Here is a 57,671-nt window from a genome sequence, read left to right as displayed (position 1 = left end):
CATCGCCCAGCTTGCTTCATTCAAGCGCTCGAAACGCAGCATGCCGAGCCGCGAGGGCACAGGCAACTGCGTCACTACCTCGGCCGCCATACGGCTGGCGGCATCGGGTTGGCTTTTCATCAAGGAAACTCGCTTGGAAATATGCTGAACGCGCCGGGCTCTCGCCCTCTTTACTGTTGCCTGCGGCAAGGTTGCATCATTGCGGCACTGACTGACAAGAGAGATGAAGGCCAAGTGCTATAAGAATATGTCGGCTGCAACAAACATTTCTCCAGCGGGTGTCAGAAAAGATCAAATGATCGCAGCCTTCGGCAGCCCCGACAGGGAACGCATACCTATGTAGAAGCTGCCGAAGGCTGCGATTTTTTGGGTTTCAGCGCAGTTTCAGCGTGATCGACTGCAGCGGTTTGCCATCGCGATCATGGTAATTCACCACAATCCGGTCAGCATCGACGACCACGTGCGCAAAGTTGTCCTCACTCACCACCTTACTGGTCAACTCCTGCAGATAATCCCCCGCCGCCGTGCGCGCCAGAGGTTTATCAAGGATGAACGTTGACGCCTTGGCATAGGGCAACAGCTTGCTGTTGCACAGCGGTGAAGAGACGATGGTGTGAACTTCGAAATCCGGGTCGTTGCTGTGAGTCAGGCGACTGGTGAGCGAGCCGTGAACATCGCCCGAGACGAACACGACGTTCTTGATCCGCCGGGTACGGATGGTTTCCAGCAGGCGCAGACGTTGCTCGGGAAAGCTCTTCCAGGCGTCGTTGCCGTCGAGTTTGCGATCCGGATAGAACATCACGCTGGTTACCACAAACTTGACGCGCGCAGGGCTGTTTATCAGCCATTTGAGCAGCGCCTGTTCCTGTTCTGCATCCAGAACGCGTCGGTCATCGGCCGACAAGTTACGCCGCGTGCGGCTGTCGGTGACAAACCATTCGATATCACCGTCGCTGAACTGATACCAGTAATGATCAAGTTTGGCATGGTTTATCTGGCCAGTAGAAGTTAGTTCATGGGCCGGGCTGTGGCTGACCTGATACAACTCGTAGGCGGCCATGGCATTGCGATACAAGTCGCTGTCGGACTTGCTTGCGTTGGCCGGCCAGTTGTCTTCGATTTCATGATCGTCGAGGATCATGTAAGTCGATGTGCCGGACATCAGGCGTTGGATGTTGGGTTGTGAAAAGGCTGCCCGGTATTTTGCAAGTATGTCTTTGTATTCCCGGTCCGGGGCAATCACGTTCAAGTCGTCAACATAGATTTGATCGCCGGTCATCAATGTTGCGCTGATCGGCGGTTGTGCGCCTTCAATCAATTGGTTGATCGAAGCGAATATACGGTCGCCCAGTTGCGGCAGCGAGGCGATGCCGGCGGTCATGCGCAAATAGCGGCACGATCCGACTATGTAAGCTCTGGATTGCACGGGCTTAGTGGAACGTGTGCGCAGGCGGTAGGTTTCCCGTGGCCACTGCAGGGGCAACTCTGCGACGCTGTCCTTGGTATGTACCGGACTCATCGGGCTGAACCAGCCTGTCTGGTATTCGTATTCGGTATCGCTACTCAAGTTGTTGAGCGCGAAAACATCGGACATATCACGCCGTTCACTGAGCTGCACGAAAACAGGCTTTGCCCATTGTGTTGTTCCGTATGTGCGATAACGCAGGGCGGCAAATACCAGTGCGTTGTGTTGTGAATTACCGCGAATAAATATTCGCGCGTGGTTAGTTGTAACGTGGCCGATGATCGGGCCAATGGTCGGTTTTAACATGTCGAATCCATTCGAATGAAGGCTGAATAAAGTTAAAGTTTTTGCGCGGCATTGTTAGTTGGCTTTGCTGTTTAAGGTTAGTTGTGTGGCGAATAAAAATATTGGCGTGAAGTTGACGCAGCTTGTGGCCGATGTCAGCGCTACTTGTGGGAAATATGCGGGGTGGTTTTCTTCAGGCAAAAAAAAGCCCCGCCAAACTGACGGGGTTGAGGTACGAGCGTGTGGCGCTCGAAAGGGTGCAGCAAACGGCCCTCCGTGGCTGGAGGGCCGTTTGAGTTACAGCAGGATCGTGCGGATGTCGCCCAACAGGCTGCCCAGACGCTGGGTGAAGCGTGCTGCTGCTGCACCATTGATCACGCGGTGATCGTAGGACAGCGACAATGGCAGCATCAGCTTCGGCTGAAAGGCTTTGCCATCCCAGACAGGCTGGATGGTAGCCTTGGAAACACCGAGGATCGCCACTTCCGGCGCGTTGACGATCGGCGTGAAGCCGGTGCCGCCAATGTGACCGAGGCTGGAAATGGTGAAACAGGCGCCTTGCATCTCGTCCGAGGACAGCTTCTTGGTGCGGGCTTTCTCAGCCAGCGAAGCCGCTTCGGCCGCCAGTTGCAGCAGGCTCTTCTGGTCGACGTTCTTGATGACCGGTACGAGCAGGCCATCCGGGGTGTCGACGGCGAAGCCGATGTTCACGTATTTCTTGCGGATGATCGCCTTGCCGCTTGGTGCCAGCGAACTGTTGAAGTCCGGCAATTCCTTGAGCAAATGCGCGCAGGTCTTGAGCAGCAGCGGCAGGATGGTCAGTTTGACGCCAGCCTTCTCGGCCACGGCTTTTTGCGCGACACGGAAGGCTTCCAGCTCGGTGATATCTGCCGAGTCGAATTGCGTCACGTGTGGCACGTTCAGCCAGCTGCGGTGCAGGTTGGCCGCGCCGACCTGCATCAGGCGGGTCATCGGCACTTCTTCGATTTCGCCGAAACGGCTGAAGTCGACGACCGGGATCGGCGGGATGCCCGCGCCACCGGTAGCGCCAGCAGCGGCCGGTGCTTCCTTGGCCTTCTGCATCATTGCCTTGACGTAAACCTGCACGTCTTCTTTCAGGATGCGACCGTGCGGACCGCTGGCGCCGACGGCGCTCAGCTCGACGCCGAACTCACGGGCCAGTTGACGCACGGCGGGGCCGGCGTGAACTTTCGCGCCTGGCTTGGCCGGTGCAGCGGCTGGAGCGGCGGCGGCAGCCGGTGCAGCCGGAGCAGCAGCGGCAGGGGCCGGAGCGCTTGGCGCAGCCGCTGGAGCCGGGGCAGCAGCAGGTGCCGCGCCTTTGACTTTCAGCTTCAGAATCAGATCGCCGGTGCCCACTTCGTCATCCAGCTTGATCGAAACGCTTTCGACCACGCCGGCGGCAGGCGATGGAATTTCCATGCTCGCCTTGTCGGATTCCAGGGTGATCAGCGACTGGTCGGCTTCGACGGTATCGCCCGCCTTGACCAGCACTTCGATGATCTTCGCCTTGCCTGCCGAACCGATGTCCGGGACATGAATGTCCTGAACAGTGTCAGCGGCCGGCGCGGCCGGAGCCGCCGCCGGGGCTGGCGCAGCGGCAGCAGCAGGCGCGGCAGCCTGAGCCGGAGCGGCAGCAGCAGGGGCCGCAGCACCTGCCACTTCCAGATCCAGAATCAGGTCGCCGGTGCCGACTTCGTCGTTGAGCTTGACGCTGATGGCCTTGACCACGCCAGCGGCAGGCGACGGGATTTCCATGCTCGCCTTGTCGGATTCAAGCGTGATCAGCGATTGGTCAGCCTCGACGGTGTCGCCGACCTTGACTTGTATCTCGATGATCTGCGCCTTGCCCGACGAACCGATGTCCGGCACATGCACTTGCTGTACCGAAGCGGCAGCAGGAGCAGCGGCGGGTGCGGCGGCAGCAGGTGCGGCAGCAGGTTTTTCTTCAGTTTTGGCGGCTGGCGCAGCAGCGGGGGCCGGGGCGGCTTCAGCGGCGCCCTCGACTTCCAGCTCCAGCAGTTCGTCGCCTTCTTTCAAGCGGTCGCCCAGCTTCACTTTCAGGCTCTTGATGACGCCGGCCTTCGGGGCGGGCACTTCCATGCTGGCCTTGTCCGATTCCAGGGTCAGGATGCTCTGATCGGCTTCGATACGGTCGCCGACCTTCACAAACAGTTCAATTACTTCACCTTCACCGCTGCCGATGTCAGGTACGCGAATGAGTTCGCTCACAAAATGTCTCCTCAGCAGTCCAGTGGGTTGCGTTTTTCCGGGTCGATGCCGAACTTGACGATGGCCTCGGCCACCACTTTAGGTTCGATATCACCACGGTCAGCCAGTGCTTCCAGGGCTGCCAACACCACGAAATGACGGTCGACTTCGAAGAAATGACGCAGTTTCTTGCGGCTGTCGCTGCGGCCGAAACCGTCGGTGCCCAAGACTTTGAATTCCTTGGACGGAACCCACTGACGGATCTGCTCGGCGAACAGTTTCATGTAGTCGGTAGAGGCGATGACCGGGCCTTTACGGCCGTTCAGGCACTCTTCGACGTAGCTCAGCTTAGGCTTCTGGCCAGGCTTGAGACGGTTGCTGCGCTCTACGGCCAGGCCGTCACGACGCAGTTCGTTGAAGCTGGTAACACTCCACACGTCAGCGCCGACGTTGAACTCTTCACGCAGGATCTTCGCCGCTTCACGCACTTCGCGCAGGATGGTGCCGGAGCCCATCAACTGAACGTGGTGCGCCGCATCGCGAGTGTCTTCTTCGAGCAGATACATGCCTTTCTTGATGCCTTCTTCGGCACCGGCCGGCATGGCTGGCTGCTGGTACGACTCGTTCATCACGGTGATGTAATAGAAGATGTCCTGTTGCTCTTCGGTCATCTTCTTCATGCCGTCCTGAATGATCACCGCCAGCTCGTAGCCGTAGGTCGGATCGTAGGTGCGGCAGTTCGGGATGGTCGCGGCCAGCAGGTGGCTGTGACCGTCTTCGTGCTGCAGGCCTTCACCGTTCAGGGTGGTACGGCCGGCGGTGCCGCCGATCAGGAAGCCACGGGTACGGCTGTCGCCAGCGGCCCAGGCTAGATCGCCGATCCGCTGGAAGCCGAACATCGAATAGAAGATGTAGAACGGCAGCATCGGCTGGTTGTGGCTGGAGTACGAAGTACCGGCAGCGATGAACGAGCTCATGGCGCCCGCTTCGTTGATGCCTTCTTCAAGGATCTGACCTTTCTGGTCTTCCTTGTAGAACATCACCTGGTCTTTATCGACTGGCTCGTAGAGCTGGCCGACGGAGGAGTAGATGCCCAGCTGGCGGAACATGCCTTCCATACCGAAGGTACGGGCTTCGTCCGGGATGATCGGAACGATGCGCGGGCCGATTTCCTTGTCCTTGACCAGTTGCGCAAGGATCCGCACGAAGGCCATGGTGGTGGAGATTTCGCGGTCGCCCGAGCCATCGAGGATGGCCTTGAGGGTGTCCAGATCCGGGGTCGGTACGCTGAAGCTCTGTGCGCGGCGCTGAGGCACGAAACCGCCCAGGGCAGCACGACGCTCGGCGAGGTAACGGCCTTCGGCGCTGTTCGGCTCCGGCTTGAAGAACGGCAGGTTCTCCAGCTCTTCGTCCTTGACCGGAATGTCGAAGCGGTCGCGGAACAGCTTCAGGCTCTCGACGTCAACCTTCTTGGTGTTGTGCGCAGTGTTTTTCGCTTCGCCGGCACCGGTGCCATAACCCTTGATGGTCTTGGCGAGGATGACGGTCGGTTGTTCTTTGTGGTTGACCGCTTCGTGGTACGCCGCGTAGACCTTGTACGGGTCGTGGCCGCCACGGTTGAGTTTCCAGATCTCGTCGTCGGACAAGTCTGCAACCATCGCCTTGAGTTCAGGCGTGTTGAAGAAGTGCTCACGCACGAACGCGCCGTCTTTGGCTTTGTAGTTCTGGTACTCGCCGTCGATGACTTCGTCCATGCGGCGTTGCAGGATACCGTCGACGTCTTTGGCCAGCAGTGGGTCCCAGAAACGGCCCCAGATGACTTTGGTCACGTTCCACTGGGCACCGCGGAACACGCCTTCGAGTTCTTGGATGATCTTGCCGTTGCCGCGAACCGGGCCGTCGAGGCGCTGCAGGTTGCAGTTGATGACGAAAATCAGGTTGTCCAGCTTCTCGCGGCCGGCCAGGGAGATCGCGCCCAGGGATTCCGGCTCGTCGCACTCGCCATCGCCCAGGAAGCACCAGACTTTCTGTTTGCCCGGCTGGATGAAACCGCGGTGTTCCAGGTACTTCATGAAGCGCGCCTGGTAGATCGCCTGGATCGGACCCAGACCCATCGATACGGTCGGGAACTGCCAGAAATCAGGCATCAGCCAAGGGTGCGGGTAGGACGACAGGCCCTGACCGTCGACTTCCTGGCGGAAGTTGTTCATCTGGTCTTCAGTGATGCGGCCTTCCATGAATGCACGGGCGTAAACGCCTGGCGAGGTGTGGCCCTGGAAGTAGATCAGGTCGCCGCCGTGTTCGTCGGTCGGGGCCTGGAAGAAGTAGTTGAAGCCGATGTCATACAGGGTCGCACTGGAAGCGAAGCTGGAGATGTGACCGCCCAGGTCCGAATCTCGCAGGTTTGTGCGCATTACCATGGCCATCGCGTTCCAGCGTACCAGCGAGCGAATGCGGCGTTCCATGAACAGGTCGCCAGGCATGCGTGCTTCGTGGGTCACGGGGATCGTGTTGCGGTAAGGCGTGGTGATGGCGTAAGGGAGCTGCGAACCGCTGCGGGTCGCCAGTTCACCCATACGGGTCATCAGATAGTGAGCACGGTCTTCGCCTTCTTTGTCGAGAACCGATTCCAGGGCGTCCAGCCATTCCTGGGTTTCGACGGGATCGAGGTCTTGCATGGCTTGCTCCAGGGCGGAAAGGCTTCCAGAATCGGTTGCCTGAGTTTGCGACTGGCCTTGTGGGCAGACGATTTAAAATTCTTGGATTGCCGACAGGTTGTTCCGGCGGCGTGTAGTTTTACTACAAATCTTCCGGCATTTCAGCCTTTCGAATGTATAGACGAGTAGTAAAACTACAGATGAAAGGCTTGTGGCCTCCGACTGCGTTGTGAGAATAATCGTTAAGGTGGGTCGATTTCCATCCGAATAAGGTGAAAGTTTGATGCTGAATGCTAAAGAAGAAGAAATTTCAGCTATTTCTAACTTTTGTTCGACAGTCCTTCGCGTAGCGGGTTTTCATCATTCACTACAAGCGGCCATTTACACGCCGATCAAGGATAGACCATGACCCTGCCCGTGCTTGCCGAACTGCCCGCCATCCTCTTGCCGTTGGTCAGCCGATCCGAGCAGTCGTTCCGTACGGCTGTCGCCTCACTGGAGAACGATCATGGCCTGTCGAGCTGGACGCCGGAGCGCTGGGCGCAGTTCGCCCGCGTCACCGCCGCCAGCGAGTTTGTCATTGAACAGAGCGTTCGTGACCCTTTGATGTTGCTCTCGCTGGTGCAGTCCGGCGAACTCGACCGGGCCTTCGCGCCGGGTGAGCTGTGTGCTCAGATTGCCGCCGCGGTGAACGCCGCGCAAAGCGAGGATGAGCTCGGCCGTGCCTTGCGTCGTCAGCGCGCCCGGCATCAGGTGCGGATCATCTGGCGCGACCTGACGCGTCAGGCCGATCTGGTGCAGACCTGCCGCGATCTCTCGGACATGGCCGACGCCTGCATTGATCAAGCCTATCAGTGGCTGTACAGCCGCCATTGTGAACAATTCGGTACGCCGACCGGCCGCCGCAGCGGTCTGCCCCAGCCCATGGTCATCCTCGGCATGGGCAAGCTGGGCGCGGTCGAGTTGAATCTGTCCTCGGACATCGACCTGATCTTCGCCTACCCCGAGGGCGGCGAAACCGTCGGCGTGAAACGTTCGCTGGATAATCAGGAGTTTTTCATCCGCCTCGGTCAACGCCTGATCAAGGCGCTGGACCCGATGACCGTCGACGGCTTCGTCTTCCGTGTCGACATGCGCCTGCGTCCGTACGGCTCGTCCGGTGCGCTGGTGCTCAGCTTCAATGCGCTGGAGCAGTATTACCAGGATCAGGGTCGCGACTGGGAACGCTATGCGATGATCAAGGCGCGTGTGGTCGCCGGCGATCAGGTGGCCGGTGCCCAGTTGCTGGAGATGCTGCGGCCGTTCGTTTATCGGCGCTATCTGGACTTCTCGGCGATCGAAGCGCTGCGCACCATGAAGCAATTGATCCAGCAGGAAGTGCGGCGCAAAGGCATGGCCGACAACATCAAGCTGGGCTCCGGTGGCATTCGTGAAGTCGAGTTCATCGCCCAGGCGTTCCAGTTGATTCACGGTGGTCGCGATCTGAGCCTGCAACAGCGCCCTCTATTAAAGGTGCTGAGTACGCTGGAAGGGCAGGGCTATTTGCCGCCGGCGGTGGTCAGTGAATTGCGCGAGGGTTATGAGTTCCTGCGTTACACCGAACACGCCATCCAGGCCATCGCCGACCGTCAGACCCAGATGCTGCCGGAGGGCGCGCAGGATCAGGCGCGGATTGCTTTCATGCTTGGCTTCGCCGACTGGGAGGCTTTTCATGAAAAGCTCATGTATTGGCGCGGTCGTGTCGCCTGGCATTTCGCCCAGGTGATTGCTGATCCCGACGAGGACGAAGGCGCCGCAAGCGAAGTGGTGGTGGGCGGCGAATGGCTGCCGCTGTGGGAGGAGGCGCAGGACGAAGAGGCCGCGTGCCGTCAGTTGCAGGAGGGCGGTTTTGCCGATGCGAGCAAAGCCCTGAAGGCGCTGGCCGGTTTGCGCGGCAGTCCGCAATTGCGCGCGATGCAGCGTCTGGGGCGCGAGCGGCTCGACGCCTTCATCCCGCGCCTGATCGCGCAAGCGGTGGAGCATGCCAATCCGGATCTGGTGCTTGAGCGCGTGTTGCCGTTAGTGGAAGCGGTGGCGCGGCGTTCGGCCTATCTCGTGCTGCTGACAGAAAATCCCGGTGCGCTGCGCCGCTTGCTGACGCTGTGCGCGGCGAGTCCGTGGATCGCCGAGCAGATCACCCGCTTCCCGTTGCTGCTTGACGAATTGCTCAACGAAGGCCGCCTGTTCAAGCCGCCGTTGGCGCCGGAGCTTGCGGCAGAACTGCGCGAGCGATTGACACGGATCCCTGAAGACGACCTTGAACAGCAGATGGAAGCCCTGCGCCATTTCAAACTGGCACACCGCTTACGGGTCGCCGCCTCGGAAATTGCCGGCAGCCTGCCGCTGATGAAGGTCAGCGATTACCTGACCTGGCTGGCCGAGGCCATCCTTGAGCAAGTGCTGGCGCTGGCCTGGCGCCAGACCGTGGCCAAGTACGGCACGCCGTTGCGCACTGACGGTACGCTGTGCGATCCCGGCTTCATCATTGTCGGTTATGGCAAAGTCGGCGGGCTGGAACTGGGGCACGGTTCGGATCTGGATCTGGTGTTCATTCACGATGGCGATCCGCAGGCAGAAACCGACGGGCCGAAGTCGATCGATGGTGCGCAGTTCTTCACCCGACTGGGTCAGCGGATCATTCATTTGCTGACGGCACAGACCAACTCCGGCCAGCTCTACGAAGTGGACATGCGCTTGCGGCCCTCCGGTGCGGCGGGGTTGTTGGTGAGTTCCCTCGGCGCGTTTGCCCGCTATCAGGAAAATGAAGCGTGGACGTGGGAGCATCAGGCCCTGGTGCGCGCGCGGGTGCTGGTTGGCAGTGCCGATGTCGGCCAGGCCTTCGAGAAAGTCCGTGCGCAGGTATTGGGCAAGGCGCGTGATCTGGCGACGTTGCAGCAGGAAGTCAGCGAAATGCGCGCGAAGATGCGCGATAACCTTGGCACCCGGAGCACCGCGGCCGGGACCGCGGCAAATGCCTTCGAGGCCACCGCGCCCTTCGACCTCAAGCAGGACGCCGGAGGTATCGTCGATATTGAATTTATGGTGCAATACGCGGCTCTGGCATGGTCGCAAAGTCATCCGCCATTGCTACGCTGGACCGATAACATCCGCATTCTGGAAGAGCTGGAACACCAAGGGCTGATGCCCGCCGAAGATGCCGGCTTGTTGCGCGAGGCCTACAAAGCCTACCGCTCAGCCGCCCACCGGCAGGCATTGCAGAAGGATGCCGGGGTGATCCCGGGCGACCAGTTTGCCGAAGAACGCCGCCAGGTCATGCGAATCTGGCGGGAGATGGGGCTGGGCTGAAACCGGTTTATGCAGCACCCAACACCCTGTAGGAGTGAGCCTGCCCGCGAAGACGGAGTGCCAGGCGACATCGATGTTGGATGTGCCAGCCCTTTCGCGAGCAAGCCCGCTCCCACAGTGGATCTGCGCTGGACGGCAGATGTGTGAGTGAATGCAAAACCCTGTAGAAGTGAGCCTGCTCGCGAAGACGGAGTGCCAGGCGACATCGATGTTGGATGTGCCGGCCCTTTCGCGAGCAAGCCCGCTCCCACAGTGAATCTGCGCTGAATGGCAGATGTGTGAGTGAATGCAAAACCCTGTAGGAGTGAGCCTGCTCGCGAAGACGGAGTGTCAGACGACACTGATGTCGGATGTGATGGCGTCATCGCGAGCAAGCCCGCTCCCACAGTGAATCTGCGCTGAATGGCAGATGTATGAGTGAATGCAAAACCCTGTGGGAGCGGGCTTGCCCGCGAAGACGGAGTGTCAGACGACATTGATGCTGGATGTGCCGGCCCTTTCGCGAGCAGGCTCGCTCCCACAGTGGATCTGCGCTGGACGGCAGATATGTGAGTGAATGCAAAACCCTGTAGGAGTGAGCCTGCCCGCGAAGACGGAGTGCCAGGCGACATCGATGTTGGATGTGCCGGCCCTTTCGCGAGCAAGCCCGCTCCCGCAGTGGATCTGCGCTGAATGGCAGATGTGGAAGTGAATGCAAAACCCTGTGGGAGCGGGCTTGCCCGCGAAGGCGGAGTGTAGGCGACACTGATGTTGGATGTGTCGGCCCTTTCGCGAGCAAGCCCGCTCCCGCAGTGGATCTGCGCTGAATGGCAGATGTGGAAGTGAATGCAAAACCCTGTGGGAGCGGGCTTGCCCGCGAAGGCGGGTTGTCGGACGGCAGAAATGTTGAATGGATAGGCCCTTTCGCGAGCAGCCCGCTCCCATAGTCGATCTACAATGTTTGTAGAATTCTCGAGGCGGGGAGGCGTAAAAGCCTCCCCGGTTCGTTTTTGGAAAGCACATGAATATTCTGATCGTTGGGCCCAGTTGGGTCGGTGACATGGTGATGGCGCAGACATTGTTTCAGTGTCTCAAACAGCGCCACCCGCAATGCGAAATCGACGTGCTGGCCCCCGAGTGGAGCCGGCCGATCCTTGAGCGCATGCCTGAAGTGCGCAGGGCCTTGAGCTTCCCGCTCGGCCACGGTGCGCTCGAATTGGCGACCCGTCGGCGTATCGGCAAGTCTCTGGCCGGCCAGTACGATCAGGCGATCCTGCTGCCTAACTCGCTGAAGTCGGCGCTGGTGCCGTTTTTCGCCGGCATCCCGAAACGTACTGGCTGGCGCGGCGAGTTCCGCTATGGCCTGCTCAATGACGTGCGCACCCTCGACAAAGAACGTTATCCATTGATGATCGAGCGCTTCATGGCCCTGGCCTACGAGCCGAACGTCGAGCTGCCCAAACCCTATCCGCGCCCGAGCCTGCAGATCGACCCGGTGACCCGCGAAGCCGCGCTGAGCAAGTTCGGTCTGACCCTCGACCGGCCGGTGTTGGCCCTGTGCCCCGGTGCCGAGTTCGGCGAGTCCAAGCGCTGGCCGTCCGAGCATTACGCCAAAGTCGCCGAAGCGCGCATCCGCGAAGGCTGGCAGGTGTGGCTGTTTGGCTCGAAAAATGATCACGCGGTGGGCGAAGACATCCGCGCACGGCTGATTCCCGGTCTGCGTGAAGAGTCGGTCAACCTCAGCGGCGACACCTCGCTGGCCGAAGCCATCGACCTGCTGTCCTGCGCTGATTCAGTGGTCTCCAACGACTCCGGCCTGATGCACGTCGCCGCCGCATTGAACCGTCCGCTGGTCGCCGTCTACGGCTCGACCTCGCCGGGCTTCACGCCGCCGCTGGCCGAACATGTCGAGGTCGTTCGGCTGGGTATCGAATGCAGTCCCTGCTTCGACCGGACCTGCCGTTTCGGCCATTACAACTGCCTGCGCCAGCTGATGCCGGACGCGGTCAATGATGCCTTGCAGAAGTTGCAAGGCTCCGTGGTCGAGGTTCATTAACTTGCGGGTACTGTTGATCAAGACTTCATCGCTGGGCGACGTGATTCACGCGCTGCCAGCGCTGACCGACGCCGCCCGGGCGATCCCCGGAATCAAGTTCGACTGGGTTGTGGAAGAAGGCTTCGGCGAAATCCCGACGTGGCACCCGGCCGTCGATAAAGTCATTCCGGTGGCGATCCGTCGCTGGCGCAAGAACCTTTGGAAGACGCTTACCAGCGGCGAGTGGAAACGCTTCAAGCAAAGCGTGCGCACCAATCGATACGATCTGGTGATCGATGCCCAGGGCCTGCTGAAAAGCGCCTGGCTGACTCGCTACGTCAAGGCCCCGGTTGCCGGCCTCGATAAAGGTTCGGCCCGCGAGCCGATGGCTGCACGTTTCTACGACCGCAAACTGGCCGTGGCCCGTGGGCAGCACGCCGTCGAGCGCGTGCGCCAGTTGTTCGCCATTGCGCTGGGCTATGACTTGCCCAAAGGTCTCGGCGATTACGGCCTCAACGTCGAGCGCCTGGTCGAGCTGCCGCGCAAGAGCGCCTTCGTCGTGTTCCTCCATGGCACCACCTGGGACAGCAAGCACTGGCCGGAAGCCTACTGGCGCGAACTGACTGAACGCGTCGGCTATCTCGGCGTGGGCGTCAAGCTGCCGTGGGGCAACCCGCAGGAAAAAGCCCGTGCCGAACGCATAGCCGCGGGTTTCAAGCACGCCGAAGTGCTGCCAAAACTGAATCTGGCCGGCGTCGGCAAAGTCCTCGCCGGCGCGCAAGCCTGCGTAGCGGTGGACACCGGTCTCGGCCATCTGGCTGCGGCGCTGGACGTGCCGACCATCTCGCTGTTCGGCCCGACCAACCCGGGTCTGACCGGAGCTTACGGCAAGTTGCAGATTCACTTGGGCAGCGACTTCCCGTGTGCACCGTGCCTGCAAAAGAAATGCACCTATCAACCGACTGCGCAGGATGCCCGTCAGTTTGACCTCAAGCGTGAGCAGCCGTTGTGCTTCACGCGTGTAAACCCCGAGCGTGTCGCCAGCCGACTGAGCACGTTGTTAATGGCTGAGGAGCTGCGCTGATGCAATTGGCATTCGTCCTGTACAAATATTTCCCGTTCGGTGGCTTGCAGCGCGACTTTATGCGCATCGCCCTTGAATGCCAGAAACGCGGCCACCAGATTCGTGTGTACACGCTGATCTGGGAGGGCGATGTACCGCCCGGTTTCGAAGTGCTGGTGGCGCCGGTCAAGGCATTCTTCAATCACCGTCGCAATGAAAAACTCAGTGCCTGGATGGCGGCGGATCTGGCCAGGCGCCCGGTGGACCGCCTGATCGGCTTCAACAAGATGCCAGGCCTGGACGTCTACTACGCCGCCGACGGCTGCTTCGAAGACAAGGCGCAGAACCTGCGCAATTCGCTGTACCGTCGCTGGGGCCGTTATCGCCACTTCGCCGAGTATGAGCGCGCGGTGTTCGCCAAAGATGCGAAGACCGAAGTGCTGATGATTTCCGAAGTGCAGCAGCCGCTGTTCATCAAGCACTACGGCACGCCGCTTGAGCGCTTCCATCTGCTGCCGCCGGGCATTGCCCAGGATCGTCGTCGTCCGGCGGATGCCGATGAGATTCGCGCCGGTTTTCGCGCTGAATTCAATCTGAAGGATGACGAGCTGCTGCTGGTGCAGATCGGCTCCGGGTTCAAGACCAAGGGTGTCGATCGCAGCCTGAAAGCACTGGCGGCATTGCCAGCCGAATTGCGAAAACGCACCCGGCTGTTTGTAATCGGCCAAGATGACCCCAAATTATTCCAGATGCAGAGTGCAACGTTGGGTTTGGGCGACAATGTGACCTTCCTCAAGGGACGCAGCGATATCCCGCGTTTTCTGTTGGGCGCCGATCTGCTGATTCATCCTGCGTACAACGAAAACACCGGTACGGTGCTGCTTGAAGCGCTGGTCGCCGGCTTGCCGGTATTGGTCAGCGCGGTCTGCGGTTACGCCCATTACATTGCCGAGGCGGACGCAGGGCGAGTGCTGGACGAACCGTTCGAGCAGGCGCAACTGACCCGATATCTGGGCGAGATGTTGAGCGACGACGCTGCCCGCGCAGCGTGGAGCCGCAACGGCCTGGCCTTCGTCGAGACGGCCGACCTCTACAGCATGCCGCAGCACGCGGCCGATGTGATTCTGGCGGAGCGCGCTTAATGAAGTTGATGCTGGCTGAACCGTTCAAGAGCCTTTGGGCCGGACGCGACCCGTTCGCCGAAGTCGAAGGCTTGCAGGGCGAGGTATACCGCGAGCTGGAAGCGCGCCGGACACTGCGCACGGAAGTCGAGGGCAACGGATTTTTCGTCAAGATCCACCGTGGCATCGGCTGGGGCGAGATCTTCAAGAACCTGCTTACCGCCAAGCTGCCGGTGCTCGGCGCCGGCCAGGAGTGGAAGGCCATTCAACGCCTGCAGGAAGCCGGCGTACCGACCATGACCGCTGTCGCCTACGGCGAGAAGGGCAGCAACCCGGCGGATCAGCACTCGTTCATCGTTACCGAAGAGCTGGCGCCCACCATCAGCCTCGAAGATTTCAGTATCGACTGGGTCAGGCAGCCGCCCGAGCCGACGCTCAAGCGCGCACTGATCGCCGAGGTCGCGCGCATGACCGGCATGATGCATCGCGCCGGCGTCAATCACCGCGACTGCTACATCTGCCACTTCCTGCTGCACACCGACAAACCGGTTGCCGCGGATGACTTCAAGCTCTCGGTGATTGACTTGCACCGCGCCCAGACCCGTCCGGCCATTACCCGGCGCTGGCGCGACAAGGACCTGGCGGCGTTGTATTTTTCCGCGCTGGACATCGGCTTGACCCGCCGCGACAAGCTGCGCTTTCTCAAGGGCTACTTCCAGCAACCGCTACGCCAGATCCTGGCTGAAGAAGCGCCGCTGCTGCGCTGGCTGGAAGGCAAGGCCAGCAAGTTGTATGCGCGCAAGCAGCGTTACGGGGATGCGCTCTGATGGCGGGTTGGACGCTTGAGCCGCAGTACCGTGAACTCGCCGAAGACTTCGGCAGCCTCGACGCCGTGTTTGCCTTGCAGGGCGAGCGCCTGACCCGTGATCCGCTGTCGGAAGTCATCCGGGTGCAGCGCAACGGCGTCAATTATTACGTCAAGCGCTACGTCGGCGCCGGCAAAGGCCTGCGTCGTTACTTGGGCAAGCCGCGGGTGAAGATGGAGTGGCAGAACCTCAAGCGGTTTGCCAAGTGGGGCATTCCCACCGCTGAAGTGGTGGCGTGGGGGCTTGAACGACGCGGTGCGGCGTACGACCGTGGGGCGATGATAACGCGCGAATTGCCGCGTACCGAGGACCTCTCGGCGCTGGCCGAGCGCAAGGATCCCAAGCTCAAGGACCGCGCCTGGGTCGACGGCATCAGTCAGCAACTGGCCGGTTATACCCGGACAATGCATGACCAGCGCTTTACCCATAACGACTTGAAGTGGCGCAATCTGTTGATCGACGATCAGGCGCAACTGTTTCTGATCGATTGCCCGAACGGCGATTTCTGGCGGGGCTTCTGGCTCAAGTACCGGATCACCAAGGATCTGGCGTGTCTCGACAAAGTCGCCAAATATCACCTGTCCAACACCCAGCGTTTGCGTTTCTACCTGCAATACCGCCAGTGTGACCGGCTCAATGCAGCCGACAAGAAACGCATTCGGCACGTGGTGAGATTTTTCGAGGGACGAGAATGACTGATTTTCTGGCCGCTGAAGATCGCGCGTTGCTCGAGCGCCACGGCCTCGACACCTTCGATGCGCTGTGGGCCCGGCAACTGGAGGCGGTCGATGAGCCGAATACCGATGGCGGCGGCTGGAGCAGCGTGTTTCGTCTTGAACTCGAAGGCCGTGCCTTCTATCTCAAGCGCCAGTGCAATTACCTGACCCGCACCTTGCACGCGCCCTTCGGCGAGCCGACTTTTGCCCGAGAGTTTCGCAATATCAGCCGCTATCGCGAGCTGGGCATACCCGCGTTGCAGGCGGTGTTTTTTGGCCAGCGCAAGATCAAGGGCGAAGTCCGTGCGGTTCTCCTGACCCGGGCGCTGGACGGTTGGGACGACCTCGACTCGCTGCTGCAACGCTGGTCGAGTCTGACCGTGGCGCAGCACTCGGCCGTGCTCAAAGCCTGCGGGCAACTGGCGCGACTGCTCCATGGCCGGCGTCAGGTGCACGGTTGCTTCTATCCCAAGCACATCTTCATGCAGGCCACAGGCGATCACTATCGGGCGCAGTTGATCGACCTGGAAAAAAACCGCCCGCTGCTGTTCGGCCAGCGTGACCGGGTCAGGGACCTGGAGCCGCTGGTGCGGCGTGCGCCGCAGTGGAGCCATGCGCAACTGCGCGAATTGTTGGCCGCTTATCTCGACCAGCCGGCGGACAGTTCGCTGGTTGATAGCTGGCTTGTGCGCATGACGGCACGCCGCAGTCACAAGGAGACGCGTTGATGCAGTTGTCCGACCTGAAAAACGCCGGACGCACACCGTCGTTGCCGCTGACGGTGTCGCTGGCCGATGCGGCCGGCAGCGCCGATCTGCAACTGTTGACACTGTTGCGAGTCCTGCCGGGGCAGCGCTACGTGGGGGCTGGGGTGTGGCGCGGCCGGCCGGTGTTGGCCAAGTTGCTGGTCGGCAGCAAAGCGGCGCGGCATTTTCAGCGCGAGCTCGAAGGCGTCAAGTTGCTCGCAGCCCAAGGCATGACAACGCCGTTGCTGTTGGCCGATGGCTTGCGGGACGGAGAGGGTGGCTGGCTGCTTTTTGAGTTCCTTGAAGACGCCGAAAGCCTCGGTGATGCCTGGGCGATGGTCGAGGCGCTGCCGGCGCTGGCTGACGAGCAAGCCGCCGTGTTGGCCGAAGCGCTGGATGCCATCGGCCGACTGCACGGCAAAGGTCTCTGGCAGGAAGACTTACACCTGGACAATCTGCTGCGTCACGGTGGTCAGTTGTACCTGATCGACGGTGCCGGGATTCGCGCCGAGACGGCGGGCCAGCCATTGTCCCGGCAAAAAGTCCTGGAAAACCTCGGTGTGTTCTTTGCCCAGTTGCCCAAGTCGCTTGAACCGTTTACCGAAGAATTGCTGGTGTATTACCTGTTGAGCAACAGCGAGCATGCATTGCCACTGGAAGCCCTGCAGAAGCAGATCGACAAGGTGCGCAGTTGGCGCCTGAAGGATTATCTGATCAAGGTTGGCCGGGAATGCACCTTGTTCGCGGTTCAGCGCGGTGCATTTGGCCTGCGTGCCATTCGCCGCGAGGAAGAGCCGGCGATGCTGCCCGTACTCGAACAGGTCGATACATTGCTCGAGCAGGGGCACCTGTACAAGACGGGGGGCGCGGCCAGTGTCGGCAGGGTTCAGGCGGACGGTCGGACGCTGCTGGTCAAGCGCTACAACATCAAGGGTTTCGCTCATTGGCTCAAACGCTTCTGGCGCCCGAGTCGGGCCTGGCATTCGTGGCGTGAAGGCAATCGCCTGGCGTTCCTCGGCATCGCCACGCCAAAACCGTTGGCTGTGCTCGAAAAACGCTTTTTGTGGTTGCGCGGTCGCGCCTATCTGGTGACCGAGTTCTTGCCCGGGCCGGACATTATCGAACGCTTTGCTCCGTACGTGGACAATGGCCAGGCGCCAGAAGCCGAGCTGCAGGCGCTGGATCAGCTGTTTGCGCGATTGATTGCCGAGCGCATCAGTCACGGTGATTTCAAGGGGCACAACCTGTTCTGGCAGAACGATCGCTGGGCGCTGATTGATCTGGACTCGATGTGTCAGCACGGTTCTATCGGCAGTTTCGCCCCGGCGTACGCCCGCGACCGTGCGCGATTCATGCGTAACTGGCCTGAAACCAGCGCGCTGTACCAAGTCATCGATCAGCGCTTGCCAAAAACAGCCTCCAGCCCTGAGTGAATCAGGCTCGCTCCCTCGCGGCATTCTCTTTTGCGCGAGCGAGCCTGCTCGCGAAAAAATGCCAAACGCACTGAACCTTGCTGCTGGCAGTAAGTAGCGGACAAGTACCGGAGACTTTTCCTACTGCCTCTGCAGAAGCCATGAACTGTCCCCTGCCCAATCCCGATGTTAACTTTCCTGTCTATCTTGGAGGGAAAGTTTTGGGCATAAAAACGACGATGGTATCGGCTGTCTTGGCGTTGGTTCTGTCAGGTTGCGGCAGCATCGCGACGGTTTTGCAAAGCGATGCCGATGCCGCTCGCGACCTGCGCAAACAGAAAACCTACTGCCAGTCGATTCCGCGGATGTACAGCGGCCTGGCCTATGATTTCTGCGTACTGAACGCGCCTCCCGACCCAACGGGGTTCCTGGCGCCCTTCGTATTGCTCGATCTGCCGCTCTCCGCCGTCTTCGACACGGTGGCGCTGCCCTATACGGTTTATCGCCAGACGACTGACGGTAACCTCAGTATTTACTGGCGCAAGGGTGGCTATTAAAGCTTCGGACGTGTTTTTAACAAGCCGTTCACGCCAGTGCCATTCGCACAGGGTAATTCCCTTCATGTTTACGCTATAATCCCGCCCTTTAGCTGTCACTCGCCTTGCGCGAGGGCACATCAATTTTCAAGGCGCATCGCGCCTGTATGCAGACTAAAGAGGCTAGACCCCTGTGGCATTGACGATTCTTGGCCTGTCCGGCGCCCTTAGCCATGATCCTTCCGCAGCCTTGTATATCGACGGCAAGCTGATCGCGGCGGCCGAGGAAGAGCGCTTCGTACGCGATAAACATGCAAAGAACCGCATGCCTTACGAATCGGCAAAGTTCTGCCTTGAACAGGCCGGCATCAAACCATCTGACGTTGACGTGGTGGCAATTCCGTTCGCCCCGATCAGTCTGTTCGGCAAGGCCCGCTGGCACTACGCCAAGCGCTACTGGTATGCCCCGGATCGCGCCCTTGATGCGATCCTGATGGGCAATCGCCGTTACAAGCGCTATCGCAACAAGATTGTCTGGTGCCTCGAGCAACTGGGTTTCGATCCGAAAAAGATCAAGATCGAACCGGTCGAGCATCACCTGGCTCATGCTTCCAGCGCCTATCACTGCTCCGGTTTCAAAGAGAAAACCGCGATCCTCGGCATTGACGGCAAGGGTGAGTACGCCACAACCTTTTTCGGTTATGGCGAAAACGGCAAGATTCACAAGATCAAGGAGTTCTTTGATCCGGACTCCCTTGGTGGCCTGTACGGTGCGATCACCGAGTTTCTCGGTTTCGAGATGCTCGACGGCGAATTCAAGGTCATGGGCATGGCGCCGTATGGCGACGCCAGCAAATATGATTTCTCGCGCCTGGCCTCGTTCGAGAATGGCGAGCTGGTGATCAACACCGACTATGCCAACGTCATCGGCCTGCGTCGCTACAAAGAGAAGGGCAAGGGTTTTTACTTCTCGCCGAAGCTGATCGAGTGGCTGGGTCCCAAGCGCGAAGGCGACATCGCTGACGAACCGTACATTCACTACGCCGCCAGCATGCAGGCGCTGTTCGAAAAGCTGGCGTTGCAGATGATCGACTATTACTTGGGCGACGTGCTCAAGGAAACCGGCAAGCTGGCCTTCGCCGGTGGCTGCGCGTTGAACGTCAAGCTGAATCAGAAAATCATTGCCCGCGACGACATCAAGGAATTGTTCGTACAGCCTGCCTCAGGCGATGCCGGCACCGCAGTCGGTGCTGCGGCCTATGTGTCCCACGCCCGCGGCGTGCCGGTCGAGAAGATGGAACACGTCTACCTTGGCCCGTCGTACTCCAACGAGGACGTGATTGCCGCCTGCGCCCGCCACGAGAACAAGCCGACCTGGCGCAAGCTCGACAACATGCCGGAGCAGATCGCCAAAATCATGGTCGAGGGCAACCCGGTGGCCTGGTTCCAGGGGCGTATGGAATTCGGTCCGCGCGCACTGGGCGGTCGTTCGATTATCGGCTGCCCAAGCGTGGCCGGTGTGGCTGATCGTATCAACCACCAGATCAAGTTCCGCGAGCGCTGGAGGCCTTTCTGCCCGTCGATGCTCGACACCGTTGCGCCACAAATGATCAAGATTGATCACCCGGCGCCGTTCATGACGTTCACCTTCGAAGTGGCTGAAGAGTGGAAGACCCGGGTGCCGGAAGTTGTCCATGAAGATGGTACTTCCCGTGCACAGGTGCTCAAGCGTGAATACAACCCGCGCTACTACGACATGATGAAAGCGCTGGAAGACCTGACAGGCAACGGCGTGTCGTTGAACACTTCGCTCAACCGCCGTGGCGAGCCGATGATCTGTTCGCCGACCGATGCGCTGAACATGTTTTTCGGCTCTGACCTGCAATATCTCATCATGGAAGATATTCTTGTCGTCAAAGAGGGTGTGCAAGGAAACAGTCTTGACTGAGACACTGATCAGCGTCGTCATTCCAGCCTACAACTACGCCAGGTCCCTGCCACGCGCCGTGGAGTCGGTGCTGGCGCAGTTGCATGAGGCTGCAGCGGATCTATTGGTGATAGATGATGGCTCGACAGACGCGACGCCTCAGGTGGTGGACGCGCTTCAGGCCGAACACGCCGGGCGTTTTCGCGCCTTGCGCAAGGGTAATGGCGGACTGTCTTCGGTGCGCAATCTGGGGATCGAGGAAACCACCGGGCGTTTCCTGATTTTTCTCGATGCGGACGACGAGATGGCGCCCGGAGCGCTGGCAGCACTGTCGGCGCATATCGCGAGTAATCCACAGAGCCGGATGATCATCGGCGCTCACTGGTCGGTCTTTGCCGGCGGCAAGCGCAGCCTGCAGGCAGCCAAGCCGTTGCCGCTCACAATGCGCCAGCGGGTGAAGGGCTATCTGCTGGACAAGACGGTGTCGATCTCCAACGGCGCCTGCGCCATGCATCGCGAGGTATTTGCTCCAGGGGGCTACCCCGAACACCTGCGCAACGTGGAGGACCTGCCGGTGTTTGCCCAGGTCCTGGCGCGCTTTCCGTGCAGTGTGGTGGAGCAGCCTCTGGCGCTGATTTACAAGCACGCTGACAGCATGCGTCATGACTTGCGGCAGAGCCTTGCGGCCGGAACAGAGCAAGTCGTCAATGAAGTTTTTTCAAGCCAGCGGATGCCGCAGGAGCTTCAGGACTTGCGCCAGGCTTTCCTGGCCCAGCGTTGCCTGTCCTTGTTTCGTGACTGCTACTCCCATGGCGAATACGCACTGGCCAAGACGTTTTATATGCAAGCGCTACGTGCCGACTGGCGCATCCTTGGGCGTTGGTCGTACTTGCGTAAAGCCTTGCGCCTGCTGTTCCGATAGTCGGATTATTGTTTTTTTGCGTACCTGTGGCGCGTGATGTTGAGGGGGCTGGGTGAAAGGTACGGACAGTAAATGGGCGGTCAAGGCCGCTCAAGTAATCAATGAGCGACCGGTCAGTGTGGCGTTCTGGACGAGTATCCTACTGTCGCTGATTGCTGTGTCGGGTACCGCAACGGTCGGGCGAGACGCCGCGTTATACATCGATACCGCGCAACAGGTAGTCGAGCATGGACCTGATGTCGCCTGGCTGCACTTCGACTGGCCCTGGTTTTCCATCCTCCTGGCACTGACCCATCGCTTTGTGCATTTGCCGCTGGAGCTGAGTGCTTATATCTGGTGTGGGCTGTTTTTCGCCGGTACCTCTGCGTTGATGGTCGATTGCGTCCGTCGGCGCTCTCCCGAAATCGCCGGCTGGGCATGTCTGGTCGTGCTGGCGATGCCTGCGGTCAATGCCTTTCGAAACGACATCATCCGCGAGTGTGGCTTCTGGTTCTTCTGCACGCTGACCCTTTGGCTGGCGCTGCGCTGGCAGGACCGTGGCGGCTGGTTGCGGGCAATCCTGATTCATCTGGCGATTGTCTTCGCAGCGTTGTTTCGCCTGGAAGCCTTGCTGTTGCTGCCGGCGCTAGGGCTGTGGCAGTTGCCCAATCTGTGGTCTTCCGAGCGGCGCATGCAGTTTGTGCAGTTCGCCCTGCTGCCAGTGTTGGGGCTGGTGGCTGCGTCTGCCTGGGGCGTATTCATGTCGGCGCGCTTCATGGTTTATCTGGACATGATTGCGCCCCACAGCGTGTATGCCTCGTTCCAGATGCTTTCGGAGCAGTTTGCCAATTCGCTGATCAACAAATATTCGCAAGACGAAGCCGGGCGCATCGTGTTTTTCGGCATGCTGGCCGCGCTGGTGATAGGTTTCGTCAAGTTGATGGGTCCGTTTGCCGTGCCTTTCGTGCTGCGTCGCAATTGGGCAGTGTTGGGGACCTACTGGCGTGACTATCGTCCTTTCGCCTGGGCTGCGCTGCTGTATCTGGTCGTGCTGATCCTGTTCTTCATCAAGCAGCAGTTCATGAATACCCGTTACCTGAGTTTCCTGAACCTGGCATGTGTGCCGGCACTGGCCTTGGCGCTGGCGGCTTTTGCCCGGCAGTTTCCACGCTGGACCAAGGCGGTTGTGGTCGTGGCGCTGCTGGTGATGCTGTCCAACGTGATTTCTACCGGTGCCGGGAAAACCCATTACGTTGCGGCAGGACGCTGGATGTCCACGCATGTCGAGCGGGATGCCGCCGCCTGGTTCGAAGACGGCCGCATCAGCTATTACGCCGGGCGGGGTTATGTCGTGCCTGAGCTGACCCGTGAGCAGGCGATGTCCCCGCAGTACGCCGGCAATTACCGCTACTTCCTGATTGAAGGCAAAGGCGATGAGCCCTGGCTGCAGGCGTGGCTGGTGGCGCACAAGATGCGCATCATCGAGCGCTTCGCCAACCGCAAGGGCGCCACGATTCTGGTTATCGGCCCGTAAGGCTCAGTCGAGCAGCGGGCGCAGGCGCTCGATCAACGGCGCCTGGCGGTTATGCGGCAGCGCCTGACGGTAGCCCTCGAGAAAGGTCTGGCCGGCGTCGTTGCCGAGCAACCACTGGCGGTCTTCCTTGTAGCGAAGCAGGTGGGCAAAGTTGCGCAGGCGCTTGCTGTCGCTCAGGGCGCGTGCCTGGCAGCGCAGGTCGGCGATATCGATCAGGCCAAGGTGGTTTTCCGGGGTCTGTACCACATTGCCAAAGTGCAACGAGCGAAAGTACACGCCTTTTTCATGCAGTTGCGCGATGAACGCTCCCAGCCGGGCGCGCAACGTATCGGTTTCTTGCGTCGTGTCCTGCAACTGCCGCACGGTTTCGCCCGCCAACGGCGTGTAATACACGCCGTCGCGCTGAATGCTCGGAATACGGTAAACCGCAATCACGCTCGGACACAGAATGCCGCGCTGCTCCAGCGCCCTCGTGTTGTTTGCAAAGCGTTGAGCGTAGGGGAAGAACAGCGCAGAACTGAACAGGCGTTTGCGGCGAAACAGTTTGAGCATGCGACCGTCGGCCAGCCTCAGCACCTTGTCGCCGGAGCCGTCGGCTTCCAGTACGTGTGCACCCTTGCGCAGTGCCTCGTAAGTGCTGTGATCAATCGATTGCATGCCTGACTCCCCATCGTGAGCCGGCTATCTTAACCGACTTGGCCAAGGCTGGCGCCCAGTGATGTTTATTGGCACAAAAGGGCCTGTGATATCATCGCCGCCTCACTGATTTGCGCGGATTCCCATGAGCAGTCCTGAACCGAAAGCCCAGTCTACGCTGGCGATCTATTTCCGCCTTTTGGCTTACGTGCGGCCCTACGCCGGCCTGTTCATCCTGAGTATCGTCGGGTTCCTGATTTTCGCATCGACCCAACCGATGTTGGCCTACATCCTCAAATATTTCGTCGACGGCCTGGCCAATCCGGAGGCCGCCCTGTTCCCGGGCAACCCTTATCTGGGCAAGTTGCAATTGCTCGAAAGCGTGCCGCTGTTGATCGTACTGATTGCCGTCTGGCAAGGGGTCGGGTCTTACCTGGGCAACTACTTCCTGGCCCGGGTTTCTCTGGGGCTGGTGCATGACCTGCGAGTGGTGCTGTTCAACAAGTTGCTGGACCTGCCCAACAGCTATTTCGACAAGAACAATTCCGGTCACCTGATTTCCCGCATTACCTTCAACGTGACCATGGTCACTGGCGCTGCCACGGATGCGATCAAAGTGGTCATTCGTGAAGGCATGACGGTGATTTTCCTGTTCTGCACGCTGTTATGGATGAACTGGAAGCTCACCCTGGTCATGGTTGCCATCCTGCCGGTGATCGGCCTGATGGTGAACAGCACCAGCAAAAAATTCCGCAAGCAGAGCAAGAAGATTCAGGTGTCGATGGGTAATGTCACCCACGTCGCTTCCGAGACGATTCATGGTTACCGCGTCGTGCGCAGTTTCGGCGGCGAAACCTATGAAAAGGTGCGCTTCCGTGATGCCAGCCAGAGCAACACCGACAAGCAACTGACCATGACCAAGACCGGTGCGGTCTACACGCCGATGCTGCAACTGGTGACGTACAGCGCGATGGCGGTGGTGATGTTTCTGGTCCTGTACCTGCGCGGCGATGCCTCGCCCGGCGACCTCGTGGCCTACATCACCATGGCGGGTCTGCTGCCCAAGCCGATTCGCCAGCTCTCCGAAGTCAGCTCGACGATCCAGAAAGGCGTGGCCGGTGCCGAAAGCATTTTCGAGCAACTTGACGAGCCGGCGGAAATCGACCGCGGGACGGTCGAGCGTGACCGTCTGCAAGGGCGCCTGGAAGTGCGCAACCTCAGCTTCAGCTATCCCAACAGCGAGAAGAAAGTTCTCGATGACATCAGTTTCGTTGTCGAGCCGGGGCAGATGGTTGCGCTGGTGGGGCGCTCCGGCAGTGGCAAGTCCACCTTGGCGGGGCTGATTCCGCGCTTCTATCAGCACGAACAGGGGCAGATTCTGCTTGATGACGTGCAGGTGCAGGACTTGACCATGCGCAGCCTGCGTCGGCAGATCGCGCTCGTCACCCAGCAGGTCACCCTGTTCAACGATACGGTCACCAATAACATTGCCTACGGCGATCTGGCGGGTGCGCCGTTCGATGAGGTCAAGCGCGCGGCCACCGAGGCCTACGCCGATGAGTTCATCGTCAAGATGCCGCAAGGCTATGAAACCCTGGTCGGCGAAAACGGCGTGCTGTTGTCCGGCGGTCAGCGTCAGCGTATAGCCATCGCCCGGGCATTGCTCAAGGATGCGCCGCTGCTGATTCTCGACGAGGCCACATCGGCCCTCGATACCGAATCCGAACGGCATATCCAGGCGGCGCTCGATCACGTGGTGCAGAACCGCACCACGCTGGTGATCGCTCACCGCTTGAGTACCATCGAGAAGGCGGATCTGATCCTGGTCATGGACGAGGGGCGGATCGTCGAGCGTGGCAGCCATGCTCAACTGCTGGAACTCAACGGTTACTACTCGCGCTTGCATGCCAAAGAGTTCGAAGAAGGTGACGAGCCGCAACCGACCCATGCGACCGACCTATGCTGACGGCGTTTCGCGTCTGGCGTGAACGCGGCTGGAGCGAGATCGACCAGGCGGCCTATGCGCAGGCCTGGCAGCGCTTTGGCGGCAGTGTTGCGACGCACCCCGACGTCGTTGAGCGGTTGTCGACGTTTGTCGGCATCAAGCTGCACTATCTGGGCTGGATCGTCGACGGGGAAGTGGTCGCCGCCGTTGCCTGCTGGGGCCGGCACGCGGCCTTGTCCAAAGAGGTGCTCAAGCGCGAGGGCAAGCGCGGGCTGCTCGACATGGGCAATGCCGAGCTGATTCTGCCGATCGCCCCGGACGTTGTGGTCCCGGTGCGTCAGCGCATGGCCTACGTGTCGCAACTCAATGCCGAGCGGATCAGCACCCTGCGCAGCCAACCCGAAGGCCTGGCGCTGGCGCGGCTGCCTGAGGATTATTCGAAGAAATTTCGCTACAACCAGCGTCGCGAACAGCGCCTGCTGGAAGAGGCGGGCGGCTCGCTGGTGCCAATGTCTGATTTCACGCCGCAAGAGCAGGCCGCCGCTTACGGCGATCTGTTCCAGCGCCGCTGGGGCTTCGAAGTGCCCGGCAAGGCCGGGCTGGTCGAGGTGTTCACCCTGCTGCGCGAATTCATGACCGGTTCGGTGGTCATGCTGGAGTCGGCGCCTGTCGCGATCCAGATTCTGTACCGGGTCGAAGCGCCGGAATGGGTTTCGCTCGAGTACGTCAATGGCGGCGTCGACCCGCAAAGCCGCGAGTTCAGCCCGGGCAGCGTGCTGAGTTTTGTCAACACTCAGCAGGCCTGGGCGGATGCGCAGGCGCTGGGCAAAACACTGCGCTATTCGTTCGGTCGTGCCGACCGTGAATACAAGGATCGCTGGTGCCACACGGTGCCCGTCTACAAGGTCTGAAGCCATGACTGCTCGCAAACAACAGCTGCTCAAGGCGCATCGACGCAGCAAGCGATGGTTCCTCGTCGCGTTCCTGATCGCGCTGCTCGCAACCGGGTTCTGGCTGGGCTGGTGGCTGGTGCCGGTGCTGCTGGTGCTGGCGTGGGTGGCTCATGAGGCGTGGTTTGCCGATCACCTGTTCTATCGGGCGACTGACGACTATCACTACCACTTTCCCGTCGGCACCGCGCGTCAGGCCGTCAGCTTCGACGCTGGCGTCGTGCGCCTGAGCGAGCCGCTGGCTGAGGGCGAAACACTGCTGCTGGAGCTCGAAGTCAAAGCCAGTTGGCTGGGCCGTTGGCGGGACCCATACGTCGAGGCGGGCGATGATCGCCAGGACTTCGAGCGTGGGGTCAGAGGGCGTCGCTTTGTCAATCTGTCGGGGCAGGCCGCGGCGCTGGCACAGAGCGCCCTGGCCTTGCGTGGCCGCCACTGCACGCTCAGTGCGGCGGGCACGTTGTGGATAATGGCTAATCCTGACTATGCCCGACAGCGGGTCATGGTCATTGCACCCCATGCCGACGACGCGGAGCTGGCAGCGTTCGGCCTTTACAGTCGCAGCGAAGAAGCGAGCATCGTCACCCTGACTCAGGGCGAGATAGAAGCCGACGACTTTCAGCGGCTGGGTCTGGACAAGGCTCAGGCGGCACGGTTGAAGGGCAGGCTGCGCAGTTGGGACAGTCTGACCATTCCTCTATGGGGCGGGGTGCCGGCCGCTCGGTGCGTGCAGTTGGGGTACTACTGTCTGCAGTTGCCGGCCATGGCCGAAGCGCCCGATACAGCATTCGGCTCGCGTGAGTCTGGCGAGAATGATGTGCGCAGTGTCCGGCGGCACAACCCGCTGCGCCTGCCGGGCGATGTTGACGGTGCGCCGACCTGGACCCACCTGGTGGCCGATCTCCAGGCACTGCTGGAGCACTTTCGCCCCGAAGTGGTTGTCACGCCTCATCCCGAGCTTGACCCGCACAGCGATCACGTGGCCTCCACCCGCGCCGTGCTGGAAGCCATCGCCGCCAGTTCCTGGAAACCGGCAACCCTGCTTATGTACGCCAATCATCTGCATGACAACGACCGCTGGCCCATGGGCCCGGCCGGCAGTGGTATTGCGTTGCCGCCGGCGATCGAGCCGTTGCCGGCCGATCGTTTGTGGAGTCCGGTGCTGTCGCCGGATGTGCAACTGGACAAGGCCATGGCGCTGGCCATGGAGCATGACTTGCAGGGCGCGGAGGGTTTCAAGCGACATTTGCGCCGTTTGATCCAGCAGGTGCTTGCCGGGCGGCGTTGGCCTGCCACCGGCAGTAACGAATTTTTCCGCAAGGCCGTGCGGCGTCATGAGCTGTTCTGGGTGCGCGACCTTTCAGATTGAAGCGGACGGCGCTTTACCCTGTGTTAATATCGCGCCCCTGTTCATTTTGTATGTGGGTTGCTCCATGAAGTTGTCCATGCCGCGTTTCGATCAAGCCCCTGTCTTGGTAGTCGGCGATGTCATGCTCGACCGTTACTGGCATGGCGGAACCTCACGGATTTCCCCTGAGGCACCGGTGCCGGTGGTTAAAGTCGAGCAAATCGAAGACCGTCCGGGCGGTGCCGCGAACGTTGCCTTGAACATTGCCGCGCTGGGTGCGCCGGCCTCGCTGGTCGGGGTGACCGGTGATGACGAAGCCGCCGACAGCCTGAGCAACAGCCTCAAGGGCGCGGGCGTACGCGCCTTGTTCCAGCGCATTGCGCACCAGCCAACCATCGTCAAGCTGCGGGTCATGAGCCGGCACCAGCAACTGCTGCGTATCGACTTCGAGGAACCGTTCGCCACCGACGCGCTGGCCCTCGGCTCGCAGGTCGATGAGTTGCTCGAAGGCATCAAGGTGCTGGTGCTTTCCGACTACGGCAAGGGTGCCTTGAAAAACCATCAGGCGCTGATTCAGGCGGCCCGGGCGAAAAACATCCCGGTGCTGGCCGACCCGAAGGGCAAGGATTTCTCGATCTACCGCGGCGCCAGCCTGATCACCCCGAACCTCAGCGAGTTCGAAGCGATCGTCGGCGGTTGTGCCGACGAGCACGAGCTGGTCAGCAAGGGCGCGACGCTGATGCACGATCTTGACCTCGGCGCGCTGCTGGTCACCCGTGGCGAACACGGCATGACCCTGTTGCGTCCGGACCAGCCGGCGCTGCACTTGCCGGCCCGTGCCCGTGAAGTGTTTGACGTGACCGGCGCCGGCGATACCGTGATTTCGACGCTGGCCGCCGCGATTGCCGCCGGGGAAGAACTGCCGCACGCGGTGGCGCTGGCCAATCTGGCTGCCGGCATCGTTGTCGGCAAACTCGGTACCGCGGCCATCAGTGCCCCGGAACTGCGCCGCGCCATTCAGCGTGAAGAAGGCTCCGAGCGCGGTGTCCTCGGCCTGGAACAACTGCTGTTGGCCGTGGCCGATGCCCGTGCGCATAACGAAAAGATCGTCTTTACCAACGGCTGTTTCGACATCCTGCACGCCGGTCATGTGACCTATCTGGAGCAGGCCCGGGCCCAGGGCGATCGTCTGATCGTGGCGGTCAATGACGATGCTTCGGTCAGCCGCCTCAAAGGCCCTGGCCGTCCGATCAACAGCGTCGACCGGCGCATGGCCGTTCTCGCCGGGCTGGGAGCCGTGGATTGGGTGATCAGCTTCCCTGAAGGCACGCCGGAAAACCTGCTGCGCGAGGTCAAGCCGGACGTGTTGGTCAAGGGCGGCGATTACGGCATCGACCAAGTGGTCGGCGCTGATATCGTTACTGCTTATGGGGGCACCGTGAAAGTGTTGGGTCTGGTGGAAAACAGCTCGACGACCGCGATTGTCGAAAAAATCCGCAGTCGCTGATCAGATGAATCCATATCGTAGTGGACCGTGTGTGAGCGGATTTTTCGCTGGCGATCACGCCGTTTGCGTTGGTCTGGCAGGTTCGGAGACGCTGCGCTTGCCTGCCAATCTTGCGTGGTTGATCAATCTATGAAGGTCATGCTCCTGGTGATGGACGAGCAGCGGGTCATTCTCGACCGGCTCTACGAGATCGTGCAGCAGAACTGTGATGAGTGTTTCATCTATCGGTTGAGCAAGCAGCAGCAGATGAACCTGGGGCCGTTTCTGGCCTCGGTTGATTATCAGACCTTCGACCGTGTGGTGATTTTCTCGCGGGTCAAGCGTCTGGCTCCGCAATTGCGGGTACTTAAATGCATCCCGGGGCTGGTGTTTCTTGAGCACGACGCCTATCAGAATTACATGCCCGCCAGTAAATACCGTGGCGTTTATTCGCGCCTTTACCGCCGCCTGCCGAGTTGCCGGGCGCTGGTATCGGGTGCCGTGGTCGCGCGCAAGATGCTCGCGGAAGGCATCGACACGGTGTTCGTCTCCAAGGGCTACGACGAACAGATGCTGCATAACACCGGCGTCGAGCGAGACATTCCCATCGGTTTTCTCGGCAGCCTGAAAAGCACCGAATACGCCGAGCGCAAGGCGATGCTCGAATCGCTGGCCAAGCGCACGGGCATGCTAGTGACCCGCACCCAATCGGGGGCGGAATATCTGGAAACGCTCAATCGCATCAAGATTTTTGTCAGCGCCGATATCGGTATGAACGAGTTCATGATCAAGAACTTCGAAGCCATGGCGTGCGGCTGTGTCTTGCTGGCCTGGAGTCAGGGTGAAGAAGACCGCCTGCTCGGCTTCGAAGACATGCACAACACCGTGTTCTATCGCAGCGAAGACGAGGCGGTGGCGAAGATCAAGCTGCTGCAGGACAACCCGGAGCTGGCCCAGGGCATCGCCCGCAACGGTCAGATGTTTGCCGAAAGCCGCTACTCGTTTTCCCGGGTCGGCCAGGCACTCGCCGAAGCCATCCAGCGCGAGATGCGCCCATGGCAGCCGCCTTCGGCGTTCACCCGGTTTTGGGTGAAGCTGCGTTACGGCATGAAGGTGCCGGCCTGAATGAGCGATCAGCACATGGCGCTGGATGCGCTGCCCGGCGGCGACCAATCGGTTTTGCAGGCCTTGCCCGACGCAATGCGCGAATGCCTGAGCCGCGCCGCCCGAGTGGTGCTGATCGCCAATAATCCGGCCATTAGCGCAGCCGACTTCGAGGCGCTGAACATCGGCGCCAATGATGTCGTCGTCAGTTTCAACCACTGCATCAAAGCGTCGCTGCTCAACGAGCAAAGCGTCAATCTTTTTGTGCACGGCTACAACGCGCCCGATGCCTATTTCTTCGGGCTGCCCGGCAACGCGGAAGTACGGCGACTGTTCGACCGCGCGGGCGATCGCTGCTTCACCATGCTGGTGGGTTGCGCAGCACCGATGTGTCCATTGCCGCGCGTTGCGATGTACTGGGATCGCATTCCGTTGCCGGCGCTGTGGAATTACCCGGTCGACCGCCCGGGTGGCAAACGCTATGTCGGTCCGTCCACGGGCTTCAACACGCTGGTGCTGTTCGACTGGCTGCGCGGGCATCTCGGTTACACCTATCAGTTGATGACCCTGGGCTTCTCCAACGAGGCGGGGAAGCTGTGGGGTGGCCATGCCTGGGATTACGAGCGGGACTGGTTGCAAAAGTCCGATGTCATTGTCGTACCGCTGCAACCCCGACGCTGGTGGCAGAAACTGTTCAAGCGCAAATAAGCGACTCCGCAGTCAGGTGCCTGCCGGGCCGAATCATTTCTTCATAGGTGCAATCGAGTGTTGAAAATTGCCGTGGCGTTTTTCGGAATTCCGAGAAATTCGCAGATCTGCTTCCCTTCAATCGAACAGAACGTACTGGCGCAGTTGCCCGCGGGCAGCGAGGTGAAGTGCTTTTATCACCTGTATAAAGTCGATGAAGTGCACAATTTGCGCTCCGGCGAGAAAGGCGAGCTGGCGGCTGACAACTATCAGCCCTTCGAGTCCATGAGCGGCTCGCTGACCTCGACCGACGGTGTGCTGGAACGCTGGGATTTCGAGCGGGTCAAGGCGCAGGGCGATACCTGGGCAGATGACTATGCGTCGTTGCGCAACCTGATTTATCAGCTCAACTCGCTGCATACCGTGACCACGTTGATGGAGCCTTTCGAGCCGGATTTCGTTGTGTTTGTGCGACCGGACAACTTCTTCCACAGCGCACTGCCCGGCTACGTGTTCAGCCACCCCGAGGCCCGCCGGCACAATGCCTATGTGCCGGACTGGCAATGGTGGGGCGGCCTCAACGACCGCTTCGCCGTGTGCGGGCGCGATACCTACGTCGCGTATGGCAAGCGGATCGAGCGGATCTTCGACTTTTGCCAGGCGACGGGCAGAAAATTGCACTCCGAGCGGTTGCTCAAGTACGCGCTGCTCCAGGCGGGTGCCAAGGTCTGCACGTTGCCGACCCAGGCGTCGCGGGTGCGCATCAATGGTGCATACGCCGACGAGTCGTTTTCGCCCAAGCGCGGCATGGGCAAACGCGAAAACCGCTACTTTCACTTCTTCGCGACGTTGCGCACCTGGATCGATCGCCGACGCTGATCGGCTATTTGCTCGCGCGCTTCTTGCCCAGGCCGACCAGACGCAGCGCCTTGATGCTCAACTGCTTGAGGCCCGAGCGTGGCGCCTGCGCCGGTTGCAATCCCTGCTGCACCAGCCAGTCCTTCCAGCGGATGCGCTCTTCCTGTACGACCCAGCCTTGCTGGCTGGCGAAACTTTCCGCCAGGTGCAGCCCGCGGGTGCTGGCCGGCACCAGCTTGTCACGCTTGAGGGTGTAAAGCTCGGCCAGCGGCTTGCCGTCTTCGAGGGGCATCAGGTACAGGTCGGGACGCTTGCGGTCGAGCCGGGCCACCAGTTGATCGCCCTCCAGTCGTTCATCGACATGAAACAGGCTCAAAGATTTGGCTTCCCTGGGGATTTCCAGGCGCAAGTCGTAGATCAATTGCAGTGAAGCGGTCGGCAAGTGCACGTATGCCCGGGGCCGCTCCAGCAATTGCAGATTGGCGCAGCGTACCGGACGCGCCGAGCCGGACAGCGGCGTCAGGCGAAACGGCAGCGCCTCACGGTAATGCAGCGCGGCGGCGTACGGCGCCGGCAGCCAGGTATCGTTGAAGCGCCCGCCGAGCCAGCCTTCCGGAGTTTCCAGCAAACACTCTTCGGCAATTTCCTGAATCGCCGTGTGCAGCGGAATGTTCAACTCATGGGCCGGCACGTAACCGGAAATCAGCTTCAGCACGACATCGCCGCGGTCCTGGCGGCGCTGGCGCACCAGCACCCAATAATCGCGGTTCTGCCAATGCAGGGTCAGCCGCACGGAAACACCGAGGTTGGCCAGCTCCAGGGAAAAGCGCTCGCTGTCCGCCACGCTCACCGGTTTGCGCCGTTGCAGGGTCTGGGCGAAGTTCAGCGGCATGCCCACGCTCTGATAGCTCAGGCCTTCAGGCGTGGCTTCGACGAACAGCGGCAGCGTCTTGAAGTTGCTCGGGTTCTTTCTGATGAGCGTACGCGGCATATCGGCTCCTGCTTAAGGCCGCGGGGCGGCGTCAGTGACCACGCAGGACCTGAGCAACGGTCGCTACGTTATGGGCGAGGTGCAGCGGATTGATCGTGCCGACGATAGCACTGGCGACGCCGGGCCGGGTAAAGAGCAATTCGAAGCTGGCGCGCACCGGGTCAACACCCGGACTCAGACAAACGTGACCGCTGGCCAGGGCTTTTTTTACCAGAATGGCTTTGCCGTGGGCAGCAGCATAGTCAATGACTGCGCTCTCGTTTTGTTCGTTCAGATTGTAGGTGACCATCGCGCAGTCGCCTTGCTCCAAGGCTTTCAGGCCGCCTTCGACGGTTTTCCCGGAAAAGCCGAAACCACCAATCTTACCTTCGGCCTTGAGCGCCGCGAGTGTGGCATAAACCTCTTCGTGTTCGAGAATCGCCAGGTCGTTGCCATCGGAGTGCACCAGCACCAGGTCGATAAAATCCGTTTCCAGACGTTGCAGGCTGCGCTCGACCGACATTCGCGTGTGCGTGGCGCTGAAGTCGTGGCGTGACAGGCCATCGGCAAATTCTTCGCCGACTTTGCTGACGATCACCCAGTCCTGACGCTGGCCGCGCAGCAGCGGGCCGAGGCGTTCTTCGCTGCGGCCGTAGGCCGGGGCCGTGTCGATCAGGTTGATGCCCAACTCCCGCGCTTGCTTGAGCAGCATTCGCGCGGCGTCGTCGTCGGGAATCTGGAAGCCGTTGGGGTATTTTACGCCTTGGTCGCGACCGAGCTTGACTGTGCCCAGGCCCAGCGGCGAAACCATCAGGCCGGTACTGCCCAGCGGGCGATGCAGCTCGTGCAGGGTGGCGATGGTCATGGCAGCAGTTGCTCCCAGGCCGGGACACCCAGCGGTGGTTTGGGCAGGGCTGGTAAAGGTTCTGCCGCTTGCGGCTGGATACCGTCGCGTTGCAGGGAGGCGATGACCCGATCAGCGAAGTCCGGCGCGAGTGCCAGTTTGGTCGGCCAGCCCACCAGCAGGCGACCTTCTTCGGCCAGGAACGCATTGTCCGGGCGCGTCAGCCCGGTTTGCAGCGGCTCGGCGCGGTCGACTCGCAAGGTCGCCCACTGCGTGGTGCTCAGGTCGATCCACGGCAACAATTGGGCGATTTCTTTTTGCGCGGTGGCAATCTGTTCGGCCGGCTCGCGGGCCACCCCTTCGCTTTCGGCAATGTCACCGCCCATGTACCAGACCCACTGGCCGTCAGCCGCCGGGTGCGTGGTCACGGTGATGCGCGGTTTGGTGCCGCCGCCCAGACAGTGGGCGTACAGCGGTTTCAGGCCGGGACCCTTGGCGAGGATCATGTGCAGCGGCCGGCGTTGCATGGCCGGACGGCTCAGGCCGAGGGCTTCGAGCAGTTCGGCGGTGCCGGCCCCCGCGCTGAGGACGATGCGTTGTGCGCGGATCGCGCGGCCATCGACTTTCAGGCCGACCAGCACACCTGCTTCCAGCAGCGGCTCGATAAGCTGACCGGCAAGCAGACCGTCACCGGCCAGATCGGCCAGTCGCCGGATCAGGCTTGGCACGTCCACCACCAGTTCGGCGAGTCGGTAGACCTTGCCCTTGAAGCGCTTGTCTTGCAGGGCCAGGGGTAGCTCGTCGCCCTTGACCTGATCAACCCGGCCGCGCACGGCCTTGCTGGCAAAGAAGCTGGTGAGGTTGCCGGCCAAAGTGCCTGGCGACCACAGGTAATGCGCTTCAGACAGCAGGCGCACACTGGACAGGTCCAGCTCGCCATTACCGGCCAGCGCTTCGCGCCAGCGGCGCGGCATGTCGGCGATGGCTTCCGAGGCGCCGGTCAGCGCACCGTGCAGCGCGTACTTGGCGCCGCCATGGATGATGCCCTGGGACTTGAGACTCTGCCCGCCGCCGAGACTGGCGCTCTCCACAAGCACGGTCGAAAACCCTTGGCGGCGCAGACGCGCGTTCAGCCAGAGGCCGGCGACACCAGCGCCGACAATCAGAACGTCGGTGGAAATAACGGATGGCATGCAGCGACCTCAGTGTTCAAGACGAGGGCGCAGTATACAGACTCGGGAAAGCGCGGGATTTGTCGATGATCAACACGTGGAATACAAACCTTGTAGGAGTGAGCCTGCTCGCGATAGCGGTGTAACCGACGACATAGATGTTGAGCGACAGATCGCTATCGCGAGCAGGCTCACTCCTACAGGGGATCGCGTTGCTTTTTAATGACCGGCAGTCTTCGAAAACAGCTGAATGACCACCACGCCCAGCACGATCAACGCCATCCCCAGCATCGCCGGCACGTCGAGCTTTTGCCCGTAAATAAACAGCGCCGCGACGCTGACCATGACGATGCCCATTCCCGCCCACACGGCGTAGGCAACCCCCACCGGCACGGTGCGCACCACCAGCGTCAGCATCCAGAAGGCGATGCCGTAGCCGACGATGACCAGAATCAGCGGCAGTGGTGTACTGAAGCCTTTGACCGCTTTCATCGAAACGGTGGCTATCACTTCGGCGCAGATGGCAATGGCCAGATAGACATAGGCGTTCATGGTTTCATTCCTCGAATAAATCGTTGCTTGCTGAGGCACCATTTTAGGCATTCGACAGATGGGGTAAATTCATTACCTATCTGTTCAGAAGATGGGTTGTGAAAGCGCATGCAGTGGAATCTCGAGCAGTTGCGTGTTTTTGTAGAGGTCGCCGAACAGCGTTCGTTCTCGGCCGTGGCGCGTCGGCAGCGCAAGGCGCAGTCGGCGATCAGCAGCGCTGTTGCGATGCTCGAAGCGGACCTGGGCGTGAGCCTGTTCGAACGCAGCAGCGGGCGTCAGCCGAGTCTCACCGAGGCGGGCGAGGCATTGCTGGAAGAGGCACGGGAAGTGCTGCGCCAATGCGAACGTCTCAATGGCCGCGCCATGGCCATGTTGCGCGGTCAGGAAGCGCAATTGCGTGTCGCCCAGGACGAGGCGATGCCGTATCAGGCGCTGGTGGAAAGTTTCGCCGCGCTGGCCGAGCAGTTTCCCAGCCTGGAAGTGCAGCTGACCAGCGCCGCACAAGGCGAAGTCGCCCGCAAACTGGTCGAGCGACGCGCTGATCTGGGCCTGTTGTTCTATCACGACGAAATCCCCGAAGCCCTCGAGCGGCGCGTGCTGGGCAGCGTCGAGATGGTCACGGTCTGCGGCGTCAATCATCCGCTGGCGAAGCAGGCTTACGTGACTTGCCAACAACTGGCGCAACACCGGCAACTATTGATGTCGACGCAAACCAGTCTCTATCCCGGTAACGAACCGGCCAGCCCGCAAGTGTGGCGCGCCGACAGCTTCTACGTCATGGCCGAATGGCTGGTGCGTGACCTTGGCTGGGCGTGGTTGCCGCGCCATGTGGTGCAGTATTCGGCGTATCAGGGCTTGATGGTCGAACTGGACAGCGAGTGGACTCCGCCGGCGCTGGTGGTGGAACTGGTCTGGCGCCGCGATGAGCCGCTCGGTCCGGCCGCGCGCTGGCTGGCTGAACGTTTCGCCGTGCACTTGCGGGCGATCGGCGATAAAAGTCGATAAACTCCGCCGCCATGAATAGAACTCTCTACACCGCGCTGTTTTACCTGGGGCTGCCATTGGTGGCGATTCGGCTGTGGCTGCGCGCGCGCAAGGCGCCGGCCTATGCCAAACGGATTGGCGAACGTTTCACCTACGGCATGCCGCCGCTGCAACCTGGCGGCATATGGGTGCACGCGGTGTCGGTCGGCGAAAGCATCGCCGCAGCGCCGATGATCCGTGGCTTGCTGCAACGTTATCCACAACTGCCGATCACCGTGACCTGCATGACACCGACCGGTTCGGAGCGGATTCAGGCACTGTTCGCCAACGAGCCGCGCATCCAGCATTGCTACTTGCCGTATGACTTGCCTTGCGCGGCGGCGCGTTTTCTTGATCGGGTCAAGCCAACGCTGGCGGTGATCATGGAGACCGAGCTGTGGCCTAACCATATTCATCAATGCGCCAAACGCGGCATCCCGGTGGCGCTGGCCAACGGCCGGTTGTCCGAGCGATCGGCCAGGGGCTACGGCCGATTCAACAAGCTGACCGCGCCGATGCTCGGCGAAATGAGCTTTCTGGCGGTGCAGACCGAAGCCGAGGCCCAGCGTTTTCGTGACCTCGGCGCGCGCCCCGAGACGGTTGAAGTGACCGGCTCGATCAAATTCGACCTGACCATCGATCCGCAACTGCTCCAAAGCGCTGCGCAATTGCGTAGCCAATGGCAGGCGCAGGAACGTCCAGTGTGGATCGCCGCGAGCACCCACGAGGGTGAAGACGAAGTGGTGCTCGACGCCCATCGTCGCTTGCTGAGCAATCATCCGGACGCGTTGCTGATTCTGGTGCCGCGCCATCCGGAGCGGTTCGATTCGGTGTTCGACGTCTGCCAGCGCGAAGGCTTTGCTACGGTGCGGCGCTCGACGGGTGTCAATGTCGATGCGCAGACTTCGGTCCTGCTTGGCGACACCATGGGCGAACTGTTGTTTTTGTATGCGCTGGCGGACAGCGCCTTTGTCGGCGGCAGCCTGGTGCCCAATGGCGGGCACAATCTGCTCGAACCCGCTGCGCTGGCAAAACCGGTGCTCAGCGGCCCGCACCTGTTCAACTTCCTCGACATCGCCGCGCAGTTGCGAGACGGCGGGGCGCTGGTTGAAGTCGATGATGCCGAAGGGCTGGCGGTTGAAGTGCAGCGCTTGTTCGAATTGCCGCGCGATGCGCAACGCATGGCCGAGGCCGGGCTGGCGGTGATGCGCCGCAATCAGGGCGCGTTGCAGCGGCTGCTGGATGGTTTGGGTCGGCTGATTCAATAGTCGCTTGGAATATTACTGTGGCGAGGGGATTTATCCCCGCTGGGTTGCGAAGCAGCCCTAAAACCATTCAACGCGGTGATTCAGAAAAACCGTGTCCACCGCTATTGCGACTGCTGTGCAGCCGGACGGGGATAAATCCCCTCGCCACAGGGGATTCATTCCAGATTTTTATGGCCGGGCCTTGAGCTGTGCTTCTGCCGCTGACGCCAGGTCCGGCGGCAGGAAGTCCTTGTCCGGGTTGTAGTCGGCCTTCAGGTAGCGGGTCAGGTCCTGCAAGTCGCCGGGGTTCAACGTCCCCGCCGCTTGCTTCAAACGCAGGTTGTCGAGAATGTAGTCGTAACGGGTGTTGTTGTAGTTGCGCACCGAGGTGTACAGCTGGCGCTGCGCATCGAGCACATCCACGATATTGCGCGTCCCCACCTGGTAACCGATTTCCGTGGCTTCCACCGCGCTCTGGTTGGAAATGATCGACTGGCGGCGCGCCTGCACCTGCTCGACGTCAGTGTTCACCGCACGGTGCAGATTGCGGGTGTTTTCCACTACCTGGCGCCGCAGGGCTTCACGCTGCTGCTCGCTCTGATCGAGTTGCGCATAAGACTGACGCACTTGCGAACTGGTCAGGCCGCCGCTGTAGATCGGGATGCTCAGTTGCAGGCCCAGCGTGCTCTGTTCGACGTTGCCGCCGTAGGGCGCACCGAAGGAGTTCGGGTTGGCGAAACCGAGGGCGTCGTTATCGCCTTTCTCGTATTTGGCTACCGCGTCGAGGGTCGGCAAATGGCCGGCCTTGCGCTGCTTGAGGGTTTGCTCGGCGGAGCTGACCGCGTAGTTGCTGGCCAACAGATTAAGGTTCTGCCGCGCCGCCGTGTCGACCCAGGATTTCGCATCGTTGGGGGCCGGCGGCAGGATCGGCAGGGTGTGCACGATGCCCTGAATCGAGTTGTACTGACGGTTGGTCAGGGTGATCAACGCTTCGAAGGCGTCGTCGACCTGACGCTGCGCGACGATGCGGTTGGCTCGTGCGGTGTCGTAACTGGCTTGCGATTGCAGCACGTCGGTCTTGTCCGAGAGGCCGACATCGAAGCGCTCGTTGGACTGGTCGAGTTGGCGCTTGAACGCGGCTTCTTCGGCCTTGGTCGAGGCAAGGTTGTCCTGGCTGCGCAGCACGTTGAAATAGCTTTCGGCGGTCTGCAGGATCAGGTTCTGTTCGGTCGCCGAGAGTTGCAGCGCGGCTTGCTCGTTAACATCCTTCGCTGCCTGGTACTGGAACCAGCGATCGGCACGGAACAGTGGCTGCGCCAGCGTCGCTTGATAGGAACGCGCGCTGCGGTTGGCGATGGCCGACGGCTGGTCGATCGAGGTGCGCACGTCGGCGACTTCGGCGCCGCCAGAGAGGTTGGGCAGCAAACCGGCGCGGGCCTGGGGTACGACTTCTTTCTGCGCGCCGTACTGGGCGCGGGCGGCTGCCAGATCGGCGTTGTTGTCGACCGCTTCCTGATAGACGCTGACCAGATCGGTTTTGGTCGACAGGGGCGCTTCCGCTGCCCAGGCCATTGCGTTGGACGCACAAGACACGGCGATAGCCAGTGAGAGTTTGCGCAGCATGAGGCGATCCCTAGCATTAATATTATGGAAGTAATCCGGGCGCCAAAGGTAAGGCGCGGCCCGTGCAGCGTCAAGGCGCGGGCAGGGCAAAGCGAGTGTAGTTGTGCATTAGGCCGGCAACAATCGGGCAAGCTCTGTATTTACGCCATTCATCATGGCGTTCGCTGCGGTGTTGGCGTTCCGTGGCGGTTGTGTCTAGACTGGCCGGGTTCTTGTCGGGGTGCCTTGCTATGAGGCTGAGATCGAATAATTTCGGATCCCGTTGAACCTGATCAGGTTAGCGCCTGCGTAGGGAACAAGATTTCTCGTCACCCGGCGAGTCCTCTTGTGCTTCGTCCGGGATATTGTTCGACAATCGAACGCTCATGACGAATGCACAGCACCAGCCCTGGTGCGTCCGTGCCTTTCAGGTTCTGCTCCGACAATCCACTGCTGGATGCTGTCTGGAGAGCCCGTGATGACGACAAAAGAAAAAAACGCGATCAACCTGAGTGACTCGGCCAAGGTCGACGAGCAATCGGTCAAGCCGTTCACCCGTTCGCAAAAAGTCTACGTTCAGGGCTCGCGCCCGGACATCCGCGTGCCAATGCGCGAAATCAGCCTGGATGTAACCCCGACCGACTTTGGCGGCGAAATCAACGCGCCGGTCACTGTCTACGACACGTCTGGCCCGTACACCGATCCGAACGTGGTGATCGATGTGCGCAAAGGCCTGGGCGATGTGCGCTCGGCGTGGATCGACGACCGTGGTGACACCGAGCGTCTGTCGGGTCTGAGCTCCAACTTCGGCCAGCAGCGTCTGGCCGACGCCGAGCTGACCAAACTGCGTTTCGCCCACGTCAACAACCCGCGCCGCGCCAAGGCCGGGGCCAACGTCAGCCAGATGCACTACGCGCGCAAAGGCATCATCACCGCCGAGATGGAATACGTCGCCATCCGCGAGAACATGAAGCTGCAAGAGGCCCGCGCAGCCGGCCTGTTGAGCCAGCAGCACGCCGGCCACAGCTTCGGCGCGAGCATCCCGAAAGAAATCACCCCTGAGTTCGTCCGCGAAGAAATCGCCCGCGGTCGCGCGATCATTCCTGCCAACATCAACCACGTCGAACTGGAACCGATGATCATTGGCCGTAACTTCCTGGTGAAGATCAACGGCAACATCGGCAACAGCGCGCTGGGTTCGTCCATCGAAGAAGAAGTGGCGAAACTGACCTGGGGCATTCGCTGGGGGTCGGACACGGTGATGGATTTGTCCACCGGCAAGCACATTCACGAAACCCGCGAGTGGATCATCCGCAACTCGCCGGTGCCGATCGGTACTGTGCCGATCTATCAGGCCCTGGAAAAGGTCAACGGCGTGGCCGAAGACCTGACCTGGGAGCTGTTTCGCGACACGCTGATCGAGCAGGCCGAGCAGGGCGTCGACTACTTCACCATCCACGCCGGCGTGCTGCTGCGCTATGTGCCGCTGACCGCCAAGCGCGTGACCGGCATCGTTTCCCGTGGCGGCTCGATCATGGCGAAGTGGTGCCTGGCGCACCACAAAGAGAACTTCCTCTACACCCACTTCGACGAAATCTGCGAAATCATGAAGGCCTACGACGTCAGCTTCTCGCTGGGCGACGGGCTGCGTCCGGGCTCGATTGCCGACGCCAACGACGAAGCGCAATTCGGCGAGCTGGAGACCCTTGGCGAACTGACCAAAATCGCCTGGAAGCATGACGTCCAATGCATGATCGAAGGCCCCGGCCATGTGCCGATGCAGTTGATCAAGGAGAACATGGACAAGCAACTGGAATGCTGCGACGAGGCACCGTTCTACACCCTCGGCCCGCTGACCACCGACATCGCACCGGGTTACGACCACATCACCTCCGGCATCGGTGCGGCGATGATCGGCTGGTTCGGTTGCGCGATGCTCTGCTACGTGACGCCGAAGGAACACCTGGGTCTGCCGAACAAGGATGACGTTAAAACCGGCATCATCACCTACAAGATCGCCGCGCACGCAGCGGACTTGGCCAAGGGACATCCGGGCGCACAGATCCGCGACAATGCCTTGAGCAAGGCACGCTTCGAATTCCGCTGGGAAGACCAGTTCAACCTCGGTCTCGACCCGGACACCGCCCGTTCGTACCACGACGAAACCCTGCCAAAGGATTCGGCGAAAGTCGCGCATTTCTGCTCGATGTGCGGGCCGAAGTTCTGCTCGATGAAGATCACCCAGGAAGTCCGTGAATACGCGGCCAACCAGCGGATTGACGCGGTCGACGTGGATGTCGCCAAAGGCCTGGCGGAACAGGCCGAGCGGTTCAAGCAGGAAGGCAGTCAGCTTTATAAAAAGGTCTGACCCTGTACTGATCGTTCCCACGCTCTGCGTGGGAATGCCTCCTGTGACGCTCTGCGTCGCGCTTTGGGACGCGGAGCGTCCCGGGCTGCATTCCCACGCGGAGCGTGGGAACGATCAAGCGACCCAAAACAATAAGCTCCCCTGAGATATTCCTGTGAACATTCAACCCGGCACTTATTCTCCCGACCTCGCCGTACCCGCCGACAAGCGCGTATTTGGCGGTCGCGATCTGTTTTCCCTATGGTTCTCCCTCGGCATCGGTCTGATGGTGTTGCAGACCGGTGCACTGCTTGCGCCCGGTCTGGGCCTGTCCGGTTCGCTGCTGGCAATTTTCCTTGGCACGCTGGTTGGCGTACTGCTGCTCGCCGCTGTCGGCGTGATCGGCAGCGATACCGGCCTGTCGTCGATGGCCGCGCTGAAACTCAGCCTTGGCCGCCACGGCGCGAGCCTGCCGGCGCTGCTTAACTTGCTGCAACTGATCGGTTGGGGTTCGTTCGAAATCATCGTCATGCGTGACGCGGCCAGCCTGCTCGGCACTCGTGCGTTCAGCGAAGGTTCGCTGTGGGCGAACCCGATCCTGTGGACGCTGTTCTTTGGTGCGCTGGCAACCTTGCTGGCGGTGAGCGGCCCGCTGACTTTCGTGCGGCAGATTTTGCGCAAATGGGGCATCTGGCTGCTGCTGGCCGCGTGTCTGTGGCTGACCTGGAATCTGTTCGCCAAAGCCGACCTCGCTGCACTGTGGGCGCGCGCCGGTGACGGTTCGATGCCGTTCGCCGTGGGTTTCGACATCGCCATCGCCATGCCGCTGTCGTGGCTGCCGCTGATCGCCGACTATTCGCGCTTCGGCAAGCGCGCGCGAAACGTGTTTGGTGGCACGGCGGTCGGCTTCTTCATCGGCAATTTCTGGCTGATGAGCCTTGGCGTTGCCTACACCCTGGCGTTCGCGCCGAGCGGTGAAGTCAATGCGCTGTTGCTGGCGTTGGCTGGCGCCGGTCTGGGGATTCCGTTGTTGCTGATTTTGCTCGACGAGTCGGAAAACGCTTTCGCCGATATTCATTCGGCGGCGGTGTCGAGCGGAATGCTGTTGCGCCTGAAAGTCGAGCATCTGGCCTTGGTCATCGGCGTGATCTGCACGCTGATCGCACTGCTGGCGCCGTTGGCGCAGTACCAGAACTTCCTGCTGCTGATCGGCTCGGTGTTTGCACCGCTGTTCGGCGTGGTGCTGGTCGATCACTTTATCCTGCGCAAGCGCAGTGCTCAGGTGGCGTCAGCCGCATTGCGCTGGCCGGCGTTGTTGGCGTGGCTCGGTGGCGTAAGCACTTACCACTTGCTGGCGAATCTGTATCCGGACGTCGGTGCAACCCTGCCGGCGCTGGTGCTGGCAGGGCTGTTGCAGCTAGTGCTGGGCCGAGCCTTCAGTTACGGCCGGGAAACAGCTCAGGCTTGAGAATGCCGTTCAGGCGCGGATAAGGAATCTTCAGTTCGACGTGGCCCAGCGCGTAAGGCGCAATGGTGGTCACGTCGTACTTGAGGATCACGCCGCCGTAGGTCAGCGCCACATTCGCGGTTTTCACGAATGGCCAGTTCGCCACGAACTCCGCTTCCTGATCGAGCTTGGTGCTGATCAGCCAGCTGTTGTGCGCGACCTGCGCGGCTTTCCAGAACGCTTCTTCCTGACCCGGCAGCAACATGTCCGACAGGTTCAGCACCTTGTGCTGCTGGCGCGAATAGTTGATGAAGCCGCGGCCCGGTGTGCCATGGGCGCCGCCGGTATCGAGGTAGCTCGACAACTCGATGATCACCAGTCCGTCATGCTGCTCGCGTACCTTGGCTTGCAGGTAGCTGCTGTAGCGTGGGCCGGCGCTGGCGAGAAACTGTTCGCGGTAGGCGGCCAGGGTGGGTGCCACCGGGGCGTTCTTCTCGGTGCGGGTCATTTGCAGCAGACGTTTTTCGATGATGCCGTCCAGTGCCGGCTCGTCCGGAAAGCGCAGGGTATCGATGTTCACCAACGGGCAATCTGCGTTGGAGCAGCCGGGCTTGAGCTGTTCCGAAGCGTCGCGGGTGGTTTCCAGCGGCGTACGGTAGTTGGGCTGGAACAGACTGGCGCAGGCGCCCAGGGTCAGGGCGATGGCAGCCACGGAGGCAATTTTGAAAAGCGACATGGGCGTCCTTTCGAAAGCAGGGGAAGGCAAAAAGTTACCGCTTCGACTCTCAACGAAGCAGTCAGTTCGCCACTAAGCTAATTAGAGTGGGTTTCGCCGTCACCGTCCATCCCGCTGACGGTAAAGGGGCTGCATCAAACGGTGCGGGCGCGTTAGGATGGCGCGAAGTCGGGGTTGCCGGTCACACCCAGCAACCTCGTAATGGATGTGCAGTAAAGAGGATGCTTATGACCGATTTTGCCAACGCCATTCCGACCGCCGTCGATATCGTGCGGCGCGAAAAATGCTACGAGGGCTTTTACAAGCTCGACCGTGTGCACCTGCGCCATGAGTTGTTTGCCGGTGGCATGAGCCGCGAGATCAACCGTGAAATATTCGTGCGTCACGATGCCGTGTGCGTGCTGCCTTACGATCCGCAGCGCGACCAAGTGGTGCTGATCGAGCAGTTTCGAGTCGGCGCCATGGGCAAGGCCGACAACCCGTGGCTGGTCGAACTGGTTGCTGGTCTGATCGATAAGGATGAACAACCGGAAGAAGTTGCTCACCGCGAGGCGCAGGAGGAAGCTGGGCTGGACATCAAGGCGTTGTGGCCGATGGCCAAATATTTCCCGTCGCCGGGTGGCAGCAATGAATTTGTGCATTTGTATCTGGGGCGTTGCAGCACCGACGGCGTCGGCGGTCTGCACGGCCTGGAAGAAGAGGCAGAGGATATTCGCGTAACGGTCTGGGCATTTGAAGATGCCTTGCAGGCGGTCCGCGACGGACGCATTGCCAACGCGGCGAGCATCATCGCCTTGCAGTGGCTGGCGCTGAACCGCGCCGAAGTGAGGGGGCTATGGTCGTAAACATGCTGCGCGATCGTTATCGGGTTGACCTTGTGGGGCTGCAAGCCGCCTGCGAGGCCAACTACGCGCGCCTGATGCGACTGCTGCCGGACATGCGCAACGACCCCGAGGCCCGGCGCATCGCCGTGACTCAGGGTGAGCAAATGCTCGGCGTGCTGGCCCTCGAAGTGCTGCAAACCTGCCCGTACACCACGACCTTGCAGGTGCGTCAGGAACACAGCCTGCCGTGGTTGCCGGTGCCGCAGCTGGAAGTGCAGGTCTATCACGACGCGCGCATGGCCGAAGTGGTCAGCGCCGAACATGCACGACGCTTTCGCGGCATCTATCCTTACCCGAACGCGGCCATGCACCAGCCGGATGAAAAGGCTCAGCTCAATCTGTTCCTGGGGGAGTGGCTGAGTCATTGCCTGGCGTTGGGGCACGAGTACGAAGTCGTTCGCTAGTTGTGAACTGCGTCCGGTTCGGCGCTTTCCCCTTTGAGCCATCGCCCAGCATAATTGCCGCACTTGATCGATTCCGTGCTTTTGCCTTGGGAGAACGCCTTGCCGAGCGTATCCACGTTGACCACCGCCGACCCGGCGCTGCTGGTGCAGTTGTCCGACAGCCACCTGTTCGCTGAAGCGGACGGCAAACTGCTGGGCCTGAAAACGCGCGAGAGCCTGCAAAAGGTCATCGATCTGGTGTTGTCGCAACAGCCACAGATTGATCTGGTGCTGGCCACCGGCGACATTTCCCAGGACGGTACGCTTGCGTCGTATCAGGCCTTCCGCCAGATAAGCGCGCAGATCGAGGCCCCGGCGCGCTGGATTCCGGGCAATCACGACGAGCCGATGGTTATGGCCGAGGCGGCGGTGCAGAGCGCGTTGCTGGAGCCGGTTGTCGATATTGGCAACTGGCGTGTGACGTTGCTGGATTCGGCCGTGCCGGGCTCGGTTCCGGGGTATTTGCAGGACGACCAACTGCAATTGCTGGCCCGCTCATTGAGCGAAGCAACGGAGCGTCATCATCTGGTGTGCTTCCACCATCATCCGGTGTCGATCGGTTGCGCATGGATGGAGCCGATTGGTCTGCGCAATCCTGAAGCCTTCTTTGAAGTACTGGATCGCTTTCCACAGGTTCGCGCGGTGCTGTGGGGGCATGTGCATCAGGAGATTGATCGCGAGCGCAACGGCGTGAGATTGATGGCTTCGCCTTCGACCTGCATTCAGTTCGAGCCGGGGAGTGTGGATTTCAAGGTCGGCGAGCAGGCGCCGGGGTATCGCTGGTTGCGGCTTTTGCCGGATGGACGGCTGGAGACCGGGGTTGAGCGCGTGACTGGATTCGACTTCACCGTCGACTACGGCTCCAACGGTTATTGAAGACCGCGTCGCGGCGATCGCGAGCAGGCTCACTCCTACAGGGGAATGCGATCAACTGTAGGAGTGAGCCTGCTCGCGATGGCGTCCGCACAAACACCCCCGAATCCGCTGACTCCCTGTAAACTCCGCTATCTTTCGCCGACAGCCAGGGAGCTCAAATGTCCGGTTCGATCCTCTATATCCACGGTTTCAACAGTGCGCCGGCCTCGAAGAAGGCCTGTCAGCTGGTCGCGGTGATGGAGCGGCTGGGCTTGAGCGAGCAACTGCGGGTGCCGCCCCTGCATCATCATCCGCGCGAAGCCATCGCTCAGCTGGAGCAAGCGATTGCCGAGCTGGGCGGTCCGCTGCTGGTGGGAAGCTCACTCGGCGGCTACTATGCGACTCACCTGGCCGAGCGCCATGGCCTGAAAGCGCTGCTGGTCAACCCGGCGGTCAGCCCGCACCGGATGTTCGATGGTTATCTGGGCACGCAGAAAAACCTCTACACCGATGAAACCTGGGAATTGACCCACGACCACGTCACGGCCCTGGCCGAACTGGAAGTGCCGGCACCGCAGGATCCACGGCGTTATCAGGTCTGGTTGCAAACCGGCGATGAAACGCTGGATTATCGCCTCGCCCAACAGTATTACCGCGCCTGTGCCCTGCGCATCCAGGCAGGCGGCGACCACAGTTTCCAAGGCTTTGCCGGGCAATTGCCGGCGTTGCTGAGTTTTGCCGGCATGGCTGCCGATATGTATCAGGCAATCGATTTCACCACGCTGTGAAGTCTTGCCCCTCTTTCATGAATGACTGACGACGAGACCTTATGGCCACTCCCAGCGCTAGTTCTTATAACGCCGACGCCATCGAAGTCCTCTCGGGCCTCGACCCGGTGCGCAAACGCCCCGGCATGTACACCGACACCAGTCGGCCGAACCACCTCGCCCAGGAAGTCATCGACAACAGTGTTGACGAAGCCCTGGCCGGCCACGCGAAATCGGTGCAGGTCATCCTGCACGCCGACCACTCGCTGGAAGTCAGCGACGACGGCCGTGGCATGCCAGTCGACATCCACCCGGAAGAGGGCGTGTCCGGCGTCGAGCTGATCCTTACCAAACTGCACGCGGGCGGCAAGTTTTCCAACAAGAACTACCAGTTCTCCGGCGGTCTGCACGGGGTGGGTATTTCCGTGGTCAATGCCCTGTCGACGGAAGTCCGGGTGCGGGTGAAGCGCGACGGCAACGAATACCAGATGACCTTCAATGACGGCTTCAAGGCCTCGGAGCTGGAAATCGTTGGCAGCGTCGGCAAGCGCAACACCGGTACCAGCGTGTACTTTTCGCCGGACCCTAAATACTTCGATTCACCGAAATTTTCCATCAGCCGCCTCAAGCATGTGCTCAAGGCCAAGGCTGTGTTGTGCCCGGGGCTGCTGGTCAGCTTTGAAGACAAAGGCACCGGCGATAAGGTCGAGTGGCACTACGAAGACGGCCTGCGTTCGTATCTGGTCGATGCGGTCAGTGAATTCGAGCGCCTGCCGGACGAGCCGTTCTGCGGCGCCTTTGCCGGTAATAAAGAAGCGGTCGACTGGGCGCTGCTGTGGTTGCCGGAAGGCGGCGACGCGGTGCAGGAAAGCTACGTCAACCTGATCCCGACGGCGCAGGGCGGTACCCACGTCAACGGTTTGCGTCAGGGCCTGCTTGATGCCATGCGCGAATTCTGCGAATTCCGCAGCCTGCTGCCGCGCGGGGTGAAGCTGGCGCCGGAAGACGTCTGGGAACGCATCGCTTTCGTTCTGTCGATGAAGATGCAGGAGCCGCAATTCTCCGGTCAGACCAAAGAGCGCCTGTCGTCCCGTGAAGCGGCGGCGTTCGTTTCAGGTGTGGTCAAAGATGCGTTCAGCCTGTGGCTCAACGCCAACCCGGAAACCGGCCTGGCCCTGGCCGAACTGGCGATCAACAACGCTGGCCGGCGCCTCAAGGCGAGCAAGAAAGTCGAGCGCAAACGCGTCACCCAGGGGCCGGCACTGCCCGGCAAACTGGCGGACTGCGCCGGGCAGGACCCGATGCGTTCCGAGCTGTTCCTGGTCGAAGGTGACTCCGCCGGTGGTTCGGCCAAGCAAGCGCGGGACAAGGAATTCCAGGCGATCCTGCCGTTGCGCGGCAAGATCCTCAATACGTGGGAAGTCGACGGCAGCGAAGTGCTCGCCAGCCAGGAAGTGCACAACATCGCCGTGGCCATCGGCGTCGATCCCGGCGCTGCGGACATGAGCCAGCTGCGCTACGGCAAGATCTGCATTCTCGCCGACGCCGACTCCGACGGTCTGCACATCGCTACGCTGCTTTGCGCCTTGTTCGTCCAGCACTTCCGCCCGCTGGTGGATGCCGGTCACGTTTACGTGGCGATGCCGCCGCTGTACCGCATCGACCTGGGCAAAGAAATCTATTACGCCCTCGACGAAGCCGAGCGTGACGGCATTCTTGACCGTCTGGTGGCCGAAAAGAAACGCGGCAAGCCGCAGGTCACCCGATTTAAAGGTCTGGGTGAAATGAATCCGCCGCAGCTGCGCGAAACCACCATGGACCCGAACACTCGGCGTCTGGTGCAGTTGACTCTGGGCGAAGACTTTGCCGAAACCTCGGAAATGATGGACATGCTGCTGGCGAAGAAACGCGCCGGCGACCGCAAATCCTGGCTCGAATCCAAAGGTAACCTCGCCGAGGTGCTGGCCTGATGCAATTTGGCTGGGCCTTGGTGGCTGCGTTGTTGCTGAGTGCGATGAGCGTGTCGGCCGAACCGCTGCAGGAGTTGCGCTTGCTCTCCGGGCACCCGGTCGACGGCATGCGCGGCGGCAACCTGTCGGGCCTGGCGCTGTGCGGCAACGAATTGTGGACAGTCTCCGATCGCGATGACGAGCAGATCTACCGGCTCGATACCCGCGATCAGGTCTGGCAGGCCGAAACGGTGCGCATCGACGCGCCGCCAGTGCCGGACAGCGGTTTGCCCTGGGGCTTGAACTCGCGCACCTGGGCGGCGTCGTTCGTTCGCGGTGGCGATCTGGATTTCGAAGGCATCAGCTGCGACAGCGCGGGCAATCGCTACATCGTCAGTGAAGCCCATGCGGCGGTGTTGCAGGTGCCGGTCAGCGGCCCGGCAAAGTGGTTGAAGATTTCGCCGATGCTGGTTCGCGAGGCGCGGGCGAGCGGCATGCTTCTACACTTCAATGCGATCTTCGAGGGCTTGGCGGTGAACCCGGCGGGCGATCAGATGTGGCTGGCTGCCGAACGGCAAAACCGTGGGTTGCTGCTGATCAAGCGTCAGCAGACGGTGTGGGATTGCGACGGTCGCTGTGTGTTGCTCAGTGAGGGCGGCAAGGAGAAGCAGCCGCCGCAGTTCCCCAAGGCCAGAGCGGTCAACCGGGACTTTTCTGATATTTCGTTGTTTAACGGCAAATTGTTTACCCTTGAACGCAACGCTTTTCAGATTTGTCGACGCGATGCACAGACAGCCAAGGTCGAGCAGTGCTGGTCGTATGCCGCCGAACTGTTACAGGCCAACCGCCGTTACGCGCAGAACTACGGGCTGGAAGAGGCGCTGGTCATTGATGCCGGAGGGGCATGGATTGGCGTCGACAATAATTTCGGGCCGCGTGCCGACGGTGAGGTACGCCCGGTGGTCTGGCGCTTTGCCGCGCCGGACGGTGGCTGGAGCGTCAAGCCATGAGCCAGCAGCCGCCGGGCAAGCGCGCCGGTCGGGTGCTGATGATCCTGGCCTGGTGCGCGGCGTTGTTTCTGGCGACCCGGTTTTTCGGTCAGTGGGAGCAGCGTCAGCAGAATCCCAATATCGTTGTCACGTCGGAGCAGGGCGAAGGGTTTATCGAGGTGAAGCTGGCAAGCAATGCCCAAGGGCATTTTGTCGCCAGCGGCCAGATCAATGGCGAGCCGGTGGAGTTCATGCTCGACACCGGCGCCACCGATGTGTCGATCCCGGCAGACCTGGCCAAACGTTTGAAGCTTGAAGAAGGTTTCGGTGTAACCCTGAGCACGGCCAACGGCCTGAGCCAGGGCTACCGAACGAAAATTGCCCGCCTGCAACTGGGCGACATTGTGCTGCGGGATGTCCGCGCACTGGTGGCGCCGGGGCTGCATGGCGATCAGGTGCTGCTCGGCATGAGCGCCCTGAACAGACTTGAATTTACTCAGCGCGGTGGCACCATGCTGCTGCGCCAGACAACGAACCGATGAGGCCTGCATGAGCAATCCCCTTGATCTCAGCCTGGACGGCGTAGAACGCCGCTCGCTGGCTGACTTCACCGAAAGTGCCTACCTCAACTACTCCATGTACGTGATCATGGACCGCGCGCTGCCACATATCGGCGACGGCCTGAAACCGGTACAGCGGCGTATCGTCTACGCCATGAGCGAGCTGGGGCTGGACGCCGATTCCAAGCACAAGAAGTCGGCGCGTACCGTCGGTGACGTGCTCGGCAAGTTCCACCCCCACGGCGACTCGGCGTGCTACGAGGCGATGGTACTGATGGCGCAGCCGTTCAGCTATCGCTACACGCTGGTCGATGGCCAGGGCAACTGGGGGGCGCCGGACGATCCGAAGTCCTTCGCCGCCATGCGTTACACCGAAGCGCGGCTGTCGCGTTATTCCGAAGTGCTGCTCAGCGAACTCGGTCAGGGCACGGCTGACTGGGGCCCGAACTTCGACGGCACCCTGCAGGAGCCGTTGGTGTTACCGGCGCGTTTGCCGAACATTCTGCTCAACGGCACCACCGGCATCGCCGTGGGTATGGCCACCGACGTGCCGCCGCACAACCTGCGTGAAGTCGCCACTGCCTGCGTGCGCCTGCTCGATGAGCCGAAAGCCACGGTAGAACAGCTCTGCGAACACATTCAGGGCCCGGATTATCCGACCGAAGCGGAAATCATCACGCCGCGCGCCGACCTGCTGAAAATGTACGAAACCGGCAAGGGCTCGGTTCGCATGCGCGCCGTGTACCACGTCGAAGACGGCGACATCATCGTCACCGCGCTGCCGCATCAGGTCTCCGGGGCCAAGGTGCTGGAGCAGATCGCTGCGCTGATGCAGGCCAAACCGTCGAAGGCGCCGCAGATCGCCGACCTGCGCGACGAATCCGACCACGAAAACCCGTGCCGTATCGTGATCATCCCGGTCAACAGCCGCGTCGACCACGAAGCGCTGATGCAGCATCTGTTCGCCAGTACCGAGCTGGAGTCGACCTACCGGGTCAACATCAACATCATTGGTCTGGACGGCAAGCCGCAGCTGAAAAACCTGCGCGCGCTGCTGGTCGAATGGCTGGAATTCCGCGTGCTGACCGTGCGGCGGCGCCTGCAATTCCGCCTCGATAAGGTTGAGCGTCGTCTGCACCTGTTGGACGGTTTGCTGATCGCTTACCTCAATCTGGATGAAGTGATTCACATCATCCGTACCGAGGAACACCCGAAAGCCAAGTTGATCGAGCGTTTCGCCCTGAGCGAGATTCAGGCCGACTACATCCTCGACACCCGTCTGCGCCAGTTGGCGCGACTGGAAGAGATGAAGCTGCGCGACGAGCAGGACGAACTGCTCAAGGAGCAAGCCAAGCTGCAAGCCCTGCTGGGCAGCGAAGCCAAGCTGAAGAAGCTGGTGCGCACCGAGCTGCTCAAAGACGCCGAAACCTATGGCGATGACCGCCGTTCGCCAATCGTCGAGCGCGCCGAAGCCAAGGCATTGACCGAGCACGATCTGCTGCCGAACGAGAAAGTTACCGTCGTGCTGTCGGAAAAAGGCTGGGTACGTTCGGCCAAGGGCCATGACATCGACGCCACCGGCCTCTCCTACAAGGCGGGCGACGGCTTCAAGACCTCGGCAGCGGGGCGCTCCAACCAGTTTGCCGTATTCATCGACTCCACCGGTCGCAGTTATTCGGTCGCCGCGCACACGTTGCCGTCGGCCCGTGGCCAAGGCGAACCGTTGACCGGTCGTCTGACGCCGCCACCGGGCGCGAGCTTCGAATGCGTGCTGATGCCGGAAGATGATTCCCTGTACGTGATCGCTTCCGATGCCGGTTACGGCTTCGTGGTCAAAGGTGAAGACCTGCAAGCCAAGAACAAGGCCGGCAAGGCCCTGTTGAGCTTGCCGAACAACGCCAAAGTCATCGCGCCGCGCCCGGTCGCCGACCGCGAACACAACTGGCTGGCCTCGGTCACGACCGAAGGTCGCCTGCTGATCTTCAAAATCAGCGATCTGCCACAATTAGGTAAGGGCAAAGGCAACAAGATCATCGGTATTTCCGGTGAGCGCGTGGCCAGCCGCGAAGAATATGTCACGGACATCGCAGTCCTGCCGGAAGGCGCCACCCTGGTGTTGCAGGCTGGCAAACGGACCCTGTCGCTGAAGGCCGACGACCTTGAACACTACAAAGGTGAGCGTGGGCGACGTGGCAACAAGCTGCCGAGGGGCTTCCAGCGGGTGGATGCGCTGCTCGTCGAAAACCTCAATTAGGCGAGAACGCCCTTCCAGAGGCGTCGATCTACGATTTAACGCGTAGATCGACGCTTTGGCGCTGGAGTCGGAACGCATATTCACGGATGATATGGCCTTTCAAGCGCCGGCGTGGCCGAGCGTTCTTCATATTTATTGAGTATTTTCACTGTGGTCAGCCTTGTGGCGGCCACCTGGACGGGATGATGACTGCTCTACGCCCCCTTATTTTGTTGCTCGCCGGCGTTCTGGGCCTGGCGGGTTGCAGCGTTCACCAGCCGGTGTCGCTGTATCAGCTGGACAGCGGAAGTCCGGTTCAGCCTGCGCAAAGCGCGGGCATGGCGGTTTTGCTGGGGCCGGTAGTCGTTGCCGATTACCTGCAACGCGAGACGCTGCTGCAACGCCAACCGGACGGCAGCCTGCAAGCGGCGACCGACGGTCGCTGGGCGGGCAGCCTTTCGTCGGATATCGATCAATTGCTGATGCGGCAGGTCGCCGGTCATCTGGATAGCCAGCGTGTGGTGCTGGCACCTGCCACGACTGGTTTCACCCCGGATGTGCAAGTGTTGCTGACCATCACGCGTCTGGATTCCGGGCAGAAACAACCGGCGATTCTCGATGCGCAGTGGCGTCTGATCGACCGCCGTGGTCAGGTGCGTGATAACCGCATCATTCATTTGCAGGAGCTGCACGCCGGCAGCACCGCTTCGCAGGTGCAGGCCCAAGGGATTTTGCTGCAGCGGCTGGCCGAGCAACTGTCGGTAGCGCTCAAGCCCTTGGCCAACCAGCCACCCGTGGCCGAGGCACCGCGCAAAGCGCCACCAAAACCCGCAGCGCCGGCGACCGACGCCGAGAAGCAGCCAAAGATTCCGATGGCTTCGCCGATTCGTACCGATATGGAAGTGTTTCGCTTCTAAGGCTGGAACGCGTCAGAACAGAGCCCGCCTTGTGCGGGCTTTGTTGTGTCTGGGGCAGTAGATCTTTGTAGTCAACGCCGGCCCCTTCGCGAGCAAGCCCGCTCCCACAATGGATCTGCGCTGAACAGCAGATGTGTGAGTGAATGCAAAACCTGTAGGAGTGAGCCTGCTCGCGATAGCTCAGTGTCAGACAACAGAGATGTTGAATGTAAAGGCCCCTTCGCGAGCAAGCCCGCTCCCACAATGGATCTGCGCTGGGCCGCAGATATCTGAGTGAATGCAAAACCCTGCAGGAGTGAGCCTGCTCGCGATAGCTCAATGTCAGACAACAGAGATGTTGAATGTAAAGGCCCCTTCGCGAGCAAGCCCGCTCCCACAGTGGATCTGCGCTGGGCCGCAGATATCTGAGTGAATGCAAAACCCTGTAGGAGTGAGCCTGCTCGCGATAGCTCAATGTCAGACAACAGAGATGTTGAATGTAAAGGCCCCTTCGCGAGCAAGCCCGCTCCCACAATGGATCTGCGCTGGGCCGCAGATATCTGAGTGAATGCAAAACCCTGTAGGAGTGAGCCTGCTCGCGATAGCTCAGTGTCAGACAACAGAGATGTTGAATGTAAAGGCCCCTTCGTGAGCAAGCCCGCTCCCACAGTGGATCTGCGCTGGGCCGCAGATATCTGAGTGAATGCAAAACCCTGTAGGAGTGAGCCTGCTCGCGAAGACGGAGTGTCAGGCGACACTGATGCTGGATGTGCCGGCCCTTTCGCGAGCAAGCTCGCTCCCACAGTGGATTTGCGCTGGGCCGCAGATATCTGAGTGAATGCAAAACCCTGTAGGAGTGAGCCTGCTCGCGATAGCTCAGTGTCAAACAACAGAGATGTTGAATGTAAAGGCCCCTTCGTGAGCAAGCCCGCTCCCACAGTGGATCTGCGCTGGGCCGCAGATATCTGAGTGAATGCAAAACCCTGTAGGAGTGAGCCTGCTCGCGATAGCTCAGTGTCAGACAACAGAGATGTTGAATGTAAAGGCCCCTTCGCGAGCAAGCTCTCTCCCCACAGTGGATCTGCGCTGAACAGCAGATGTGTGAGTGAATGCAAAAAACCTGTAGGAGTGAGCCTGCTCGCGATAGCTCAGTGTCAGACAACAGAGATGTTGGAATGTAAAGGCCGCTTCGCGAGCAAGCTCTCTCCCCACAGTGGATCTGCGCTGAACAGCAGATGTGTGAGTGAATGCAAAACCCTGTGGGAGCGGGCTTGCCCGCGAAGGCGCAGTGTCAGGCAACAAAAAGCCCGCAGACAAACTCGTGTCGGCGGGCTTTGGTGCATCGGGCTTAAGATTTACGCCCGGCGCTCATGCATCCGCGCCAGTTGCCGTTCCAGCATCGAGGGATAAGGCTCCATCAAGCGCTCGACGCAGCAAGCGCCCTCAGGGCTGGCAATCGGGCGGATCCGCGCGCGCTGACGGATCAGCACGTCATCGCTGATCTTGCGTTCTACCAGCAGGAGGTTGCGGCTGTGCTGCGACAAGGCCAGGGCATCCTGTGCCGAGTCGGTCAGCAGCAGGTCGATCTGGCTCAGGCCGAACAACTCATCGCCCAGGGTCAGGCCCAATTGCAATTGCAAGGTGATGCCGCTGTCGGCGACTTCGATCTGCAATTGATGACCCAACGCACGCAGCAGTTCACCGCAGCAGATCGCATTGGTCAGGTAATCGTCGCCGCTGTCTTCGGTGTGGAACAGCATCAGCGTGCTGCCATCGTTCAGGGTCTCGATTTCGCCCTGATACAGCGAGGCGGCTTGTTCGAGGCAGTCGCGATAGCGCTCCTGCAACTCTTCCAGGCGTGCCCGGGGCAGGCGGCGCAATTGCTCCTGGGAACCTAGTTGCACAGCCAGCACGGCGGTGTGCTGCGGCACGTTCGGGGTCGGTTTGCGAGTGAGCGGTTGCGCGGCGCCGTTGAGCGATTCGTCGCGCAGGTCGGCGAAGGCGTCATCGTCATCATCCTCAACCGTGCTGACCAGGCGCCGCGGTGCCGGTTTCTGTGCGGCCAACGGACGGGTTTCGTCAAAACTCGGATCGCGCAGGTTACGCACCTCGAATTCCGGCTCGTCTTCATCTTCGAATTCAGGTTCCGGCTCAGGGGCTGGTTCCGGGGCGTAGCTGGCGTGCAGCTGGCGCGCCAGATCGCCGATTTCATCCTGACGATCAATGCCCGGCGTGTGCTCGTCGATCCGGCGCAGCCACACGCGTAATTGCAGCAGTGGCGTGGACAGATAGCGGCCCATACGCAGGCTCAAGGCCAGCGAAAGCGCAAGCAGGATTGCACTGAGGATGCCCATGCTCTGCAGGCTGATGGTCATCGGCTGCTGGAACTGATCCATGTCCAGGCTGATACGCAGTTGGCCGGCGGTCACGTCCTGGAACGTGATCTTGCTCTCGTACATACCCTCGGCTTCGCCCAACAGGCTGTGCTTGGGGCGCTGACCGGACTCGGCGAGGATACGGTTGTCCACGCTGTAGATCGCCGCGTGGGCCACCAGTTTGTTCTTGGTCAGGTTGTTGAGCAGCACGTTGAGGCTGAGGATGTCGTTGGACACCAGCAGTTCGGTGGCGGATGTCGCCGTCTGCGTGGTCAGGCTCTCGCCCAGCGCATCGGCCTGCTCGTGCATGGCCTGCTTGAATTGCAGACCCATCACCCCGGCATAGATCACCAGGGCCAGAGCGACCAGGATCACGTTGTGGCTGGCAATGCGCAATGCAATCGGCACACGGCGGTGGCGCAGTGCACGGAAGATCAGCAGGAAGAAGTTATCGGTTTTAACTGGCGTGGGCCGGTTCACTTGAGCTCGGCTCTTTGTCCGTGAAGTTGACGCGCAGTATAGCGACAGGCCCTAGACCGGCAAAGCGCTCGCGGTGCCCGATGGTCACTGAAAGTGGGTAGAATGCGGTTTTTTTCCAGCTGCGGGGGTGCGCGTTGCGCGAAATCGTCCTGATTAACATCACGGGAGTCGACCGTCCGGGTCTGACAGCGGCCATTACGGGTGTCCTGGCACAAGGTGGTGTGAACATTCTCGACATCGGTCAGGCGGTGATCCACGACACCCTGTCGTTCGGCATTCTGGTTGAAATCCCCGATTCCGAGCAGGGCAAGTCGGTGCTCAAGGACATTCTGTTCAAGGGCTACGAACTGGATCAGCAAGTGCGCTTCACCCCGGTGTCCGAAGAAGATTACCAGCAATGGGTGGGCAATCAGGGCAAGAAACGTCATATCGTCACCCTGCTGACGCGCAAAGTGACCGCCGGCCAATTGCAGGCAGTCAGTGCGATCACTGCCAAATACGGTTTGAACATCGATCATATCGACCGTCTGTCGGGACGTATGCCGCTGGACACGCCGGCTGACAAGGGCAAAGGCTGCATCGAGTTTTCCGTGCGTGGCGAAGCGGCTGACCCGCAAGCACTGCGCGCCGAATTCCTCAGCGTCGCGCAGGCGTTGAATGTCGATATCGCCTTCCAGGAAGATTCGCTGTTTCGCCGTAACCGGCGTCTGGCAGTGTTCGACATGGACTCGACCCTGATCGAGGCGGAAGTGATTGACGAACTAGCCAAGGCCGCCGGCGTCGGTGATCGGGTCTCGGAAATCACCGAGCGGGCCATGGCCGGCGAGCTGGATTTTCGCGCCAGTTTCAAAGAGCGCCTGGCCTTGCTCAAAGGTCTGGACGTCAGCGTGCTCGACTCGATCGGCGCCTCGCTGCGCTTGACTGAAGGCGCCGAAACCCTGTTCGCCGAACTCAAGCGCCTGGGCTACAAAACCGCGATCCTGTCCGGCGGCTTCACTTATTTCGCCAAGCAACTGCAAGCCAGGCTGGGTATCGACTACGTGTTCGCCAACGAGCTGGAAGTGGTCGATGGCAAGTGCACTGGCGTGGCGATCGAGCCGATTGTCGATGCACAGCGCAAGGCCGATCTGCTCAGGGAACTGGCGCACAAGGAAGGGTTGCGTCTGGAGCAGACCATTGCCGTCGGCGACGGCGCGAATGATCTGCCGATGCTGGCGATTGCCGGGCTGGGCGTAGCGTTTCGCGCCAAGCCGCTGGTCAAGCAGTCGGCGAAGCAGGCGATCTCAACGTTGGGGCTGGATGGAGTGTTGTATCTGCTGGGCTTGCGCGATCGCGACGGTCAGCTCTAAGTCTTCTATCGATTGATCCGGCCATTTCGCGAGCAGGCTCGCTCCCACAGGAGACCTCATTCCCCTGTGGGAGCGAGCCTGCTCGCGAAGGCCGCACCTCGGTCTAGAGCGATTTCCACAACG

46 protein-coding genes and 1 riboswitch (2 of these 47 cut by a window edge) are annotated in these 57,671 nt (G+C 60.9%); of the genes, 33 read left to right on the top strand and 13 right to left on the bottom strand.

Annotated features, from left to right (window positions below; genetic code table 11):
• From HU739_RS15260 to aceE, 4 genes are all read right to left on the bottom strand, one after another.
• On the bottom strand, positions 1-120 hold the start of the coding sequence (locus HU739_RS15260; protein WP_186549440.1) for a putative bifunctional diguanylate cyclase/phosphodiesterase. Its footprint begins 2,577 nt before the window's first position; 120 of the gene's 2,697 nt are visible here — the first part of the coding sequence; the start codon lies at positions 118-120; its stop codon lies beyond the left edge, outside the window.
• 253 nt (positions 121-373) lie between these two features.
• Positions 374-1,771: an alkaline phosphatase D family protein gene (locus HU739_RS15255; protein ID WP_186549439.1), complete on the bottom strand. Its 1,398-nt coding sequence runs from the start codon at positions 1,769-1,771 to the stop codon at positions 374-376.
• A gap of 276 nt (positions 1,772-2,047) precedes the next feature.
• On the bottom strand, positions 2,048-4,000 hold the full coding sequence (gene aceF, locus HU739_RS15250; protein ID WP_186549438.1) for a dihydrolipoyllysine-residue acetyltransferase: 1,953 nt from the start codon (positions 3,998-4,000) through the stop codon (positions 2,048-2,050).
• A gap of 11 nt (positions 4,001-4,011) precedes the next feature.
• Complete coding sequence (aceE, locus tag HU739_RS15245; RefSeq protein WP_186549437.1) at positions 4,012-6,657, bottom strand: pyruvate dehydrogenase (acetyl-transferring), homodimeric type; 2,646 nt, start codon at positions 6,655-6,657, stop codon at positions 4,012-4,014.
• 384 nt (positions 6,658-7,041) lie between these two features.
• On the opposite strand from aceE, the gene glnE reads away from it, so the two are divergent.
• The 12 genes from glnE to HU739_RS15185 all read left to right on the top strand — a co-directional run bounded on the left by glnE (position 7,042) and on the right by HU739_RS15185 (position 22,817).
• Positions 7,042-9,981, top strand: coding sequence for a bifunctional [glutamate--ammonia ligase]-adenylyl-L-tyrosine phosphorylase/[glutamate--ammonia-ligase] adenylyltransferase (gene glnE / locus HU739_RS15240; protein ID WP_186549436.1), 2,940 nt, complete (start codon positions 7,042-7,044; stop codon positions 9,979-9,981).
• 1,000 nt (positions 9,982-10,981) lie between these two features.
• Positions 10,982-12,016: a lipopolysaccharide heptosyltransferase II gene (gene waaF, locus HU739_RS15235; RefSeq protein WP_186549435.1), complete on the top strand. Its 1,035-nt coding sequence runs from the start codon at positions 10,982-10,984 to the stop codon at positions 12,014-12,016.
• A 1-nt stretch (position 12,017) separates the two neighbouring features.
• Positions 12,018-13,079 carry a lipopolysaccharide heptosyltransferase I gene (waaC, locus tag HU739_RS15230; protein WP_186549434.1) on the top strand — a complete coding sequence of 354 codons (1,062 nt, stop codon included), beginning with the start codon at positions 12,018-12,020 and terminating at the stop codon, positions 13,077-13,079.
• A complete protein-coding gene (locus tag HU739_RS15225) occupies positions 13,079-14,200 on the top strand; it encodes a glycosyltransferase family 4 protein (RefSeq protein WP_186549433.1) in 1,122 nt (373 codons plus the stop codon). The genes waaC and HU739_RS15225 overlap by 1 nt, the downstream gene beginning before the upstream one ends.
• Entirely contained in the window at positions 14,200-15,006 is an 807-nt protein-coding gene (rfaP, locus tag HU739_RS15220; RefSeq protein WP_186549432.1) for a lipopolysaccharide core heptose(I) kinase RfaP, read from the top strand. The genes HU739_RS15225 and rfaP overlap by 1 nt, the downstream gene beginning before the upstream one ends.
• Positions 15,006-15,740, top strand: a complete 735-nt coding sequence (locus HU739_RS15215) for a lipopolysaccharide kinase InaA family protein (RefSeq protein WP_186549430.1) — start codon at positions 15,006-15,008, stop codon at positions 15,738-15,740. Before rfaP ends, HU739_RS15215 begins: the two co-directional genes overlap by 1 nt.
• Entirely contained in the window at positions 15,737-16,489 is a 753-nt protein-coding gene (locus tag HU739_RS15210) for a lipopolysaccharide kinase InaA family protein (RefSeq protein ID WP_186549428.1), read from the top strand. The genes HU739_RS15215 and HU739_RS15210 overlap by 4 nt, the downstream gene beginning before the upstream one ends.
• Positions 16,489-17,940 carry a lipopolysaccharide kinase InaA family protein gene (locus HU739_RS15205; RefSeq protein WP_186549426.1) on the top strand — a complete coding sequence of 484 codons (1,452 nt, stop codon included), beginning with the start codon at positions 16,489-16,491 and terminating at the stop codon, positions 17,938-17,940. The genes HU739_RS15210 and HU739_RS15205 overlap by 1 nt, the downstream gene beginning before the upstream one ends.
• Before the next feature lie 218 nt (positions 17,941-18,158).
• Positions 18,159-18,476, top strand: a complete 318-nt coding sequence (locus HU739_RS15200; RefSeq protein WP_186549547.1) for a YceK/YidQ family lipoprotein — start codon at positions 18,159-18,161, stop codon at positions 18,474-18,476.
• A 172-nt stretch (positions 18,477-18,648) separates the two neighbouring features.
• Positions 18,649-20,403 (top strand): carbamoyltransferase family protein, encoded by a 1,755-nt coding sequence (locus HU739_RS15195; protein ID WP_186549424.1) that lies wholly within the window; start codon positions 18,649-18,651, stop codon positions 20,401-20,403.
• Positions 20,396-21,304, top strand: coding sequence for a glycosyltransferase family 2 protein (locus HU739_RS15190; protein ID WP_186549422.1), 909 nt, complete (start codon positions 20,396-20,398; stop codon positions 21,302-21,304). The genes HU739_RS15195 and HU739_RS15190 overlap by 8 nt, the downstream gene beginning before the upstream one ends.
• Before the next feature lie 52 nt (positions 21,305-21,356).
• Positions 21,357-22,817: a hypothetical protein gene (locus tag HU739_RS15185; protein WP_186549420.1), complete on the top strand. Its 1,461-nt coding sequence runs from the start codon at positions 21,357-21,359 to the stop codon at positions 22,815-22,817.
• A 3-nt stretch (positions 22,818-22,820) separates the two neighbouring features.
• On the opposite strand, the gene HU739_RS15180 is transcribed toward HU739_RS15185, so the two are convergent.
• Positions 22,821-23,474: a lipopolysaccharide kinase InaA family protein gene (locus HU739_RS15180; protein WP_186549418.1), complete on the bottom strand. Its 654-nt coding sequence runs from the start codon at positions 23,472-23,474 to the stop codon at positions 22,821-22,823.
• A 124-nt stretch (positions 23,475-23,598) separates the two neighbouring features.
• On the opposite strand from HU739_RS15180, the gene msbA reads away from it, so the two are divergent.
• The 7 genes from msbA (at position 23,599) to HU739_RS15145 (ending at position 31,849) form a co-directional block, all read left to right on the top strand.
• The gene (gene msbA / locus HU739_RS15175) at positions 23,599-25,419 is read left to right on the top strand and encodes a lipid A export permease/ATP-binding protein MsbA (protein WP_186549416.1); all 1,821 of its coding nucleotides are present in this window, start codon (positions 23,599-23,601) and stop codon (positions 25,417-25,419) included.
• Positions 25,413-26,309 (top strand): GNAT family N-acetyltransferase, encoded by an 897-nt coding sequence (locus HU739_RS15170; RefSeq protein WP_186549414.1) that lies wholly within the window; start codon positions 25,413-25,415, stop codon positions 26,307-26,309. The genes msbA and HU739_RS15170 overlap by 7 nt, the downstream gene beginning before the upstream one ends.
• A 4-nt stretch (positions 26,310-26,313) precedes the next feature.
• Positions 26,314-27,714, top strand: coding sequence for a PIG-L deacetylase family protein (locus tag HU739_RS15165; protein WP_186549412.1), 1,401 nt, complete (start codon positions 26,314-26,316; stop codon positions 27,712-27,714).
• A gap of 64 nt (positions 27,715-27,778) precedes the next feature.
• Positions 27,779-29,200, top strand: coding sequence for a bifunctional D-glycero-beta-D-manno-heptose-7-phosphate kinase/D-glycero-beta-D-manno-heptose 1-phosphate adenylyltransferase HldE (gene hldE / locus HU739_RS15160; protein ID WP_186549410.1), 1,422 nt, complete (start codon positions 27,779-27,781; stop codon positions 29,198-29,200).
• A gap of 129 nt (positions 29,201-29,329) precedes the next feature.
• Positions 29,330-30,304 (top strand): glycosyltransferase family protein, encoded by a 975-nt coding sequence (locus tag HU739_RS15155; RefSeq protein WP_186549408.1) that lies wholly within the window; start codon positions 29,330-29,332, stop codon positions 30,302-30,304.
• Positions 30,305-30,991 (top strand): hypothetical protein, encoded by a 687-nt coding sequence (locus HU739_RS15150; protein ID WP_186549406.1) that lies wholly within the window; start codon positions 30,305-30,307, stop codon positions 30,989-30,991.
• A 57-nt stretch (positions 30,992-31,048) separates the two neighbouring features.
• Entirely contained in the window at positions 31,049-31,849 is an 801-nt protein-coding gene (locus tag HU739_RS15145; protein WP_186549404.1) for a hypothetical protein, read from the top strand.
• A 4-nt stretch (positions 31,850-31,853) separates the two neighbouring features.
• Here HU739_RS15145 and HU739_RS15140 read toward each other — a convergent pair whose 3' ends face one another.
• From HU739_RS15140 to HU739_RS15125, 4 genes are all read right to left on the bottom strand, one after another.
• On the bottom strand, positions 31,854-32,819 hold the full coding sequence (locus HU739_RS15140) for a metal ABC transporter ATPase (RefSeq protein WP_186549402.1): 966 nt from the start codon (positions 32,817-32,819) through the stop codon (positions 31,854-31,856).
• A gap of 31 nt (positions 32,820-32,850) precedes the next feature.
• Positions 32,851-33,663 (bottom strand): aldo/keto reductase, encoded by an 813-nt coding sequence (locus HU739_RS15135; protein ID WP_186549400.1) that lies wholly within the window; start codon positions 33,661-33,663, stop codon positions 32,851-32,853.
• Positions 33,660-34,835: an NAD(P)/FAD-dependent oxidoreductase gene (locus HU739_RS15130; RefSeq protein ID WP_186549398.1), complete on the bottom strand. Its 1,176-nt coding sequence runs from the start codon at positions 34,833-34,835 to the stop codon at positions 33,660-33,662. Before HU739_RS15130 ends, HU739_RS15135 begins: the two co-directional genes overlap by 4 nt.
• A gap of 198 nt (positions 34,836-35,033) precedes the next feature.
• Positions 35,034-35,366, bottom strand: coding sequence for a DMT family transporter (locus tag HU739_RS15125; protein WP_016771980.1), 333 nt, complete (start codon positions 35,364-35,366; stop codon positions 35,034-35,036).
• 108 nt (positions 35,367-35,474) lie between these two features.
• Between HU739_RS15125 and HU739_RS15120 the strand changes: the two genes are divergently transcribed.
• A complete protein-coding gene (locus HU739_RS15120; RefSeq protein ID WP_186549396.1) occupies positions 35,475-36,371 on the top strand; it encodes a LysR family transcriptional regulator in 897 nt (298 codons plus the stop codon).
• An 11-nt stretch (positions 36,372-36,382) separates the two neighbouring features.
• Entirely contained in the window at positions 36,383-37,657 is a 1,275-nt protein-coding gene (gene waaA, locus HU739_RS15115) for a lipid IV(A) 3-deoxy-D-manno-octulosonic acid transferase (RefSeq protein ID WP_186549394.1), read from the top strand.
• Between the two features lie 168 nt (positions 37,658-37,825).
• On the opposite strand, the gene HU739_RS15110 is transcribed toward waaA, so the two are convergent.
• Positions 37,826-39,259 carry a TolC family outer membrane protein gene (locus HU739_RS15110; protein WP_186549392.1) on the bottom strand — a complete coding sequence of 478 codons (1,434 nt, stop codon included), beginning with the start codon at positions 39,257-39,259 and terminating at the stop codon, positions 37,826-37,828.
• A 206-nt stretch (positions 39,260-39,465) separates the two neighbouring features.
• A riboswitch (TPP riboswitch) is annotated at positions 39,466-39,571 on the top strand.
• Positions 39,572-39,716: 145 nt separating this feature from the next.
• Here HU739_RS15110 and thiC point away from each other — a divergent pair.
• Together thiC and cytX are read left to right on the top strand one after the other, a co-directional pair.
• Entirely contained in the window at positions 39,717-41,606 is a 1,890-nt protein-coding gene (gene thiC / locus HU739_RS15105) for a phosphomethylpyrimidine synthase ThiC (protein ID WP_186549390.1), read from the top strand.
• Positions 41,607-41,760: 154 nt separating this feature from the next.
• A complete protein-coding gene (cytX, locus tag HU739_RS15100) occupies positions 41,761-43,053 on the top strand; it encodes a putative hydroxymethylpyrimidine transporter CytX (RefSeq protein ID WP_186549388.1) in 1,293 nt (430 codons plus the stop codon).
• Here the strand turns inward: cytX and HU739_RS15095 are convergent.
• Positions 43,022-43,768 (bottom strand): RsiV family protein, encoded by a 747-nt coding sequence (locus HU739_RS15095; protein WP_186549385.1) that lies wholly within the window; start codon positions 43,766-43,768, stop codon positions 43,022-43,024. The genes cytX and HU739_RS15095 overlap by 32 nt on opposite strands.
• 227 nt (positions 43,769-43,995) lie before the next feature.
• On the opposite strand from HU739_RS15095, the gene HU739_RS15090 reads away from it, so the two are divergent.
• From HU739_RS15090 to HU739_RS15050, 9 genes are all read left to right on the top strand, one after another.
• Positions 43,996-44,613 (top strand): NUDIX domain-containing protein, encoded by a 618-nt coding sequence (locus tag HU739_RS15090; protein ID WP_186549383.1) that lies wholly within the window; start codon positions 43,996-43,998, stop codon positions 44,611-44,613.
• Entirely contained in the window at positions 44,604-45,056 is a 453-nt protein-coding gene (locus HU739_RS15085) for a DUF1249 domain-containing protein (RefSeq protein ID WP_186549381.1), read from the top strand. Before HU739_RS15090 ends, HU739_RS15085 begins: the two co-directional genes overlap by 10 nt.
• Before the next feature lie 99 nt (positions 45,057-45,155).
• The gene (gene cpdA, locus HU739_RS15080; protein ID WP_186549379.1) at positions 45,156-45,971 is read left to right on the top strand and encodes a 3',5'-cyclic-AMP phosphodiesterase; all 816 of its coding nucleotides are present in this window, start codon (positions 45,156-45,158) and stop codon (positions 45,969-45,971) included.
• A gap of 158 nt (positions 45,972-46,129) precedes the next feature.
• A complete protein-coding gene (locus HU739_RS15075) occupies positions 46,130-46,738 on the top strand; it encodes a YqiA/YcfP family alpha/beta fold hydrolase (protein ID WP_186549377.1) in 609 nt (202 codons plus the stop codon).
• Between the two features lie 41 nt (positions 46,739-46,779).
• A complete protein-coding gene (gene parE, locus HU739_RS15070) occupies positions 46,780-48,687 on the top strand; it encodes a DNA topoisomerase IV subunit B (RefSeq protein WP_186549375.1) in 1,908 nt (635 codons plus the stop codon).
• Entirely contained in the window at positions 48,687-49,676 is a 990-nt protein-coding gene (locus tag HU739_RS15065; RefSeq protein WP_186549373.1) for an esterase-like activity of phytase family protein, read from the top strand. The genes parE and HU739_RS15065 overlap by 1 nt, the downstream gene beginning before the upstream one ends.
• Positions 49,673-50,197, top strand: a complete 525-nt coding sequence (locus HU739_RS15060; RefSeq protein ID WP_186549371.1) for a retropepsin-like aspartic protease family protein — start codon at positions 49,673-49,675, stop codon at positions 50,195-50,197. The genes HU739_RS15065 and HU739_RS15060 overlap by 4 nt, the downstream gene beginning before the upstream one ends.
• Before the next feature lie 7 nt (positions 50,198-50,204).
• Positions 50,205-52,469, top strand: a complete 2,265-nt coding sequence (gene parC / locus HU739_RS15055; protein ID WP_186549369.1) for a DNA topoisomerase IV subunit A — start codon at positions 50,205-50,207, stop codon at positions 52,467-52,469.
• Positions 52,470-52,654: 185 nt separating this feature from the next.
• The gene (locus tag HU739_RS15050; RefSeq protein WP_186549367.1) at positions 52,655-53,365 is read left to right on the top strand and encodes a PqiC family protein; all 711 of its coding nucleotides are present in this window, start codon (positions 52,655-52,657) and stop codon (positions 53,363-53,365) included.
• A 1,334-nt stretch (positions 53,366-54,699) separates the two neighbouring features.
• Here the strand turns inward: HU739_RS15050 and HU739_RS15045 are convergent.
• Complete coding sequence (locus HU739_RS15045; protein WP_186547704.1) at positions 54,700-56,199, bottom strand: AhpA/YtjB family protein; 1,500 nt, start codon at positions 56,197-56,199, stop codon at positions 54,700-54,702.
• A 134-nt stretch (positions 56,200-56,333) separates the two neighbouring features.
• On the opposite strand from HU739_RS15045, the gene serB reads away from it, so the two are divergent.
• Positions 56,334-57,548: a phosphoserine phosphatase SerB gene (gene serB, locus HU739_RS15040; RefSeq protein ID WP_186547702.1), complete on the top strand. Its 1,215-nt coding sequence runs from the start codon at positions 56,334-56,336 to the stop codon at positions 57,546-57,548.
• Positions 57,549-57,651: 103 nt separating this feature from the next.
• Here serB and HU739_RS15035 read toward each other — a convergent pair whose 3' ends face one another.
• A protein-coding gene (locus HU739_RS15035; RefSeq protein ID WP_186547700.1) for a molecular chaperone crosses the window boundary here: on the bottom strand, positions 57,652-57,671 show its 3' portion. It continues 1,729 nt past the right edge of the window; only the last 20 of its 1,749 coding nucleotides appear in the window; its start codon lies beyond the right edge, outside the window; its stop codon occupies positions 57,652-57,654.

The sequence above is a fragment of the Pseudomonas hamedanensis genome (genome assembly GCF_014268595.2).
In the GTDB taxonomy this organism is placed as follows: Bacteria; Pseudomonadota; Gammaproteobacteria; order Pseudomonadales; family Pseudomonadaceae; genus Aquipseudomonas; species Aquipseudomonas hamedanensis.
The sequence above is the reverse complement of the archived record's forward strand: the minus strand, read 5'-3'. Positions and strand labels throughout refer to the sequence as shown.

Coding starts and splice junctions, on each gene's coding strand:
- HU739_RS15130 (WP_186549398.1), bottom strand. CDS start 34,835: ATGCCATCCGTTATTTCCACCGACGTTCTGATTGTCGGCGCTGGTGTC.
- msbA (WP_186549416.1), top strand. CDS start 23,599: ATGAGCAGTCCTGAACCGAAAGCCCAGTCTACGCTGGCGATCTATTTC.
- HU739_RS15060 (WP_186549371.1), top strand. CDS start 49,673: ATGAGCCAGCAGCCGCCGGGCAAGCGCGCCGGTCGGGTGCTGATGATC.
- glnE (WP_186549436.1), top strand. CDS start 7,042: ATGACCCTGCCCGTGCTTGCCGAACTGCCCGCCATCCTCTTGCCGTTG.
- HU739_RS15075 (WP_186549377.1), top strand. CDS start 46,130: ATGTCCGGTTCGATCCTCTATATCCACGGTTTCAACAGTGCGCCGGCC.
- HU739_RS15150 (WP_186549406.1), top strand. CDS start 30,305: ATGAGCGATCAGCACATGGCGCTGGATGCGCTGCCCGGCGGCGACCAA.
- HU739_RS15095 (WP_186549385.1), bottom strand. CDS start 43,768: ATGTCGCTTTTCAAAATTGCCTCCGTGGCTGCCATCGCCCTGACCCTG.
- HU739_RS15110 (WP_186549392.1), bottom strand. CDS start 39,259: ATGCTGCGCAAACTCTCACTGGCTATCGCCGTGTCTTGTGCGTCCAAC.
- waaF (WP_186549435.1), top strand. CDS start 10,982: ATGAATATTCTGATCGTTGGGCCCAGTTGGGTCGGTGACATGGTGATG.
- HU739_RS15155 (WP_186549408.1), top strand. CDS start 29,330: ATGAAGGTCATGCTCCTGGTGATGGACGAGCAGCGGGTCATTCTCGAC.
- HU739_RS15205 (WP_186549426.1), top strand. CDS start 16,489: ATGCAGTTGTCCGACCTGAAAAACGCCGGACGCACACCGTCGTTGCCG.
- HU739_RS15085 (WP_186549381.1), top strand. CDS start 44,604: ATGGTCGTAAACATGCTGCGCGATCGTTATCGGGTTGACCTTGTGGGG.
- HU739_RS15215 (WP_186549430.1), top strand. CDS start 15,006: ATGGCGGGTTGGACGCTTGAGCCGCAGTACCGTGAACTCGCCGAAGAC.
- parC (WP_186549369.1), top strand. CDS start 50,205: ATGAGCAATCCCCTTGATCTCAGCCTGGACGGCGTAGAACGCCGCTCG.
- rfaP (WP_186549432.1), top strand. CDS start 14,200: ATGAAGTTGATGCTGGCTGAACCGTTCAAGAGCCTTTGGGCCGGACGC.
- aceE (WP_186549437.1), bottom strand. CDS start 6,657: ATGCAAGACCTCGATCCCGTCGAAACCCAGGAATGGCTGGACGCCCTG.
- HU739_RS15090 (WP_186549383.1), top strand. CDS start 43,996: ATGACCGATTTTGCCAACGCCATTCCGACCGCCGTCGATATCGTGCGG.
- HU739_RS15165 (WP_186549412.1), top strand. CDS start 26,314: ATGACTGCTCGCAAACAACAGCTGCTCAAGGCGCATCGACGCAGCAAG.
- HU739_RS15140 (WP_186549402.1), bottom strand. CDS start 32,819: ATGCCGCGTACGCTCATCAGAAAGAACCCGAGCAACTTCAAGACGCTG.
- HU739_RS15065 (WP_186549373.1), top strand. CDS start 48,687: ATGCAATTTGGCTGGGCCTTGGTGGCTGCGTTGTTGCTGAGTGCGATG.
- HU739_RS15135 (WP_186549400.1), bottom strand. CDS start 33,663: ATGACCATCGCCACCCTGCACGAGCTGCATCGCCCGCTGGGCAGTACC.
- waaA (WP_186549394.1), top strand. CDS start 36,383: ATGAATAGAACTCTCTACACCGCGCTGTTTTACCTGGGGCTGCCATTG.
- HU739_RS15255 (WP_186549439.1), bottom strand. CDS start 1,771: ATGTTAAAACCGACCATTGGCCCGATCATCGGCCACGTTACAACTAAC.
- HU739_RS15180 (WP_186549418.1), bottom strand. CDS start 23,474: ATGCAATCGATTGATCACAGCACTTACGAGGCACTGCGCAAGGGTGCA.
- HU739_RS15170 (WP_186549414.1), top strand. CDS start 25,413: ATGCTGACGGCGTTTCGCGTCTGGCGTGAACGCGGCTGGAGCGAGATC.
- HU739_RS15120 (WP_186549396.1), top strand. CDS start 35,475: ATGCAGTGGAATCTCGAGCAGTTGCGTGTTTTTGTAGAGGTCGCCGAA.
- parE (WP_186549375.1), top strand. CDS start 46,780: ATGGCCACTCCCAGCGCTAGTTCTTATAACGCCGACGCCATCGAAGTC.
- HU739_RS15125 (WP_016771980.1), bottom strand. CDS start 35,366: ATGAACGCCTATGTCTATCTGGCCATTGCCATCTGCGCCGAAGTGATA.
- HU739_RS15050 (WP_186549367.1), top strand. CDS start 52,655: ATGACTGCTCTACGCCCCCTTATTTTGTTGCTCGCCGGCGTTCTGGGC.
- thiC (WP_186549390.1), top strand. CDS start 39,717: ATGACGACAAAAGAAAAAAACGCGATCAACCTGAGTGACTCGGCCAAG.
- HU739_RS15225 (WP_186549433.1), top strand. CDS start 13,079: ATGCAATTGGCATTCGTCCTGTACAAATATTTCCCGTTCGGTGGCTTG.
- HU739_RS15200 (WP_186549547.1), top strand. CDS start 18,159: ATGGTATCGGCTGTCTTGGCGTTGGTTCTGTCAGGTTGCGGCAGCATC.
- HU739_RS15210 (WP_186549428.1), top strand. CDS start 15,737: ATGACTGATTTTCTGGCCGCTGAAGATCGCGCGTTGCTCGAGCGCCAC.
- hldE (WP_186549410.1), top strand. CDS start 27,779: ATGAAGTTGTCCATGCCGCGTTTCGATCAAGCCCCTGTCTTGGTAGTC.